50 protein-coding genes, 5 pseudogenes and 1 riboswitch are annotated in these 57,671 nt (G+C 68.7%); of the genes and pseudogenes, 30 read left to right on the forward strand and 25 right to left on the reverse strand.

The features are described from left to right. Positions 1–258 (forward strand): annotated as a pseudogene (locus tag AB4Z47_RS20730) (cytochrome b); the annotation flags it as partial. 61 nt (positions 259–319) lie between these two features. Here the strand turns inward: AB4Z47_RS20730 and AB4Z47_RS20735 are convergent. Then, complete coding sequence (locus AB4Z47_RS20735; RefSeq protein ID WP_441952960.1) at positions 320–820, reverse strand: polyadenylate-specific 3'-exoribonuclease AS; 501 nt, start codon at positions 818–820, stop codon at positions 320–322. A gap of 227 nt (positions 821–1,047) precedes the next feature. Here AB4Z47_RS20735 and AB4Z47_RS20740 point away from each other — a divergent pair, with 227 nt between their 5' ends. Then, positions 1,048–2,433 carry a class II 3-deoxy-7-phosphoheptulonate synthase gene (locus AB4Z47_RS20740; protein WP_441952961.1) on the forward strand — a complete coding sequence of 462 codons (1,386 nt, stop codon included), beginning with the start codon at positions 1,048–1,050 and terminating at the stop codon, positions 2,431–2,433. 113 nt (positions 2,434–2,546) lie between these two features. On the opposite strand, the gene pknB is transcribed toward AB4Z47_RS20740, so the two are convergent. Next, positions 2,547–4,508 (reverse strand): Stk1 family PASTA domain-containing Ser/Thr kinase, encoded by a 1,962-nt coding sequence (pknB, locus tag AB4Z47_RS20745; RefSeq protein ID WP_441952962.1) that lies wholly within the window; start codon positions 4,506–4,508, stop codon positions 2,547–2,549. A gap of 148 nt (positions 4,509–4,656) precedes the next feature. Between pknB and AB4Z47_RS20750 the strand changes: the two genes are divergently transcribed. Continuing rightward, the gene (locus AB4Z47_RS20750; protein WP_441952963.1) at positions 4,657–5,025 is read left to right on the forward strand and encodes an Rv2175c family DNA-binding protein; all 369 of its coding nucleotides are present in this window, start codon (positions 4,657–4,659) and stop codon (positions 5,023–5,025) included. A 211-nt stretch (positions 5,026–5,236) separates the two neighbouring features. On the opposite strand, the pseudogene AB4Z47_RS20755 reads toward AB4Z47_RS20750, so the two are convergent. From AB4Z47_RS20755 to AB4Z47_RS20770, 4 genes and pseudogenes are all read right to left on the reverse strand, one after another. Further along, positions 5,237–6,297 (reverse strand): annotated as a pseudogene (locus tag AB4Z47_RS20755) (phytoene/squalene synthase family protein). Further along, entirely contained in the window at positions 6,294–7,991 is a 1,698-nt protein-coding gene (locus AB4Z47_RS20760; protein WP_441952964.1) for an alpha-(1->6)-mannopyranosyltransferase A, read from the reverse strand. Before AB4Z47_RS20760 ends, AB4Z47_RS20755 begins: the two are co-directional and overlap by 4 nt. 63 nt (positions 7,992–8,054) lie before the next feature. After that, positions 8,055–9,638: a phytoene desaturase family protein gene (gene crtI / locus AB4Z47_RS20765; RefSeq protein WP_441952965.1), complete on the reverse strand. Its 1,584-nt coding sequence runs from the start codon at positions 9,636–9,638 to the stop codon at positions 8,055–8,057. A gap of 205 nt (positions 9,639–9,843) precedes the next feature. Beyond that, complete coding sequence (locus tag AB4Z47_RS20770) at positions 9,844–10,977, reverse strand: polyprenyl synthetase family protein (RefSeq protein WP_441952966.1); 1,134 nt, start codon at positions 10,975–10,977, stop codon at positions 9,844–9,846. A 187-nt stretch (positions 10,978–11,164) separates the two neighbouring features. Between AB4Z47_RS20770 and AB4Z47_RS20775 the strand changes: the two genes are divergently transcribed. After that, the gene (locus AB4Z47_RS20775; protein ID WP_441952967.1) at positions 11,165–12,166 is read left to right on the forward strand and encodes a methylenetetrahydrofolate reductase; all 1,002 of its coding nucleotides are present in this window, start codon (positions 11,165–11,167) and stop codon (positions 12,164–12,166) included. Positions 12,167–12,455: 289 nt separating this feature from the next. On the opposite strand, the gene AB4Z47_RS20780 is transcribed toward AB4Z47_RS20775, so the two are convergent. The 11 genes and pseudogenes from AB4Z47_RS20780 to AB4Z47_RS20830 all read right to left on the reverse strand — a co-directional run bounded on the left by AB4Z47_RS20780 (position 12,456) and on the right by AB4Z47_RS20830 (position 22,208). Continuing rightward, positions 12,456–13,607: an LLM class flavin-dependent oxidoreductase gene (locus tag AB4Z47_RS20780; protein WP_441952968.1), complete on the reverse strand. Its 1,152-nt coding sequence runs from the start codon at positions 13,605–13,607 to the stop codon at positions 12,456–12,458. After that, positions 13,604–14,410 carry a DUF1684 domain-containing protein gene (locus AB4Z47_RS20785; RefSeq protein WP_441952969.1) on the reverse strand — a complete coding sequence of 269 codons (807 nt, stop codon included), beginning with the start codon at positions 14,408–14,410 and terminating at the stop codon, positions 13,604–13,606. The genes AB4Z47_RS20780 and AB4Z47_RS20785 overlap by 4 nt, the downstream gene beginning before the upstream one ends. Continuing rightward, positions 14,407–14,577 (reverse strand): annotated as a pseudogene (locus AB4Z47_RS20790) (F420-dependent methylene-tetrahydromethanopterin reductase); the annotation flags it as partial. The gene AB4Z47_RS20785 and the pseudogene AB4Z47_RS20790, both read right to left, overlap by 4 nt. 47 nt (positions 14,578–14,624) lie before the next feature. Beyond that, the gene (locus AB4Z47_RS20795; RefSeq protein WP_441952970.1) at positions 14,625–15,125 is read right to left on the reverse strand and encodes a hypothetical protein; all 501 of its coding nucleotides are present in this window, start codon (positions 15,123–15,125) and stop codon (positions 14,625–14,627) included. Beyond that, entirely contained in the window at positions 15,118–16,770 is a 1,653-nt protein-coding gene (locus tag AB4Z47_RS20800; protein WP_441952971.1) for a dipeptide ABC transporter ATP-binding protein, read from the reverse strand. The genes AB4Z47_RS20795 and AB4Z47_RS20800 overlap by 8 nt, the downstream gene beginning before the upstream one ends. Continuing rightward, entirely contained in the window at positions 16,767–17,624 is an 858-nt protein-coding gene (locus AB4Z47_RS20805; RefSeq protein WP_441952972.1) for an ABC transporter permease, read from the reverse strand. Before AB4Z47_RS20805 ends, AB4Z47_RS20800 begins: the two co-directional genes overlap by 4 nt. A 74-nt stretch (positions 17,625–17,698) precedes the next feature. After that, positions 17,699–18,718: an ABC transporter permease gene (locus AB4Z47_RS20810; RefSeq protein ID WP_441952973.1), complete on the reverse strand. Its 1,020-nt coding sequence runs from the start codon at positions 18,716–18,718 to the stop codon at positions 17,699–17,701. 2 nt (positions 18,719–18,720) lie between these two features. Continuing rightward, positions 18,721–20,337 (reverse strand): ABC transporter substrate-binding protein, encoded by a 1,617-nt coding sequence (locus AB4Z47_RS20815; RefSeq protein ID WP_441952974.1) that lies wholly within the window; start codon positions 20,335–20,337, stop codon positions 18,721–18,723. Further along, positions 20,334–21,446: an LLM class flavin-dependent oxidoreductase gene (locus tag AB4Z47_RS20820; RefSeq protein ID WP_441952975.1), complete on the reverse strand. Its 1,113-nt coding sequence runs from the start codon at positions 21,444–21,446 to the stop codon at positions 20,334–20,336. Before AB4Z47_RS20820 ends, AB4Z47_RS20815 begins: the two co-directional genes overlap by 4 nt. Then, a complete protein-coding gene (locus AB4Z47_RS20825; RefSeq protein ID WP_441952976.1) occupies positions 21,443–21,964 on the reverse strand; it encodes a GNAT family N-acetyltransferase in 522 nt (173 codons plus the stop codon). The genes AB4Z47_RS20820 and AB4Z47_RS20825 overlap by 4 nt, the downstream gene beginning before the upstream one ends. 4 nt (positions 21,965–21,968) lie before the next feature. Next, entirely contained in the window at positions 21,969–22,208 is a 240-nt protein-coding gene (locus tag AB4Z47_RS20830; protein ID WP_441952977.1) for a hypothetical protein, read from the reverse strand. A 190-nt stretch (positions 22,209–22,398) separates the two neighbouring features. After that, positions 22,399–22,492, reverse strand: a riboswitch (SAM riboswitch). Between the two features lie 258 nt (positions 22,493–22,750). Here AB4Z47_RS20830 and AB4Z47_RS20835 point away from each other — a divergent pair. Beyond that, a complete protein-coding gene (locus AB4Z47_RS20835; RefSeq protein WP_441952978.1) occupies positions 22,751–22,900 on the forward strand; it encodes a hypothetical protein in 150 nt (49 codons plus the stop codon). A 52-nt stretch (positions 22,901–22,952) separates the two neighbouring features. Here the strand turns inward: AB4Z47_RS20835 and AB4Z47_RS20840 are convergent, their stop codons facing one another. From AB4Z47_RS20840 to AB4Z47_RS20865, 6 genes and pseudogenes are all read right to left on the reverse strand, one after another. Continuing rightward, complete coding sequence (locus AB4Z47_RS20840) at positions 22,953–24,125, reverse strand: glycosyltransferase (RefSeq protein ID WP_441952979.1); 1,173 nt, start codon at positions 24,123–24,125, stop codon at positions 22,953–22,955. 35 nt (positions 24,126–24,160) lie between these two features. Beyond that, positions 24,161–24,910: an LppM family (lipo)protein gene (locus AB4Z47_RS20845; protein WP_441953019.1), complete on the reverse strand. Its 750-nt coding sequence runs from the start codon at positions 24,908–24,910 to the stop codon at positions 24,161–24,163. 115 nt (positions 24,911–25,025) lie between these two features. Next, positions 25,026–25,829, reverse strand: coding sequence for a carotenoid biosynthesis protein (locus AB4Z47_RS20850; RefSeq protein ID WP_441953020.1), 804 nt, complete (start codon positions 25,827–25,829; stop codon positions 25,026–25,028). An 86-nt stretch (positions 25,830–25,915) separates the two neighbouring features. After that, positions 25,916–26,242, reverse strand: a pseudogene (locus AB4Z47_RS20855) (phytoene desaturase family protein); the annotation flags it as partial. A 27-nt stretch (positions 26,243–26,269) separates the two neighbouring features. Further along, a pseudogene (locus AB4Z47_RS20860) lies at positions 26,270–26,434 on the reverse strand (NAD(P)-binding protein); the annotation flags it as partial. Between the two features lie 7 nt (positions 26,435–26,441). Next, positions 26,442–27,053 carry a GNAT family N-acetyltransferase gene (locus tag AB4Z47_RS20865; RefSeq protein WP_441952980.1) on the reverse strand — a complete coding sequence of 204 codons (612 nt, stop codon included), beginning with the start codon at positions 27,051–27,053 and terminating at the stop codon, positions 26,442–26,444. A gap of 169 nt (positions 27,054–27,222) precedes the next feature. Here AB4Z47_RS20865 and AB4Z47_RS20870 point away from each other — a divergent pair, with 169 nt between their 5' ends. The 23 genes from AB4Z47_RS20870 (at position 27,223) to AB4Z47_RS20980 (ending at position 54,164) form a co-directional block, all read left to right on the forward strand. After that, positions 27,223–27,663, forward strand: a complete 441-nt coding sequence (locus AB4Z47_RS20870) for an SAV_6107 family HEPN domain-containing protein (RefSeq protein WP_441952981.1) — start codon at positions 27,223–27,225, stop codon at positions 27,661–27,663. 125 nt (positions 27,664–27,788) lie between these two features. Further along, positions 27,789–28,214 carry a DUF3040 domain-containing protein gene (locus tag AB4Z47_RS20875; RefSeq protein ID WP_441952982.1) on the forward strand — a complete coding sequence of 142 codons (426 nt, stop codon included), beginning with the start codon at positions 27,789–27,791 and terminating at the stop codon, positions 28,212–28,214. 419 nt (positions 28,215–28,633) lie between these two features. Further along, on the forward strand, positions 28,634–29,065 hold the full coding sequence (gene mraZ / locus AB4Z47_RS20880; RefSeq protein ID WP_039797118.1) for a division/cell wall cluster transcriptional repressor MraZ: 432 nt from the start codon (positions 28,634–28,636) through the stop codon (positions 29,063–29,065). A 184-nt stretch (positions 29,066–29,249) separates the two neighbouring features. Then, positions 29,250–30,224: a 16S rRNA (cytosine(1402)-N(4))-methyltransferase RsmH gene (gene rsmH, locus AB4Z47_RS20885; RefSeq protein ID WP_441952983.1), complete on the forward strand. Its 975-nt coding sequence runs from the start codon at positions 29,250–29,252 to the stop codon at positions 30,222–30,224. 127 nt (positions 30,225–30,351) lie between these two features. Beyond that, positions 30,352–31,182, forward strand: a complete 831-nt coding sequence (locus AB4Z47_RS20890) for a hypothetical protein (protein ID WP_441952984.1) — start codon at positions 30,352–30,354, stop codon at positions 31,180–31,182. Further along, on the forward strand, positions 31,179–33,074 hold the full coding sequence (locus AB4Z47_RS20895) for a peptidoglycan D,D-transpeptidase FtsI family protein (RefSeq protein ID WP_441952985.1): 1,896 nt from the start codon (positions 31,179–31,181) through the stop codon (positions 33,072–33,074). The genes AB4Z47_RS20890 and AB4Z47_RS20895 overlap by 4 nt, the downstream gene beginning before the upstream one ends. 203 nt (positions 33,075–33,277) lie before the next feature. After that, positions 33,278–34,861 carry a UDP-N-acetylmuramoyl-L-alanyl-D-glutamate--2,6-diaminopimelate ligase gene (locus AB4Z47_RS20900; protein ID WP_441952986.1) on the forward strand — a complete coding sequence of 528 codons (1,584 nt, stop codon included), beginning with the start codon at positions 33,278–33,280 and terminating at the stop codon, positions 34,859–34,861. Further along, the gene (locus AB4Z47_RS20905; RefSeq protein ID WP_441952987.1) at positions 34,858–36,399 is read left to right on the forward strand and encodes a UDP-N-acetylmuramoyl-tripeptide--D-alanyl-D-alanine ligase; all 1,542 of its coding nucleotides are present in this window, start codon (positions 34,858–34,860) and stop codon (positions 36,397–36,399) included. Before AB4Z47_RS20900 ends, AB4Z47_RS20905 begins: the two co-directional genes overlap by 4 nt. Continuing rightward, positions 36,396–37,472 carry a phospho-N-acetylmuramoyl-pentapeptide-transferase gene (mraY, locus tag AB4Z47_RS20910; RefSeq protein ID WP_441952988.1) on the forward strand — a complete coding sequence of 359 codons (1,077 nt, stop codon included), beginning with the start codon at positions 36,396–36,398 and terminating at the stop codon, positions 37,470–37,472. Before AB4Z47_RS20905 ends, mraY begins: the two co-directional genes overlap by 4 nt. Before the next feature lie 47 nt (positions 37,473–37,519). Then, a complete protein-coding gene (murD, locus tag AB4Z47_RS20915; protein ID WP_441952989.1) occupies positions 37,520–38,962 on the forward strand; it encodes a UDP-N-acetylmuramoyl-L-alanine--D-glutamate ligase in 1,443 nt (480 codons plus the stop codon). After that, positions 38,959–40,401, forward strand: a complete 1,443-nt coding sequence (gene ftsW, locus AB4Z47_RS20920; protein ID WP_441952990.1) for a putative lipid II flippase FtsW — start codon at positions 38,959–38,961, stop codon at positions 40,399–40,401. Before murD ends, ftsW begins: the two co-directional genes overlap by 4 nt. Beyond that, a complete protein-coding gene (murG, locus tag AB4Z47_RS20925) occupies positions 40,398–41,510 on the forward strand; it encodes an undecaprenyldiphospho-muramoylpentapeptide beta-N-acetylglucosaminyltransferase (protein WP_441952991.1) in 1,113 nt (370 codons plus the stop codon). Before ftsW ends, murG begins: the two co-directional genes overlap by 4 nt. 160 nt (positions 41,511–41,670) lie before the next feature. Further along, a complete protein-coding gene (gene murC, locus AB4Z47_RS20930; protein ID WP_441953021.1) occupies positions 41,671–43,110 on the forward strand; it encodes a UDP-N-acetylmuramate--L-alanine ligase in 1,440 nt (479 codons plus the stop codon). 87 nt (positions 43,111–43,197) lie between these two features. Beyond that, positions 43,198–43,821: a cell division protein FtsQ/DivIB gene (locus tag AB4Z47_RS20935; RefSeq protein ID WP_441952992.1), complete on the forward strand. Its 624-nt coding sequence runs from the start codon at positions 43,198–43,200 to the stop codon at positions 43,819–43,821. Between the two features lie 354 nt (positions 43,822–44,175). Further along, positions 44,176–45,408, forward strand: a complete 1,233-nt coding sequence (gene ftsZ, locus AB4Z47_RS20940; protein ID WP_441952993.1) for a cell division protein FtsZ — start codon at positions 44,176–44,178, stop codon at positions 45,406–45,408. A 235-nt stretch (positions 45,409–45,643) separates the two neighbouring features. Continuing rightward, positions 45,644–46,372 (forward strand): peptidoglycan editing factor PgeF, encoded by a 729-nt coding sequence (pgeF, locus tag AB4Z47_RS20945; RefSeq protein ID WP_441952994.1) that lies wholly within the window; start codon positions 45,644–45,646, stop codon positions 46,370–46,372. A gap of 76 nt (positions 46,373–46,448) precedes the next feature. Then, positions 46,449–47,210: a YggS family pyridoxal phosphate-dependent enzyme gene (locus tag AB4Z47_RS20950; protein ID WP_441952995.1), complete on the forward strand. Its 762-nt coding sequence runs from the start codon at positions 46,449–46,451 to the stop codon at positions 47,208–47,210. Between the two features lie 188 nt (positions 47,211–47,398). Beyond that, on the forward strand, positions 47,399–48,181 hold the full coding sequence (locus AB4Z47_RS20955) for a cell division protein SepF (protein WP_441952996.1): 783 nt from the start codon (positions 47,399–47,401) through the stop codon (positions 48,179–48,181). 89 nt (positions 48,182–48,270) lie between these two features. Next, complete coding sequence (locus AB4Z47_RS20960) at positions 48,271–48,573, forward strand: YggT family protein (protein WP_039797136.1); 303 nt, start codon at positions 48,271–48,273, stop codon at positions 48,571–48,573. A gap of 60 nt (positions 48,574–48,633) precedes the next feature. Continuing rightward, a complete protein-coding gene (wag31, locus tag AB4Z47_RS20965; protein WP_441952997.1) occupies positions 48,634–49,482 on the forward strand; it encodes a DivIVA-like cell division protein Wag31 in 849 nt (282 codons plus the stop codon). 76 nt (positions 49,483–49,558) lie between these two features. Then, positions 49,559–49,759: a hypothetical protein gene (locus AB4Z47_RS20970; RefSeq protein WP_441952998.1), complete on the forward strand. Its 201-nt coding sequence runs from the start codon at positions 49,559–49,561 to the stop codon at positions 49,757–49,759. A 270-nt stretch (positions 49,760–50,029) separates the two neighbouring features. Beyond that, complete coding sequence (ileS, locus tag AB4Z47_RS20975) at positions 50,030–53,197, forward strand: isoleucine--tRNA ligase (protein WP_441952999.1); 3,168 nt, start codon at positions 50,030–50,032, stop codon at positions 53,195–53,197. 442 nt (positions 53,198–53,639) lie between these two features. Next, positions 53,640–54,164, forward strand: coding sequence for an NlpC/P60 family protein (locus tag AB4Z47_RS20980; RefSeq protein ID WP_441953000.1), 525 nt, complete (start codon positions 53,640–53,642; stop codon positions 54,162–54,164). A gap of 138 nt (positions 54,165–54,302) precedes the next feature. On the opposite strand, the gene AB4Z47_RS20985 is transcribed toward AB4Z47_RS20980, so the two are convergent. Both AB4Z47_RS20985 and AB4Z47_RS20990 read right to left on the reverse strand, forming a co-directional pair. Beyond that, positions 54,303–54,698 carry a hypothetical protein gene (locus tag AB4Z47_RS20985; protein ID WP_441953001.1) on the reverse strand — a complete coding sequence of 132 codons (396 nt, stop codon included), beginning with the start codon at positions 54,696–54,698 and terminating at the stop codon, positions 54,303–54,305. A gap of 153 nt (positions 54,699–54,851) precedes the next feature. Beyond that, the gene (locus AB4Z47_RS20990; RefSeq protein WP_441953002.1) at positions 54,852–55,739 is read right to left on the reverse strand and encodes a UTP--glucose-1-phosphate uridylyltransferase; all 888 of its coding nucleotides are present in this window, start codon (positions 55,737–55,739) and stop codon (positions 54,852–54,854) included. A 255-nt stretch (positions 55,740–55,994) separates the two neighbouring features. On the opposite strand from AB4Z47_RS20990, the gene AB4Z47_RS20995 reads away from it, so the two are divergent. Together AB4Z47_RS20995 and AB4Z47_RS21000 are read left to right on the forward strand one after the other, a co-directional pair. Then, on the forward strand, positions 55,995–56,159 hold the full coding sequence (locus AB4Z47_RS20995) for a hypothetical protein (protein ID WP_441953003.1): 165 nt from the start codon (positions 55,995–55,997) through the stop codon (positions 56,157–56,159). A 68-nt stretch (positions 56,160–56,227) separates the two neighbouring features. Further along, entirely contained in the window at positions 56,228–57,562 is a 1,335-nt protein-coding gene (locus AB4Z47_RS21000; protein WP_441953022.1) for a DNA polymerase IV, read from the forward strand. Positions 57,563–57,671 lie beyond the last annotated feature (109 nt).

Here is a 57,671-nt window from a genome sequence, read left to right on the forward strand (position 1 = left end):
TACATCGAGGTGCACCAGCCGCTCGGCCCGGTCGACGACCACGGCCATCCGATTCCGTTGGAGTATCAAGGCGCCCCGGTGCCGAAGAAGATGAGCAAGTTGGGTGCGGCGGGCAAGCCGGGCACCGGTAGCTTCCTGCGCGCGGACCCGTGGCAGGAGAGCGAGAAGCACTTCGAGATCGAACACGAGGAAGAGCACAGGCAGCTGAAGGTGCTGCAGAAGGCTCAGGAGAAGGCGAACGGCAAACACAGCCACTGACCTCCGCACGACGGCCCCGAGTCGAACCGACTCGGGGCCGTCGTGTATCACGATGCGGGTGTCACAGGCGCGGCGCCGAGCGGCGGGCTGCCTCGATGGCCTCGAACTTGGCCAGATTGTGCCGGGCGTCGGCCAGCGCGTCGTGCGCGTCCGGGGGGACCGGCGGGAGTTCGGGACGGCCGTGGGCCTCCCAGTGCTGGCGCAGCTCGTTGGTATAGCGCGGCAGCGCGGTGGGCAGCTCGACCATGGAACCCCACAGCTGGCACAACGCCACGTGGTCGTAGGCCGCGACCCAGGCCCACAGCTCCGGCTGGACGCCCGGCCGTGGCAGTAGGAACTCGTACAGGTCGTCGCGGATCTGCTGCCTGCTGCGCCAGAGCGGCGACGCCGGCGGAGGTAGCTGCGGCAGAACGTATTTGCGTACCCATGGGCCAGCCCGACCCGGATCGAATTCGGTGGACACGGCGTAGTACTCCCGGCCGTCCTCGCAGACGAAGCCGATGGAGATCAGCTCGATGGTTCTACCATCCTCGATGAATTCGCAGTCATAGAAATACCTCAAGCAAACTGCCTCTCTGATATTTTGCTGGCAAGAATTCGGCGGCACGGGGGTGGCATGGCGACCTTCGGTCGCTCTCCAGATCGGTGCACGGCACGACGCGTCACCTTACGTCGGTTCCATCGGTGGTTGCTACACACGGGTATGGAATCACCCCACCCTGGGGTGGGGTGATTCCAGCCCTGGTACTGGGTACCTCTCCGATCCGGACGGTCCGTATTCTGGGACCTGTGAACTGGACCGTCGACGTACCCATCGATCGCTTGCCGGAACTGCCGCCACTGCCCGCCGAGCTGCGCAGGCGGTTGGACGACGCGCTGGCACGCACCGCGCTGCAGCAGCCGTCCTGGGATCCGGAGCAGGCGGCCCAGATGCGGACCGTACTGGAGAGTGTGCCGCCGATCTGCGTGCCCGCTGAGGTGGAGGAGCTGCGCGAGCAGCTGGCCCAGGTCGCCCGCGGCGAGGCGTTCCTCATGCAGGGCGGCGACTGTGCGGAGACGTTCGCCGACAATACCGAGCCGCACATCCGCGGCAACATCCGCACCCTGCTGCAGATGGCAGTCGTGCTCACCTACGGCGCGAGCCTGCCGGTGGTGAAGGTGGCCCGCATCGCGGGGCAGTACGCCAAGCCGCGCTCCTCGGACATCGACTCGCTCGGCCTCAAGTCCTACCGTGGCGACATGGTGAACTCGCTGGCCGCCGACGCGGCGATGCGCGAACACGACCCGTCGCGCCTGGTCCGCGCCTACGCCAACGCGAGCGCCGCGATGAACCTGGTTCGCGCGCTCACCGGCGCCGGCATGGCCGACCTGCACAAGGTCCACGACTGGAACCGCGACTTCGTAGCCAAGTCGCCCGCCGGCGCGCGGTACGAGGCGCTGGCCGCAGAGATCGACCGCGGCCTCGCCTTCATGACCGCCTGCCGGGTGACCGATCCGAGCCTGAAGTCGGCCCGGATCTACGCCAGCCATGAGGCGCTCGTGCTGGACTACGAGCGCGCGATGCTGCGCCTGAGCGAGAACGCGATCGGTGAGCCGGTGCTCTACGACCTGTCCGCGCACTTCGTGTGGATCGGTGAGCGTACTCGCCAGCTCGACGGTGCGCACATCGCGTTCGCGGAGCTGATAGCCAACCCGATCGGTCTGAAGATCGGTCCGTCCACCACCCCCGAGCAGGCGATGGAGTACGTCGAACGGCTGGACCCGAACAATGAGCCGGGCAGGCTGACCATCGTGTCCCGGATGGGCAACACCAAGGTGCGCGACGTCCTGCCGCCCATCATCGAGAAGGTGCAGGCCACCGGCCACCAGGTGATTTGGCAGTGCGACCCGATGCACGGCAACACCCACGAAGCGTCCACCGGCTTCAAGACCCGGCACTTCGACCGCATCGTCGACGAGGTGCAGGGCTTCTTCGAGGTGCACCACGCGCTGGGCACGCATCCCGGCGGCATGCACATCGAGCTCACCGGCGAAGACGTCACCGAATGCCTCGGCGGCGCCCAGGACATCTCCGACCTGGATCTCTCCGGCCGCTACGAGACCGCCTGCGACCCGCGGCTGAACACCCAGCAGTCCCTGGAGCTGGCCTTCCTCGTCGCGGAGATGCTGCGCTGAGCTGCGGTCGGCGCACCGCTCCCATCCGGTGCGCCGACGTTCGCACTCTGCTCGGGCAATCCTGTGCCGCGAGTTTTCGCGTATAGGGTTCAATCGCCCTGGGTATCGACGGATCAGGGAAGCGCGACCAGGGAGACGGTGCTGCCAGCCTCGAGGTTGGCGCCGATAGCGGGTGCCTGCGAGATCACCACCGACGAATCCGACCGCGCCAGCTGGCTGACCTGCACCTGCAACCCCATACCTTCCAGGCGGGCACGGGCATCGCCGACGGTCGTGCCGAGCACACTCGGCATCTTCAGCGCGTTGGAGACGAGCAGAGCGACGCCGTCGCCCGACTGCACCGTCGTCCCCGCCGCGGGGTCGGTGCCGATAGCGTGATCGGCCTCGACGGTGCGATCGAACTGACTCCGGTTCTCGCGCACAGTGATTCCGGACGCCGTGAGCATCTTCACTGCTTCCGCGGTGGGGCGGCCCCGCACGTCGGGCACGCGCACCGGCTTCGATCCCTTGCTGCGGAAGACCTTCACCTGCGCGCCGAGCGGGAGCACGGTTCCCGGCTTCGGATCGAGTCTGGCGACCGTGCCCTTCGGTGCGGCGTTGGACTCCTCCCCGGCGTCGATCGGCTGTAGCCCGGCATCCCGGATCAACTGGTTGACCTTCGACACCTCGTCACCCGGTTGGATATCCGGAACCTTGGGCTTGCCGCTGGAAACCAGGACCGCGACCGTCGACCCCTTGGTGACTTTGGACCCCGCCGACGGATCACTGCCGGCCACGCCGCCGACGGGGATCGTGTCCGACGCCTTCTGCCGTATCTCGGTGTCGAAACCGGCGTCCCGGAGCGCGGCAACCGCCTTGTCGGTGTCCAGCCCGGCGACCGGCGGGACCGCCGAGTATCGGCCGAAGCCGAGCCACCAACCGCCGATGCCTACCACCAGCGTGAGAATCGCGACAATCGCCACCCACAACCACACCATGCGGCGGGACTTGCCGAGTTCGTTGCCGTAAGGCGAATACGGCGGCACGGGATGTGCTTGGCGCACTGACTGCGGCTGGTCGTAGCCGTCCGGCGGACCATAGTCGAGTCGGGGCCGCTGCGCGGTAACCACTTTTGTGTGCTGCACAGGCTGCGGCGTGTGTGGCTCGAACGCATGCGCGCCGGCCGGCTGACCATCCGGTGGCGGCACGGCCCGGTAGCTGGCGCTGAGGTGCTCGGCCGACTCCTGTGGCGCGGGCACCCGATAGGCGGGCAGTTGCAACTCTGCGCCGATGTGCCGCAACGCACCGGCCATCTCGTTCGCGTCGGCGAACCGGTGCGCGGGCTCGCGCGCGGTGGCCGTGGCGACCAGCTCGTCGAACTCCGGCGGCACCCCTGCGATGAATCGGCTCGGGCTCGGCACGTCGTTCTCGATGCGCTGGTAGGCCACCGACAGCGAGGTGTCGCCCGTGAACGGGACCCGGCCGGTGAGCATTTCGAAGATCAACACACCGAACGAGTACACGTCGCTGCGCGAATCGGCGGTGCCGCTGGTGACCTGCTCCGGGGACAGGTAAGCGGCGGTGCCCAGAATGACGTTCGCCGAGGTGGTATTGGCCGCCGCGACCGCGCGCACCAAGCCGAAGTCGGCGATTTTCACCTCTCCCGCATCGGAGATCAGCACATTCTCCGGCTTGACGTCGCGATGCACCAGCCCGGCGGAATGCGCGACACCGATCGCCGCGAGCACGGGTTCGGCGACGGCGCGCACCGCGTGCGGCGGCATCGGGCCGCGTTCGCGCAGCAGCTCGCGCAGGGTGCCGCCCTCGACCAGCTCCATGATCAGGAAGGGATGGTCACCGTCGATGCCCTGGTCATACACCGCGACCAGCGAAGAATGCTTGAGCTTGGCGACCGCGCGCGCCTCGAACTCGAACCGCGACAGAAACTGGGGATCGCCCGCGAACTTCGGGTCCATCACCTTGATGGCGACCGGACGGTCCAGACGGATGTCGACCCCACGGAAGACCATCGACATTCCGCCGCGGGCGATCGGCGCATCGATCCGATAGCGCCCTTCCAGCATCTGGCCGATCAAGTGATGTCCTCCGGCTTTCACAAAGCTCTCACCCCTCGCGTACCTGCGACAAGCGATCAGCCGCCCAGTGCGGCACTCACGATGGTATCGACCGAACCGCCCCGGGTGTCTCACGACGGGCAACCAGGAACCGTCTACCGTTGTCCAGGTGAGTGCATTTCCCTGCAGTGATGACGTCATTCCGCAGTCGGTGGCCCTGGTGCCGCTGCCCGAGGTGGCCGACCGACTCGGACTGGTGGTGACCCGGGTGCATCAGATGCTGCGCGACCACCAGCTCATCGCCGTCCGCCGAGGCGGCGTGGCGGGCGTCCCCGAGCGATTCTTCGACGACACCGGCGCGGTGGTGAAGCCGCTGCCCGGACTGATCACCGTGATGCGCGACGCCAAGTACACCGACGAAGAGATCCTGGAATGGATCTTCACCGAGGACGAAAGCCTGCCGGGCAAGCCGATCGATGCCCTACACGGCCCTCTCGCCAGGGAAGTGCTGCGCCGGGCGGCGGCCGACCCGTTCTGAATTTTTGGCCGCGCGGGCGCGGCGTGTTCGCGGCCCCCTTGTGGCYCGCGTCTGTGGGGGTGCGTCTTCGCGGTCGTCTGGTGGTTGGTATCTGGGCGGTCGCTGTTGGTGATTTTGTCGTGGGTGTGTTGGCTGCTCGGACGTGAGCGGGGTCGCGAACGGCGCTTGATGGGCTTGCGCGTTCGGGATGTGTGGTTCGACCGATGCTCGGTCAGCGGTGGAGTCTGTTGCGCAGGGGCGCGGTGGTGAATTCGGTTGCGGCTACGTGTAGTCGATGATGGCGGGGGACCAGAGCGCGACGCTCGAAGACGGCGTAGTCGGAGTGTTCGATGCGATGCAGGATATCGGCGTAGCGGTTGGCTGCAGTACGAATGGCGGGGCGCACACGCGGCTCGAGCAGGTCGATGCCGGATTCGGCGCGGCGGTAGAGGTCGCGGTTGACCGCGATGAGGTGGGCAAGGGCCCGGCGGACGCGCGCGTCGGTGTGTCCGGTTCGGCGGCACTCGGCGAGGAGTTCGTCGTGCACGCCGAATGCTGCGAGGTCGTCGGCGGGCAGGTAGATACGGCCGCGATCGAGATCCTCCGCGACATCGCGCAGAAAATTGGTGAGCTGGAGCGCTTCGCCGAGGGCGGCGGCGCCCGGTTCGGCCTCGGAAACCGGGACGACCGTGCCGAGAACCGGAAGCAGCTGCAACCCGATCGCGGCCGCGGAGCCGTGCATGCACTCCCGGAGCTCGGCCATGGTGGTACAGCGGTCCCGGAAGTCCGCGGCACCGGGCACGTCCATCCGCATGGCGCCCAGAAACGTCCAAAAATGCTGGACCGCAATGCCGTAGCGCTGGATGGTGTCCGCGAGGGGCCAGCACGAGCGCGCCCGGCTGGATACCGGCTTCCCGCGTGGTCGTGCGTCCGAGTTCCGGCGAACTCGCCCGATCCGCAGGGACCGGGATCGACTGCCACTCTCTGTGTTTCCTCGCTAGGCCGGAAGATACCGCGCTCACTCGCGCATCGAGCGCGGGGCGCAGTTGCTTTTCGATCAGATCCAGTTCTTCAGCTTGTCCGGCTGCGGGATGTCTGCGTGCTGATCGACGCGGTCGACGATGTTGTCCACCATCCGCGCGAACGCGTACAGCGCGTGGACCGCGCGCCGTCGCTGCGCCGTCAGCAGCCTGGTGGCCAGAAGTAGGTGCGGCCGTAGGTCGCGGCGATCTGCCTGCATTCGCGATAGGTGAGTGTGCGTTCGGCGCCGGTCGGTAGGTGGTCGCCGGTCATGGAGCGGCGGGCGATGCCGAAGCGGTACTCGGTGGAGCGGCGCGCAAGCGCAGCGGGTCCACCCTGCGCAGTGACAGCGCCGCCACCACGGCGGCGAAGGTCGCTGCGGCGACGTGCCAGAAGTTGTAAAGACCTATCGACCCGTCCGGCTGGAACACCAGCATCAGCCAGGTGCACACACCGACCAGCCCCATCAGTGTGGTGGTGGACAGCGCGAACCCGGCGGCCAGCGCCAGCGGCCAGGAGTAGTACCAGGGCAGGGCGGCCGGAGAGAGGATGACGATCGCCACGAACGCGATCAGGATGCCGAGCACCGCCTCCCGCTCGCTGTGCCGGAATCGCCACCAGGTCCAGGCCAGCACCGCGACCAGCGACAGCGCGCACATCGCACGCGTCACCTCGAGCACCGACTCCAGCCGAAGCGGGGTCACCCAGGTGACCGAGTGCGCCAGGACGGTCGGCAGCGAAAGCCAGTTGATGATCTTCTTCGACCCGGACAGCGCGGTCAGCCAGCCGATGCCGACGCCCGCGATCGCCGAGGCCGCCACGAACACCACCGCGAACACGCTCAGGCCGAGTCCCGCGATCTTGGCGAACATCAGCGCAGGATGCGGCATGTCCTCGGTCGGCTCGGCGGCGTCGTCGGGCTGCTCGCTCGCGGGCAGATGCGCCGGATCGCGCCCCACCCGCTGCGCCGCGCGGCGTTCGCGTTCGTGCAACATCCAGATCCACACCAGGAATGGCAGTGCGATACCGGCGGTCGCCTTGATAGCCACACCCACCGCGACGACCACGATGCCCGCCACATGGTGGCGCTCCAGCACCAACGCGATGCCCGCGCACATCAGGCCCACCATCAGCATCTCGTTGTGTACGCCGCCGATCAGGTGGATCAGTACCAAGGGGTTCAGGACGGCCAGCCACAGCGCGACGGTCGGCTTGCCACCGAGGTGCTTGGTCAGATAGGGCACCGCCCACATCATGAGCGCGAGGCCGGGCAGCATGACGAACCGCATCGCGATGGTGCCCGCCACCACGTTGTCGCCGGTTACGGCGGTGATCGCGCGTCCGAGGAGCAGGAACACCGGACCGTAGGGCGCGGTGGTGGTTGTCCAGACCGGGCTCACATTGTCCAGCAGCACACCGGGATTCGCGACCGGACCGACCTGATAGGGGTCGAAGCCGTCGCGCAGCAGCGCCCCCTGGGCGAGGTAGGAGTACGCGTCGCGGCTGAACATCGGCACGGCGAACAGCAGAGGGAAGATCCAGACGCCGACGATCGCGCGCAGCTCGTTCAACGTCACACCGGCGTCCATCCGGTCGCCGGTCCCGATCGTGGCGCGCCCGAGCCGGACCCAGGCGGTGACCATCAGCAGCACGCCGATCCAGATGCAGATGGTCGAGAGTGCGTAGCCGTGGCCGAAGCGGAGCCAGGATAGGTGCGCGGCCTCCAGCAGCGGGTCGCGTTTGCGGACGCTGCCCGCGCCGAACCCGCCGAAGGTGATCATGACAGCGCCGAAGAAGCCGAGCAGGGCGGCATGGCCCTCGGGGCTTCTGGCGAAGTCGGCGTAGGTGCGCATCCACCACAGGAAACCACGGGGGGTGGCCGATTCGCGGCGTGCCGAAGTGCTGGAGGCGGGGCCGGTGATGTCGGTGGAGGCGGCCTCTGCGGTGCGCGTTTCGGGGGATGCCATCTGGTGTCGGTCCCCCCGAGTGGTCGGCGGTCGCAACCGCGAGCGAATAGGTCGGCGCTTAGTTTACGGCGTCGCCCCGAACACTATCCCGCTGGTGCGTGGGGTTTCGCTTCGAGCGGGTGAGATATCGCCGGAAATGCGGTTTGCCGCCAGTTTTCCGGACAGCAGCGCGGTCGGCACACCGACGCCGGGGGTGGTGCCGCAACCGGCGATAACCACGTTGTCGCTGGAGCGGGGAAAATTACTCGGCCGAAATGGCCCGGTTTGCCGGAAAAGGTGCGCCGCGGAGAACGGGGTACCGGCCAGCATCCCTTGATCGAGCCACGTTTGCGGCGTGTCGAGATGGTCGACGGCGAAGTGCCCGGCGATGCCGTGGTACCCGCGTGCCTCGAGCACGACGAGCAACTCGCGCAGGTACGCGGGCCCGATCCTCGCCCAGTCCAGCGGCGCCGCAGCCAGATTCGGGCACGGCGCGAGCAGGGAGAACGGCTCGTACCGTCCGCCGCTCCGGTCGATGACGAGGCTCGGATCGGTCAACGCAGGCCGGGTGAGCAGCAGTGAGGGATCGCTCATCAGCGCGCCGCGCCCGCGGCGCGCGGTGATCTCGGCGAACGTGGCGGCCCACGCCTGACCGAACTCGATGGTGTGATGTGCCTGCACGGGCCAGGTCTCGGCGACCGCGGTGGGCACTGTTCCGTGCGCGACGACGGCGGAGGGCGCGGCGCGCAGCAAGCGTCTGCGCCGCACACCGAATCGTTCGATCGACCCAAGGTCGGCGGTGAGCACGAGGGCGTCGCATTCGAAGGACCGTCCGTCGGCGGTGCGGGCGCGCCGGGCTCTGCGGCCCGTGTAGTCGATTCCGACCACCTCGGCGCCGAGTACCAGAGTTCCGCCCGCGTCGGTGAACGCCTGGGCCATCGCCGCGGCGATGGCCCGCATGCCGCCCTCAGGGAAGTAGACGCCCAGCGAGGTGTCCATGTGCGGTATCGCGCCGTACACGCCGAGCGCGTCGGCGGGCGGAATGCCCGCGTACAGCGCCTGGAAGGTGAACAGCCGTGCCAGCCGCGGATCCCGCAGGAACCGGCGCACCCGAGGGCCGAGCCTGCCGAATCCGCCGAGACGCACCAATTCGACCAGCGCGCGGCGTTTTTCGGGCTTGCGAACCAAGTCCAGCGGCGAGTCGAAGTTGGTGTCCATGAACTCGGTGAACTCGGCCGCGTAGATGCGGGCCAGCCAGTCGCGCAGGCGCCGGTAACCGCGCGCCTCAGCGGGGCCGCAGGTGCGCTCGACCTCCGCGGCCATCGCATCCGCGTCGGCGAACACCCGGATGTCGGCGCCGTCGGCGAATCTGGCGTGATAACTCGGCGTCAGCCGATGGATCCGCAGCGGGGGGACACAGGTTTCCGGGCTGCGGTCGACGGCGGCGAGCGCGTCGGTGATCAGCTCGGGCAGCGTCAACACGGTGGCGCCGGAGTCGATGTCGTAGTCCGCGCCCCGGTAGCGCCCAACCCGGCCACCGGGGTGATCGGCCCGCTCGAGCAGCGTGACTGTGTGCCCGGAGCCGGTCAGATACAGCGCGGCGGAAAGCCCCGCCAACCCGGCGCCGACGACGACCACACGATCGGTCGGTCCCGTAACGGTCTTCACCCGGTTCTCCTCCTCATCGCCGCGGCGCGCCGACCGCTCGCCGTGTTCGCTCGCTCATGGCTCCACCTCGCTGGCGCTCGGCTCCACCATGACCGAGAACTCGGCTGTGTCCTTTGTTCGCTCGCTGCGCTCGCTCATGGCTCCACCTCGCTGGCGCTCGGCTCCACCATGACCGAGAACTCGGCTGTGTCCTTTGTTCGCTCGCTCATGCGGCGCGCCTGGTCGCGGCCAGCGCCATCGCGCGTAACCGTTCTTTCGCGGCGGGAGTCGCGGTGCTGGTCTCGATGGCGGTCAGGCCGCTCTCGGTGAGTTCGGCGATCCGGCGCTCCACCTTGTCGACCGCGCCGAGTTCGGTGAGCACCGCGCGTAGCCGCTGCACGTCGTCCGCGCTCAGATCGGTGCCGATGCTGGTGCGCAGCAGCTGGCCCGCGGCCGGGTCGGTGGCGTCGGCGCGGCGCAGCGCTTCGGCCAGCAGGACGGTCCGCTTGCCTTCCCGCAGGTCGTCGCCGGAGGGCTTGCCGGTCACCGCCGGGTCACCGAACACGCCGAGCAGGTCGTCACGCAACTGGAAGGCGATGCCGATATCGGTGCCGAACGTGCGATACGCCTCGACCAGGCCCCGGTCGGCGTCGGCGATGGCGGCGCCGAGGTGCAGTGGGCGTTCGACGGTGTAGGCGGCGGTCTTGTACCGATTGATCCGCAAGGCGGCCTCCACCGATTCGTCGGCGTCCGCCTCGCCGTGGATGTCCAGCAGTTGACCGCCGAGCACCTCGGTGCGCATGCATGCCCAGATCGGCGCGAACCTGGCGATGGCCGCCGGGTCGAGGCCGGAGGCGTGCACCATGTCGTCGGCCCACGCCAGCGCCAGGTCACCGATCAGGATGGCTACGCCGGCGCCGAAGTGCGCCGACTCGCCCGCCCACCCGCGTTCGCGGTGGCGCCGCTCGAAGTCGACGTGCACAGTCGGGAAGCTGCGGCGAGTGCGGGAGGAGTCGATGATGTCGTCGTGCACCAACGCACAGGCCTGCACCAGTTCCAGCGCCGAGCACGCGGTGAGCACCGCCGTCGCCTCGGGGTCATCCGGAGCGCCGCCCGCGCCGAGCCACCCGGTCCACGCGAACGCCGGCCTCGTGCGCTTTCCGCCGCGCAGCACGAACTGCTGGAGCGCATCGACGGCCTCGACGAAGACCGGTCCCAGTCGCTCGACTATCTCGCGGCGGGTCAGGAAGAACGCGGTCAGGGCGCTTTCCACGGCGGAGACGAAGGCAGGGGTGCCCGGCTGCGGCACACCGGCATGCGGCGTCTGGGTACCGATTCCGGCAGACAGGGGAGCCTCCAAGGTCGTGCGGTGGTGGACGCGCGGGGGTGCGGTTCACGGGGTGTCGGCGGCGCGAGTGAGTCGAGGCCGAGCAGGGGATGGTCGCGCGTTTCGCTCGACATGGCGAACGTGCTGCCTGCTCCGAAGAATACGCGGGGCGCTCGAGTGACCTGACGGCGCTGCCGCCGGTCACCTCTACACTGGACCGGTGACTTTCGACAACGTGCGGGGAAGCTCGACCCCTGGCCGGCCGCCCCGGACGCACCCGAACGTCTCTGGAACACCGTCGGTTGTACAGAGTCTGCGGGATCACGCGGGGAGCGTGGTGCCGTTCTCCGTGGAGTTCAATCCGCCCCGAGACGCCGCCGCCGAGGCGCGGTTGTGGCGTGCCGTGCGCCAGTTCGAGTGCATGCACCCCGCGTTCGTGTCGATGACCTACGGCGCGGGCGGTTCCACCCGCGACCGCACCGTGCGCATCACCGGAGAGCTCGCGCAGGAGACCACCCTGCTGCCGGTCGCGCACCTGACCGCGGTGGAGCACAGTGTCGCCGAGCTGCGTTCGCTGGTCGGCGCGTACGCCGACTCCGGAATTCGCAACATCCTGGTGCTGCGCGGCGACCCTCCGGGCGATCCGCTCGGCGAGTGGCACAAGCATCCCGACGGCGTCTCCTACGCAGAGGAGCTGGTGCGCATCGTGCGCGACCTCGGTGACTTCCACGTCGGTGTCGCCTCGTTCCCGCAGGGCCACCACCGCTCGCCCGATCTGGCAACCGACACCGCATTCCTGGCCGCGAAACTGCGTGCGGGCGCGGAGTATTCGATCACGCAGATGTTCTTCGACGTCGAACACTACCTGCGCCTGCGCGACCGGGTCGGGGCGTTCGACCCGGTCGAGGGCACCAAGCCGATCATCCCGGAGCTGATGCCGATCACCTCGCTGCGCACCGTGCAGCGTGCCGAAGAACTGTGCGGCAGGCCGTTGCCCGCCGCCGTCATGGAGCGGTTGCGCAAGGCAGCGGGCGACGGCCCTGAGGAGAACGCCGCCGCGGTGCGCTCGGCCGGCATCGAGATCGCCACGGAGATGGGGCAGCGGCTGATCGACGAAGGCGCGCCCTGCTTGCACTTCATCACCCTCAACTTTGCCAAGGCGACCAGCGAGGTGCTCACCAACCTCGGCTACGGCGTCACCGCCGCACCGATCAGTGCCTGACCAGCCCGGTCCGAGAGTGTGACGAAAGCCGGTGGGCCGAGTGAGCTGCGCCGCGCGTGAACAGGCAGCGCGATCGGCGCGACCCCGGACCGGGTCGCCCTCAGCTCCGTCGTCTCCGTCGACAGCACCGCGCCGGCGGACTGCCTGGCTTGGCGGGCCCGGTCGCGGCGGATCATGACGGGGCGGGCGCGCCCGAGGCCGGGTCAGGACCGGTGCGAACGAAGACGCGTGGTCGCAGCGGCCGAACCGGGTGGAGTGCGGCGGCACCCACCCGGTTCGGCGGCGGTACTCACGCGGCGCGTGCGGCCCGCAGCCCCCACGCCTCGGCGAGCAGCCGATGCGATTCCAGCCGATCGGCGTGCCGGTGGGTGATGCTGGTGACCAGCAGTTCGTCCGCGCCCGTGACACGTTGCAGCGCGGCGAGTCGGTCCACCACGGTGGCAGGCGATCCCACGAACTGGGTGGCCAGGCGGTCGTCGACCAGGCGCCGCTGCTCCGCGGTGAGTGGCGCGACGGTCGCCGGGTCGAGATAGTCGGCCGCGCCCGCGCCGCTGCGGATGCTGTACACCCAGTGTCCGTAGCTCGCGGCCAGCCGCTGCGCGGTCGCGTCGTCGTTCGCCACGACCACATCCGCCGAGATCACCACATACGGCTCGGCCAGTTGGGCGGACGGGCGGAACGCCGCGCGGTAGGCCTCCACCGCGTCCAGCGCGGTGCCGGGCGAGACGTGATACGCCGCGGCGAACGGCAGCCCCAGCCGCCCGGCCAATTCCGCGCTCTCGCCGCCGGAGCTGCCGAACAGCCACAGCTGCACCTGCGCACCCTCGCCCGGAACCGCGTGCAGTGCAACGCCTTCGGGGCTGACGAAGCTGCCCGCCAGCAGGGCGCGCACCTCGGCGATCTGCTCGGCGAAGTCCAGCGCCTGTGCGCCGCGCTGTTGCAGCGCGCCGATCGAGGCGAGGAATTTCGACCGGTCGACGATGCGCCCCGGATCGAACGGCGGCGGAACCACGACGCCGTCGCGGATCTGCGTCCGCCCGGTCACGGTGTCGACCACCGGGTGCCCGCCCTTGGGCCGGGCGGCCTCTGAACCGTACTGGCCGCGCCGGTGGCCCGAGCGGCCGAGCCCGAGGTCGAGCCGGCCCGGGTACAGCGCGTCTATGGTGCCGAATGCCTCCACGATCGAGGCCGAGGTGTGGTGGCCGACCTGAACTGCCGCCGAACCCACCCGGATGTTCGACGTGGCCGCCGCGACCAGACCGATGAGCGTGATCGACGACGAGCTCGCGACCGAGACGAAGTGATGCTCGGCGAGCCAGTACCGGTGGTAGCCCCACCGTTCGGCGTGCTGCGCCAAATCGACGGTGTTGCGCAGCGCCTGCTGCGCTGTCGATTCCGCGCTGATCGGGGACAGATCGAGGACTGACAGCGGAACGGTCATGCCGCCCGTCCCTGCTTCGGGTCCTGTTCGCCCGCCTCGATGGCCACCCGCAGCCGGTTCTGCGCGGGCGCCACCGGGCAGGTCGCGAAATCGGTGAAGGCGCACGGCAGGTTCGCCGACCGGTTGAAGTCGAGCGACACCGTGCCGTCCGCCTCAGGCACACCCACGGCCAGCGAGCGTGCCGCGGGGTAGGTGGTGACACCGCTGGTGGCGTCGGTGAACAGCAGCCGCAGGTTGTCCGGGGTGCCGAACGCGACAGCCCGCGCGGTCACCTCGCCGAGGGTGAATTCGATGGTGCCAGAGGCGATGTGGTGGTGCTCCAGCCCGTCGACCACCGCGCCGGTGGTCACCGTCTGCTGTTCGTCGAACGGCGTGAACCGGCCGGGCACCACCCAACGCGGATCGGGCGCGTAGGTCGGGATGCCGTCGAAGCCGAGCAGGTCCGGCGCGGCCGGGTCGTGTACACGGACGGCGTAGCGGTCGGTGCGGCGGATCACCTCGAGCACCCGATCCTCATGCAGCACAAGAACTCCCGGCGCACCCTCGGTGGGCCGGACGATCTGCACTCCCGCGATGCCGAGGCCGTCGTACTCCAGTCGGTCGGCGGGCTGTGCGGTGATGAAGACCTTGTCGTCGGTGACCCACCAGGTGCCCGGTACGTCCGGCAGCCGCTCGGGCCGGTCGGTGAGCCAGTGCAGTCCGGTCAGGCTGAGGAAGCCGAGCGGGTCGCGCAGCTGGTCCTCGCGTGCGTGGTGCCAGTGCGCCCACTCGGTCTCGAAAACGCTGGTGATACTGGTGGTCATGACGCTCGGGCTCCTTCGTGGACGGTGGTGCGATGGTGGGGACGGCGCAGGCCGAGGTGGACGCGCAAGGTGGCTCCGGTGTACTCGGTGCGGAAGCTGCCGCGGTCCCGCAGCTCGGGGGCGACCAGGCCGACGAATTCGTCCGGCCCGGCCGGGGTGAGGTGCGGGCCGTGCTCGCGCCCGAATGCCCATGCCTGGTCGGTTTCTTCGGCCATCAGTACCGGCCCTTCCCATCGATCTGGTTCCGCAGCGCGAGATGAGTGCCCGCACCGGCCACGTCCGGTGCGAGGAACAGCGCGTGCTGCCACAGCGCGGTGTGCTGCCCGTCCGACGACCGGCGCGCTCGCCGCTCCCTCTCCGTGCGGACCGGAGCGACGGTGCCGACATGCGCGGTAGTGGGAGGCATTTCGGCGGGATGCGGCGCACGCGATTGGGCGCGCCACCACCGTGCCGGACCTGCATCGGCAGCCACGTGGTGGGCCCGGGCGGTGTGCGGCGCGGGAGAGGATTCGTTGCCGGTGCCGACCCGTTTCCGATTGGTGAAGGCGGAGTACACCATCAGGGCGATCTTTTTCGGTCTGTGCCACCAGGTGCCCGGCCGACGGCCGGTGGTGGGTTCCGGAGTGTGGAGTCGGTCGGTCGCGGCGTGTTCCGCTCCGCTCCGGCACTGTGGCCTGGTCGGCACCCGGCTGGGGCAGTAGGTTCGCTCAGACATCAGGATGCTCCCTTCGCGAGGGCGGGTTGGGGATGGCCGACAGCAGTTCGCGCGTGTAGTCGTGCCGCGGGTTGTCGAAGATGTCCGCTGTGCGGCCGGCTTCGACGATGCGGCCGCGCCGCAGCACCGCGACGTGGTCGCTGATCCGGCGGACCACCGCGAGATCGTGCGAGATGAACAGGTAGCTCAGCGCCAGCTCGGCCTGCAGGCGGTCCAGCAGGTCGAGGATCTGCGCCTGCACCGAGGCGTCCAGCGCGGCGACCGGTTCGTCCAGTACCAGCAGCTCCGGGTGCAGGGCGAGTGCCCGCGCGATGGCGACGCGTTGGCGCTGTCCGCCGGAGAGCTCGGCGGGGCTGCGCCGTGCGAATCCGGTCGGTAACGCGACCTGCTCGAGCAACTCGGCCACTCGGTCCCGCCTGGCCGATCGGTCCCCGACGCCGAACGCCCGCAGCGGCTCCTCGATGATCGACCCGACCCGCCAGCGCGGATCCAGCGAGGCGTACGGGTTCTGGTACACCACCTGGAATCGCTTGCGCAGCACCCGCAGCCGCTCGCCGCGCGCCTTCGTCAGCGCCTGTCCGTCGAAGGTGACCTCGCCGCTGTCGGGTTCGGTGAGCCGCAGCGCGATCCTGGCCGTGGTCGACTTGCCCGACCCGGATTCGCCGACCAGCGACAGGGTTTCGCCGCGGTCGAGCTCGAACCCGACTCCCGCCACGGCGGTCACCGCGCCACCTCGGTGGGGGTATGTCTTGTGCACCTGACGCAGGACGAGCAGCGGCTCGCCCTCGCGCGCCCTGGGCGTGCGGTAGGCGCCTGCGGGTGCGAGGCTCGGCGAAGCGGCCAGCAGGCGCTTCGTGAACGGGTGCCGAGGTGCGGCGAGCAGGTCGGCGGTCGGGCCGGTCTCCACGACCTCGCCGCCGCTGAGCACGACGAGCCGATCCGCACGCTCGGCGGCCACCGCCAGGTCGTGGGTGATCAGCAGCACCGCGGTGCCGCGCGCCGAGATCTGCGCCGCGAGCCCGTCCAGCACCCGGCGTGCGACGGTGGTGTCGAGAGCGCTGGTGGGCTCGTCGGCGATCACCAGGTCCGGCTCGCAGGCCAGCGCGGTCGCGATCAGCACACGCTGGCGCTGCCCACCGGACAGCTCGTGCGGATACTGCGCCGCCCGCAGTTCCGGGCGGTCCAGCCCGGCGTCGGCCAGCAGGTCGACCGCCCGCACCCGCGCTGCCCGCCGTTCGGCCATCCCGTGCACCACCAGCGCTTCGGCCACCTGATCGCCGACTCGCCGCACCGGATTCAGCGACAACCCGGGATCCTGGGGGACGAAGCCGATCCTGGCCCCACGTAGTCGGCGCAGCGCGCGCTCCGAGTCGGTGTCGACGACCGCACCATCGAAGGTGACGGTTCCTCCGATGATCTCGCCGGTCGCGCCGAGCAGCCCGATCACCGCCTGAGCGAGGGTGGACTTGCCGGAGCCGGACTCGCCGACCAGCGCCACCACCTCGCCGCGAGCCACGCTGAGTGAGACACCGGCCAGCGCGGTGACCGGCCCCGAGTCGGACCGATAACGGACGCGCAGATCGTCGACGCGCAGCAACGAAGTCGCGGTGTCGGCCGTTACGCTCGGAGAATTGGTGTCGTTCATAGGTTTTCGCTCCTTCCGACAGCGCGGCCGAGGCGCTGGGCGGCGAGGACCACGGCGACGATCACCAGGCCGGGAAGCGTGGTCATCCACCAGGCGGTGGCCAGATAGTTGCGGCCCTCCGAGATCAGCGAGCCCCATTCCGGCGTAGGCGGTTTCGCGCCGTAGCCGAGGAAGCTCAGCGCCGACACCGAGAGCACGGCCATGCCGAACTCGACCGCCGCCAGTGCCAGCACCGGCTGGTAGGAATTGGGCAGCACGTGCCGGGCCAGCACCGTGTACCAGCGAACGCCCGCGGCATGGGCCGCCTCCACGTACACCACCTGGCGAACCCGCAGCACCTCCGAACGCATGACTCGTGCGAAGTTGGCCACCAGCGAAACACCCACCGCGACGGCCACATTGCGGGTGCCGAAGCCGAGCGCGGTCACCAGCGCCAGCGACAGCAGCAACGCTGGGATGGACAGCAGCACGTCGACCACCCGCATGACGATCGTGTCGACGACACCGCCGATCGCGCCCGAAAGCAGACCGAGGACCGACCCGGCGACAAGGGCGATGCCTACCGCGGCGAGGGTCGCGGTCAGTGAGAGTCCGGCACCGTGCACCATTCGGGTGTATAGGTCCCGTCCGAGATTGTCGGTGCCGAACCAGTGTTCGGCACCCGGCGCCTGGAACTTCTGCGCGGGCACGCCGGTCAGCGGGTCGCCGCCGGCGAACACCGACGGTGTCAGCGCCCACCCTACGGCGAGTAGCGCGACCGCGCCCGCCACCACCAGTCCGATATTGTCCCGCAACAACTTCCAGAGCAGGAACGGTCGGTGCAGATTGCGGCGTTCCTCGATCGCGTCAACCATGGGCGGGTACCCCTTCGGCGAAGTGCGTGCTCGGCGCGCGGCGTGTCGCTGTACGTTCGGGGAAGTCGAGTGCGTCAGGCACGGATGATCGCCTCCTCGGCGGCGGCTGTCGTGGCGGTGTGCTCGGTCTCGTTCCGCCGGTCCGGGGCGGCGGAACGGGACCGCGCGGCAATACGTGGGTCGAGCAGCGGATACAGCAGATCCACCACGAGGTTCACGCTGACGAACACCACCGACGTGAACAGGACGATGCCCTGTACCACCGGGATGTCCTGGGCCAGAACGGCGGTCTGGGTGAGCCGTCCCACGCCCTGGCGGGCGAACACCGTCTCCACCACCACCGATCCGGCGAGCATATTGCCGACCAGGACGCCCGCGATGGTGAACGCGGGCACGCTGGCCGGGCGCAGCACGTGGGTGCGTTGCACCCACCAGCGCGACCCGCCCTTGGCCAGCGCCACGTCGACGAACGGCTGTCGCCAGGTGGTTTCGAGCCCGACCGTGAGTACCTGCGCGATCACCGCGCCGATCGGCACGGCCAGGGTGAGTGCGGGCAGCACGGTGCCGGCGACGCCGTGTCCACCGAACGCAGGCACGAGCCGCCAGTGGAACGAGAACAGTTGCAGCAGGAGCAGTCCGGTCCAGAAGGTCGGCACCGACACCCCGAGCGAGGGCAGCGCGGACAAGGCGTTGCGCAGCCACGGACGGCGGATATAAGTCGCCGCGAACGCCGACGTCACACCGCCGAGGATCGCGAAGAGCAGGGCGGTGCCGGTCAATCCGAGGGTGGCCGGAATGGCGTCGCCGATGGCGTCGGTGACCGGCTGCCCGGTCGCGATGGAATGCCCGAGATCGCCGTGGACGGCGTGCCCGAGCGCGGTCCGATACTGCTCCCACAGCGGTCGATCCAGTCCGTACCGGGCCTGCAGCTCGGCGATGGCGGCTTTGTCCACCGGTGTACCTACTCCGCCACCGTCGGCCGCGATCGAGACCGGGTCGGCGGGCAGCAGGTAGAGCACGACGAACGACACGGTGAACGCCGCCCACAGCACCCAGATCGCCTGCAGCGCCCGCAGGGCCAGATAGCGCGGCACGTCTACCGCCCGCTCAGCCAGGCGTCGAAGAACTGGAGGCGCGCGGAGGCTTCGAACTTCAGATCCTGGGCGGACGCGCTCGCGCCGATCGCCTGGGATAGCTCGATGGTCGGAATCCACAGCCCGGCATCGAGGATGTGCTGCTGCGCGGTGCGGATGAGCGCGTTGCGCGCGGCGGTGTCCGCGGTGCTCAGCTGCTTTTCCAGCACGTCGTCGAGCGCGGGGATGCGCTCGCGCGCGTTGAGGTTGCGGCCGTCGACACCGAAGGTGGTGCGCAGGATGTCGCCGTCGGCGCGGGTGGAGTTGTAGTAGGCGGCGTCGAAGTCCTTGGTGTTCTGCCGCGCCGTGGTTTCCGCGACCGATACCAGATCCAGTTTCAGTTCGACGCCGACCTGCCGCAGCTGCTGCTGCACCAGTTCGATGATCGCCTGGTTGCCCGCGAACACCTGACTGAAGAGCACCGAGAACGAGAGTCGCTCACCGTTCTTCGCTCGGATGCCGTCGCCGCCGGGCACCCAGCCCGCCTGGTCGAGAAGGGCGCGCGCCTTGGCGGGGTCATAGGCCAGCTGCGCCGAGAGGTCCTCGTAGCCGGGTGTGCTGCTCGCCAGCGTGCTGGTCGCGGATTTGAATTGCGGGCCGAGCACGGTGTCCACGAGCTGTTTGCGGTCGATCGCGGGCAGCAGCGACTGACGCACCGCGGGATCGCGCAGTGGCCCGCGGGTGACATTGGTCTGGAAGCCGAACGGCACACCCGGGTTGGCGGTGCTGAGCACCCGTCCACCTGCTGCCTCGATCTGTGGCGCGTCCTGCGGCAGCGCGTCGCTGATCGCGTCCAGCTGCCCGGAGGCCAGGCTGCCGGTGCGCACCCCGGATTCGGGCACTACGGTGAACTCGATCTTGTCGAGGTAGGCCTCGCCGCGGTGCGCGAACACCGCCGAACCCCAGTGGTAGCCCGCGCGTTTGGCGAGCGTCGCCGAGGCGTCCTGGCGGTAGCTCGTGTAGGTGAACGGCCCGCTGCCGACGTTGTCGCCGCGGCAGCGTTGCTCCGCGGGCTCGGCCGTGGTCACGTCGGCCAGGATGCCCAGTTGGGTGGTCGAGGATGCCTGCAGGAACTGCGCGTTGGGCTTGCTGAACTCCACCCGTGCGGTGAGCCGGTCGACGGCGGTGGTGCCGGTGTAGTTGGTGAGATAGCTGGCGCCCAGCGGCGATTTGGCCGAGCCGAGCTTGACGATCGAATCGAGTGTGTTGCGCACCGAGTCCGCGGTGAGCGGCGTGCCGTCGCTGAAGGTGACGCCCTCGGTCAGGTGGAAGGTGAACACCGTGGCGTCCGGGGTCACCTCCCAGTTCTGCGCCAGCCACGGCTTCAGCTCACCGGTCGCCGGGTCCTGGTCGGTCAGGGAGTCGACGATCTGCCGTGTCACGTAGAGGGTTTGGTTGGTTCCCGCCTGCGCTGGGTCCGAGCAGGTCGGCGCCTGGGACAGGCCGTAGCGCAGGGTGCCACCCGGTCGCGGCGGGCCCGCATCGCCGCCGGATGTGGCCGAATCACTGCCGCAGGCGGCCACGGTGGTGGCCGCGGCGAGCGCGCCGGCGAGCGCGACGATTCGGTCGGTTCGGATCACGGTGCAACTCCAGATATTTCGGTGCGGACGAGCTCGTCGTTCGAGGCGGGATCGGGGGCGGCGACGCCGGTCGCCAACGGTCGGCTGGGAATGCGCCGGCGCAGTTCGGGCGCGACCTCGGCCTGGAAGAGCGCGAGGCTGTCCAGGTACTGCCGCTCGCTGCGTCCGTCGCGTTCGGCGGCCAGGTGGATCACCTCGTGGCCGAGCCGCTCATGCTGGCGGCCGACCTTGTCGACCACTTCTTCGGGACTGCCGATCAGGGCCGAGCTGCGGGCGACGAAGTCGTCCAGCGTTTCGAACACGATGGGCAGGTCGAGCCTGCGCGCCGACGTCAGCCGCGCTTCGAAAATCGGCCGGTAGGTCTCGCGCGCCTCTTGGGAGGTGCGTGCCACGTGGAATCCGGTGGTGCCCGCGCCGACGAGCGCGTCGGCCGGGTCGTGTCCGTAGAACGCCCACCGCTCCCGGTAGTGGCGCACCAGCTCGGCGTACGGCTCGATCGGATTGGTGACGTTCGCCGAGAACAGCGGATCACCGTGGCGCGCGGCGAGTTCCACCGATTCGCGGCTGGTGGCGCTGCCGTGCCAGATCCGAATCTTCGGCTGGCACGGCCGCGGCAGCGCCTTGGCCTCCTGCAGCGGCGGACGGAATCGTCCGGCCCAGGTGACGCTGTCACTGGCCCACAGCGCACGTAGCAGCTCATAGCCTTCGCGGTTGCGGTCCCACTGGTCGTCGGTGGTGACGTGGAACAGCTGCGCTTGCGCGGCACCGTTGCCCTTGCCGATGATCAGCTCCAGCCGTCCGCCGGACAGGTTGTCCAGTGTCGAGTAGTCCTCGAAGGCGCGCACCGGATCCAGCAGGCTCAGCGTGGTCACTGCGGTGAACAGTGTGATCCGGGAGGTGACGGCGGCGAGATGGCTGAGGATCACCGGCGGCGCCGCGGACAGGAACGGATCCTCGTGCCGCTCGCCGACGGCGAACCCGTCGTAGCCGAGTTCCTCGGCGAGCCGGGCCTGTTCGACGACGGTGCGCAGGCGCTCGCGGGTGTCGGGCAGCGTGCCGGTGTTCGGATCCGGTACCCGCGTGACGAGGGTGAACAGCAGGAACTTCATGCGGTCGCTCCCAGGGCGTCGGCGGGCAGATATTTCTCGAACGGGTGTTGGCCGATCTGTTCCGCGGGCAGGTGCGGGTCGTAGCAGGCGGTGTATCCGGCGGCGAGGTAGAGGCCGACGGCCTCGGGCTGACGCGGACCGGTGGTGAGGTAGATGCGCCGGTAGCCGCGGCGCGCGATCTCGGTCTCCAGATGGTCGAGTACGAATCGCCCCAGCCCTTGCCTGCGGTGCTCGCGGGAGGTCCAGATCCGCTTCAGCTCGGCGGTTTCGGTGTCGTAGCGCTGAAAGGCACCACCGGCCACCGCTTCTCCGTCCCTGGTGACGATCAGCATGGCGCCGTGCGGCGGCGTGAACGCCGAGGCCGGGTGGTTGCGCAGCGAGGTATTCACCTCCCCTGGCGTGCGGCCGTAGCGGCTGCTGTATTCGATGGCGAGCTCGGCGAGCAGCGCTGCGGCGAGCAGATCGGTCTGGGCCACGCGGTGCACGCGCAGTACCGCGGTCGATAGCTGTGATGTCATCGGCTCAGCCCGTGATGTACTGCGCGAATGGGCGGGTCCCAGCCGGAATGGGGGCGAGGTTGCGCACGAATCGGACGAGCAGGATGAGCGCGATGGCGCTGATTACCCAGCGCCAGGGGTGGCGGGTCTTGGCGACGATGGGCGCTGCGGTGGACGGGGGAGGTGCGGCGATGGCGTCGGGCTTGCCGGGCGTCGTGGCGTCCGGAGCGCCTTGCCCGGCTTCGGGTGCGGCGAACGCACTCATGACGGGGTCCTTCTGGGGGGAACGAACGAGACAACGCCGGGGGTGGCGGTCGCATCACCCGGCCAGCGACGGGTGCACAGGCTGGCTGTGGGAGGGGCAGCTACGACAGCTCGCGGAGGTGACTTTGCACTGGTCGATGTGGCGACGGGCCCAGCGGAGGCCGCGGGCAGTAGAGATGATCACTTCGGTTCCTCCATCGGTCCCGGCAGAAGCACCCGCACCCGGTGACCGGGGGGTTGCTGCGACGTCGACGAGCCAGGTCTCTCGGTCGCTCTGGATGGTTGATGTCGACCCTCGGTCAGCCGATACCGGGGTCGAGCCGAATCATCATGCCCAGTAAGTGAACCCTGGAACAAGAGAAGCAATCACCGTGAACGTAGACCTTGCCGCTCGCGGATTCAGCGGAACTTTGCGGTAGCTAAATGTGCGCTGTCGGCGGGGGTGAGCATCTCCGGCGCGTAAGCCCGATTACGGTGCAGGTCACCGAACGCCATAGGGCCCGATGCAGCCTACGCCCTCGCCGGTGCTGGGAGACAACGGCGGTGCGTGCATTCGGCATCGACCAGTTCCGGTACTCGACCGCGGCGGCATTCCGCCTGGACAACACCCTTATGTCGCGCACCGGCGGTGGCGGGTGTCCGTCCGGGTTCTGCTTCTTCCCACCGACGGTCGGAATCTTCGCGGTCCCGTGACCGTCCCGCTGGCGGAACGCGACCGCTGTGGGGGTGTGCTTTCAGCGGCCCGCTACCCGGATCCGAGCGGGCGGCCTTTCCAGCGCAAGATGCCCTGGCGGCGGGCGCGGTGCGAGCGCACCCATAGCAGAAGATACGCCCCGACCGAGATCGGATGCGCCAGGGCGGCAACGACGTCCGCGCCCGCGAGCGGGCCGCCGGTCTCCGTGGAACGGGCAAGCAGCCTGCTCATGACGGCGGCGAGATAGCCGAGCAAGCCAGCGCGGCGGATCGCGCCTCTGCCGAGCATCGCCGCCACCGGCGGCACCCAATACGCGAGGGCAGCAAGCAGTCCCACCGCCGCCCCGCCGGGAATAGTGCCGCCATAGGCCGACCACAGCCAGCGGGTGTAGCCCGCGTCCAGTTCGGCCGCGCCTCGATACATTCTGGTTCGCGCCAGCGGCCCCGCGGCCACCACTGCGGTGGAATGCTCGGCCCGGCGCAGAATTCGGGCGAGATCGAGGTCTTCGGTCACAGCCGCGGACACTGCGGCGTGCCCCCCGACGGCGCGGTAGGCGGCGTTGTCGAACACCAAGAACTGGCCGCAGGCCACCGCCGTGGACGGGCGCGGGCTGCGATTGGCGGCGGTGATCGGCAGCGTCGCGGCCCACGACCAGCACAGCAGCGGTTGCAGCACGGCTTCGACCACCGACCCGGCCAGCTGCAGCGGCCACGGCGACACCAGATCGACACGTCGCCTGCGCAATTCGCCGACCGCCGCCGCGATGGCGGCGGGCGCGAGGCGCACATCGGCGTCCAGGAAGACCAGCACCGGCGTGTGCACCTCCTCGGCCAGCCGGGCGCATGCGGCGGTCTTGCCGGTCCAGTCGGGCGAGGGTTCCGACTCGGTGCGCAGCAGGGTGAATCGCGAGTCGCCGTCGATCGTCGCGCTCGCGGCAGCGGAGGTGTCGTCGCTCGATGCGTCGTCGAGGATGCGCACGGACATGCGCGGGATGCGCACCTGGGCGCGCAGATCAGCGATCAATCCGGGTAGCCGATCGGCCTCGTCGCGCGCCGGGACGCACACCGTGACCGGCTCGATCACTGTGGTGGGCGTACTGGCCAAACGGCGTACGGTGATTCGATTGTAGAGGGCGATTCCCGCGCCCAGCGCCGCGAGCGCCGCAGCACACGTCACGGGGATCGAGGTCGCGGACGAGGTTTTCGGCCGATCGGAACTCACCATGTGCGCCACGCTATCCCGGCGCACCGACCAACCGCTCAGCGATTTCGCGTCACCGAGCGCCACCATCGGTTCAGGGAGAAACCGGCTTCGGGTGCGCCGCGCGCGGCGGGGTTGCGATCCATGTATGACATAGCGGCGATGATGGCGGCCACGGCCAGGGTGATGCCGCCGACGATGCCCGCCCAGCCCGCGAACGAGCGGGTGTTCGGATCGGCGTAGCTGACCTCGGCGCGCAGCGTGGAGACGTCGCCGGGCGGCAGTTTCCAGGAGACGATGTTGTCGCCCTCGCGGCTGCCGTTGGTCTTCGCGACGCGGGCCGGGAACGCGATGGTGAACTGCACGTCGGAACCGTGCGGCGGAACGGATTTCAGATCGACCCGGCCGGTGAGGCTGACCAGATCGCCGGTCCGCTGGAACTGCAGCTGGAACATCCCCTGGGTCTGCTCGGACAGCTGCCCGAGCTGCTGCACCTCACCGAACGACAGATCATCGAAGAACACCTGGCTGCCGGTATAACCGTCCTGCGCGTACGCCTCCACCCGTACTTTCGCGGCAAGCGTCTCAGGCGCCTTCAGTTGCGGGCCCTTGTCGTTGGGGTCGGCGGGCACGACGGCGGCGACGATCCGACCGGACACCCGGTCGTTGGACGAGAGACCCATCGAAACCTGGACCCGCAAGCAGCCCGCGAGTACCGGGGCGAGCAACGCCGCCAGCAGGACGGCCGCGGCGATACGCACGCCGCGGCGTGGTGTCCGCTGCTGCGGAAGTACCGGGGCATCGGGCATCGTGGTGACGGGACTCGGCTGCACGGGTGACATCGTGCCAGGCCAGATGTCCCGAATGCCACGCGACGGTCGCAACCCGCGCGTCGGCGTGGCGCGGCCGGCGCATCGGGTCAGGTCAGCGCCGCGACCGGGCCGACAGAACCAGAAGCGGGACGCCGAGAACACCCATACCGGCGAGGCCATACCACCCGGAATACGGAAGGCCCAGGAACACCGCGTGTGCCAGCGCCGACCCGAGCCATGTCCACAGAAACATCGCGATCGGGACGGCGAACGTGGTCACGCGGCCACCAGCCGGGGCAGCATCGGGCGCCGTTTGCTCCCACACCGCGAGCAGACCGGCCATGATGAGCGCGACGCCGAACCACCCCAGATAGTTCGTGTACGGGATCTGTCCGAGCCCGGGCAGCCCCGAGTCGGTGTCGCACCAGGTCCACTGCGCGTCGGCAACCATTTGCGGGTCGAGGAACAGATCCCAGCCCACCGCGCCGACCGCGGTCAGAGCGATACGCGACGCCGTCCGCCGGGACACCATCCCAGCTACCACCCACACCGGGTACACCCCGCCGGTCCAGGCCAGCGCAACGATCACTGGCACCCCGAGCTGCGCGGGACCGAGCCGGTCGACCGCGTACTCGTAACAACCGAAGGGCGCCCCCGTCGCCGTGCCGACCACTTCGGCCAGCAGTCCGAGCCCGGATACGAGCACTGAGAACCCGACGGCGTAGCGAATTCCCCGGATTGCCGTGGCATGGGCCAGCGCAGTTCCCGCGGAGAGCAGCACGATCACAACCGTGATCCGGTCACGCGCGTCGCCGGAGGTCAGCGGGTAGCCGATCTGCGCGCAGACCGTCAGCGCGGCACAGGCCAGCGGCAACAGAAAGCGCGCCGAACGAGGTCCGAGCGGGTGGTCGGGGATGGTCCCGGTGGTCTCCGCCGTGTGTTCGAGCGACGGCTCGGCCACCCCGGGGCGCCCAGTCGCCGGCGGCGGATCGGCCGGGTTCGTCAACGCCCGCGCCACCGGGAGAATCGGTGGCGGCGCGGGTCACGGAGGGCGCAGGCGGCAGCTGTGCGGCCACTCGCACCGGAGACGCCGCCACCCGGATGGGTGGACGCGCCGGTCGGATACAGCCCGGGGGCACCGGGTACCCGCTGTCCGGACAGCTCGGGCAGCGGTCGCCACAGCATCATCTGGTCCAGCGACATCTCCACGTGCATGACGTTGCCGCCGATCAGTCCCAGCTCGCGCTCGAGATCCACCGGTGTCTGCACGTGCCGGTGTAGCACCGAGTCGGCGAAACCGGGTGCGTACGAGTCGACTTCGGCGATGATCCCGGTGTGCCGGATCATGATGTGCGCCGAGGAACCTCGATCGACTCGATGGCCGACGAACCGTTCCACCGTCGACACGGCGCTGCCGAGCACCTCGTCGCGTTCGAGTACCTCGACCGCATGCCCGGCGCGTGCCAGATAGCACGCGGCGACGAGGGCATTGTGGCCTGAGCCGACGACGACTACCGTCACGTGACCCTCACAGCGGCAGTCTCCTGCCGAGGATCGCGAACGGCCGATTATCGCCTGCGAACACGAAATTCCGCACCACGTCGGTGAATCCCTGCCTGCGGTAGAGCCGCCAGGCGCGGTTGTCCTCGCGATCGACCTCCGGCGTCGACAGCAGCACCGCGCGCTCGGTCCGGCCGCTCAGCAGCCGTTCGAGCAGCGTGGCACCGATGCCGAGGCCTTGCGCGGACGGATGCACATGCAGTTCGGTGAGCTCGAAATAGTCCGAGAGCAGTTCTCGCGCGGAGTGTTCCGGCCAGCCGGAGCGGCGCATCCCGCTGTGTACCTGCTGGTGCCACCACTGGTGGGCGGCGCCGCGGTAGCCGTAGGCGATCGCCACGATGGGGGCGGAGCGCAGATCGATGTGACCGGAGTCGTCGGGCACCACGGCGGCCACCGCCTGCCAACCGGGCCGGGTGGTGTGCTCGGTCCACATCGGCGCGCGATGGTGCTCGGTGCCGCGGGGATAGTCCATCGCCGCGACATAGACCGCCAGCGCGTCGTGCAGCCGGGAGCGCAAGTCCCTGACCGAGAGGTCGACGACGGCGGGTGCGGGGGTGTGATTGGGCTTGACGGCGGTCATGGCTCTCGTCGGCCGCGCAGGCGCGGAAGTTTGTCGGTGGGCGTCTCTATATTCAAGCTCAATTCAAACGTTCGAATACCTGTTCGGTCCGCGCGGTGCTGGAAAGCGGTGTGGCACGCCGCCTCAGCGTAAGTACGGGCTGCGGTGCGCGATTGTGGAGGGACGGCTGATGTCTGGTCGAGTGGAAAATCCGGGGCAGCCCGGCCGGGCCGGCAAGCTGCTGCAGCGGGCGGACGGTTTGCTCATGCAGGCGGCGGGGGAGCGGGATCCGCGCGAACGGTTCCGCACCGCCTACCTGGCCGCGTTGCGCGGTGCGGGCGCGGTGCTCGCGCTCACGGGCGCTGACGCCGCGCCCCGGGCGCGCTCGCGGAACGCATGGGTGCTCATGCAGCGCGCCGCGCCCGAGTTCGTGATGTGGTCGGACTACTTCAGTTCGCGCTCGGAGATCCGCGCTGCGCTGGAGGCGGGGCTGGACCGGGATGTCGACGATCTCGAGGCCGATGAGTTCTCTTCGCGGGTGGGCGCATTCCTCCATGATGTGGAAGATCTGCTGTCCGCCTCGGTCAGGTTGCGACCCGCGCCGGGATGGACCGGCGGCATGACCGCTTAGTTATCGGCGAGTAGGTGGTACGGCCCTGATCTAACTCGTATCATTGGTGACAGATAGCCGCCAAGGTCGGCTATCTGTCGCCTACCCGGAGGCGACAGCCACGTCCTAGTGCCGGGGGAGGTACCGTGCCACTCTCCGAGCACGAGCAGCGCATGCTCGAACAGATCGAGAGCGCTCTCTATGCTGAGGATCCAAAGTTCGCCTCGTCCGTCCGCGGTGGGCGGCTTCGTTCGACCTCGAGTCGTCGCAGACTCCAGGCCGCGGCGTTGTTCGTCCTCGGCCTATTTCTTCTGGTCGCCGGCATCGCAGCACCCGTGAAGCCCGGCGGCTTCCCGATCATCAGCCTGATCGGTTTCATCGTCATGTTCGGTGCGGGCGTGCTCCTGCTGCTCGGCAGCTCCAAGAGCACCGCCAAGAACGACCGGTCGGGCGGCGATGCCGCCTCCGGTGGCCCGGGCGGCGGATCGAGCGGACGCGGGCGCCAGCGCAAGTCCGGTGGTTTTTCCGAGCGTATGGAAGACCGGTTCCGGCGGCGGTTCGAGCAGGAATAGCTCGCCCCGTGACCTGATATCGGCAGCACAGACGGCGACGCCGCACCGAGATGGTGCGGCGTCGCCGTCTCACGCCTGTTGACGGGTGTCGCTCAGATGATCTTCGCGCGGGGGAGTTCCGAGGCTCCCCACACCTCCCCACCCCCATCCCCACAACGCCCCACGCACCGGTTGGGCAGGGCTGCACGAGAGGGTTTGCTGGGTGTTTTCGGAGGTTTAGTCAGGGGGCCTGCGCGTGTCGGCAGAACTCGCAAGAAGTTCTCCACCCCAGTGATAGCTGGGATGACCTGCGGAATCATCTGGGTCGGGAGCCAGATCACCGCATGTTTCGATTGAAAGTGGGGGAAAGTGGGGTAATGTGGAGCGCGCAGTTACTGAAAGGGCCGACCAGCGAGGTGATCGACTAGGGAGGTATCGAGATGTTTCTCGGTACCTACACACCGCGCTTGGACGACAAGGGGCGACTCACGTTGCCTGCGAAGTTTCGAGACGATCTGGCGGGAGGGTTGATGGTCACGAAGGGTCAGGACCACAGCCTTGCCGTGTACCCCAAGGAAGAGTTCACCGCGCTCGCCCGGCGGGCCGCGGCCGCGTCTCGAAGCAATCCGCAGGCACGCGCGTTCGTCCGGGCGCTCGCGGCCGGAACGGACGAGCAACGTCCGGACGCGCAGGGTCGGATCGTGTTGTCGGCCGACCATCGTCGCTACGCCAACCTGCAACGGGACTGCGTGGTGATCGGCTCGGTCGATTTCCTGGAGATATGGGACAAGCAGGCGTGGGAGTCCTACCTCGCCGAGCACGAGGAGGACTTCTCGCAAGCCAGAGACGAGTCGCTGGGCGGAATCTTCTAGCCCTGAGCGAGCGAGTGCCGCGCGGTCTCTGCCCGGGCGCGGACCCTGACGTACTTCCCCGACGCCAGGTGCCGAGGTTCGGTCAGAGACCACGGGGCATTCGTATCCGTATCAAAAGCACTGTGTATCAAGGCGACCCGTGTGCGGTGCGCGACGACGCGAGGCAGGACTCCGGGAGGTCGAGGTGAACCGTGAACAGCACGGCCCCCGCCATGTTCCGGTTCTGCTCGAGCGGGCCGACGCGCTGCTCGGTCCTGCCTTGCGCGAGTCGGGTGCGGTCTATGTCGACGCAACCCTGGGTCTCGGCGGCCACGCCGAGCATTTCCTACACACCTACCCGAACATCCACCTGGTCGGACTGGACCGCGACACCACTGCGCTGAAGCTGGCGGGAGAGCGGCTCGAGCCGTTCGCGGATCGAGTCACGTTGGTGCACACCCGCTATGACGGCATTGCCGACGCGCTGACTCAGGCGGGGCTGCCGACCACCGGCTCGGTCTCGGCGATCCTGATGGATCTGGGCGTCTCGTCCATGCAACTCGATGAGACCGACCGCGGCTTCGCTTACTCCGTCGACGCGCCGCTGGACATGCGGATGGACCCGACGACCGGTCACACCGCCGCCGACGTGCTCAACACCTACAGCCACGGCGACCTGGCCCGGGTGCTGAAAACCTACGGGGAGGAACGCTTCGCGAGCCGGATCGCGGCCGAGGTGGTCCGCCGTCGCAGGCAGAAGCCGTTCACCACCAGCGGCGAGCTGGTGGAACTTCTTTACGCCACGATTCCCGCGGCGGCCCGCCGCACCGGCGGACATCCGGCGAAGCGCACTTTCCAGGCGCTGCGGGTGGAAGTCAACAGCGAACTCGACTCGCTGCGGGACGCGTTGCCCGCCGCGCTCGCCGCGCTGCGGCTCGGCGGCCGCATCGTCGTCATGTCCTACCAGTCGCTGGAGGACAAGGTGGTCAAGCAGGAGCTCGCGCCGCGCACGGTCTCCAGGACCCCGGTGGACCTGCCGGTCGAACTACCCGGCATGGGGCCGGAGTTCCGGATGCTGACCCGCGGTGCGGAGAAGGCAACCGAGCAGGAGATCGAGGAGAACCCGCGGGCGGCTCCGGTGCGGATGCGCGCAGCGGAGCGGATCCAGGAGGCGCGGTGAGGGACCATCGCGCAGCGCCGTGCCGCGCCGAGCGGGTGCGGGTGTCCCGCAGAGACACAGGAGGCCGGACGAGACAGCATCGCGCTGTGTCGATCCGGCGTCCCGTGCGGACAGAGGAGGGGAACCGATGAGCGTGCGGACGCGGACCGTCGAGGCGCCGGGCCGGATCGCCCGGCGGGTACAGGATGCCGAGCGGGTGAAATCCGGTGCGGCGCAACGAGCTTACGCACGGCGGCGGATGCGCGCCGAAGGCCGTTCGGACCGGGCGGTTGTGCCCGCCGTGCGGCGCTCGGCGATGGCCGCGCGCATCCCGTTCGTCACGGCCATCATCGCGCTGCTCGGCTGTGGCCTCGCGCTGACCCTGCTGCTGACCACCCGTGCCGCCGAGGACAGCTACCAGCTCGGCGACGCGCGAGCGACCAACCGGAAGCTGGCCGACGAGCGCGCCGCGCTGCAGCGGGAGGTCGAGGCCGCCGATTCAGCGCCGGAGCTGGCCGCACGAGCGCGCGAACTCGGCATGATCCCGGCCAAGGACCCGGCCCGCCTCGTCATCGCGCCGGACGGCACTGTCACGGTGATCGGCAAGCCGACTCCCGCCCAGGGCGCTCCGGTGCCGCCGCTGAACGTTTCGCCGTCGGCGCAGCCGGGTAGCGTGCAGGCCAGGGGCGAGCGGGTGGTCCCGGTCACCACCACGCCTGCCGTGCCTGCGCCGGGCCAGAAGAACACAGAGCAGCAGAACAACATCCAGGTGAACGCCGCGCCCGCGAGTCCGGGCGGTCCGGCGCAGACCGGTCCACTGCCCGCCGAACCGGCGCCGCAGGCAGCGGGCCCGCAGCAGCAGGCGGAAGCATCGCCGCCGCAGGCGGAGGTGCCCCAGCGGCAGGCGGAGGCGGAGGCACCGCAGTCGCCGGTCGAGACGCCGCAGCCGCAGGCCGTACCCGACGGATCCCCACGATGACGCAGACCAGGCCGGCGCCCCGCCGGCGCCGTGGGCCTGCCGCGTCCGGAGCCGGCAGACCGCGCCAGTCCGCGCCGCCCGCCTCGGACGGGCCGCTGCGGCTGCGCCTCGGTGTCGGCCGGGTGGTCATGCTGGTCGCGCTCGCCGTCGTCGCGCTGCAACTGCTGTGGGTGCAGAGCGTCGCGGCGCCGGGTCTGTCGGCGCGGGCTGCCAGCCAGCGCACCACCCACCAGCCCGACCAGGCGACCCGCGGGCCGATTACCGATCGCAACGGCAAGTCGCTCGCCTTCACCATCTCCGCCAAAGCCTTGACCTTCCAACCGGTCCGGGTCCGCAAGGAGCTGGCGGACGCCAAAGCCAAGAGCGACAAGGCGCCTGATCCGGATGAGCGACTGCGCGCCATCGCGCGCACGATCCACGAGAAACTCGGTAAGGACGCGCCCGCGGAATCGGACTTGCTTGCGAAGCTGCGCAGCGACGAACAGTTCGTCTACCTCGCCCGCAATGTCGATCCGCGTATCGCGGCGGAAATCACCGAGAAGTTCTCGCAAGTGGGCTCCGACCAACAGAGCATCCGGGTGTATCCCGGTGGCGCGCTGGCGGCGAACGTCGTCGGCGCCACCGGGTGGGACGGCCACGGCCAGGTCGGACTCGAGTCGTCGATGGACTCCGCGCTGGCGGGTACCGACGGGTCGCACACCTACGATCGCGGGTCCGATGGCGCGGTCATCCCCGGGAGCTGGCGAGATGAACAGCCCGCGGTGAACGGTTCCGCCGTCGAGCTCACCTTGGACTCGGACCTGCAGTACTACGTGCAGCAGCAGGTGCAGCAGGCCAAGGAGGTATCCGGCGCGAACGGCGCGTCGGCGGTCGTCCTCGACGCCAAGACCGGCCAGGTGCTGGCGATGGCCAATGACAACACCTTCAATCCGGCGCTGGGACCGCAGAATTGGGCAGGCGCCGAGTTGAACAATCCGTCGGTCTCGGACGTGTTCGAGCCGGGCTCGGTGAACAAGATCATTACCGCCTCCGCGGCCATCGAGTACGGCTTGACCGATCCCGACGAGGTGCTTCAGGTACCTGGTGAGATCCAGATGGCAGGCGTCACCGTCCACGACGCGTGGTCACACGACGTAACGCCCTACACCACGACCGGCATCTTCGGCCGGTCCTCCAACGTGGGCACGCTGATGCTGGCGCAGCGGGTCGGCGAGAACCGATTCGCCGACATGGTGAATCGGTTCGGGCTGGGGCAGCGCACGGGGATCGGCTTGCCGGGGGAGAGCCCGGGGCTGGTACCCGACCGCGATCAGTGGTCAGGTGGTACGTTCGCGAATCTCCCGATCGGACAGGGTCTCTCGATGACGACGTTGCAGATGGCGAGCATGTACCAGGCCATTGCCAACGACGGCGTGCGCATACCGCCGAGAATCGTCAAAGCCGAGATCGCACCGGATGGCAGGCGAACCGAGGAACTGCAGCCGGACGCGGTGCGGGTGGTGAGCCCGAAGACCGCGGCGACATTGCGGACGATGTTCCAGGCGGTCGTGCAGCGTGACGCGATGAACGCCAACCAGAACGGCACAGGTTGGCCCGCGGCCGTCACGGGCTACCAGGTGGCGGGCAAGACCGGGACCGCACAGAAGGTCGACCCGGACTGTCAATGCTATTCGACATCGTCGTTCTGGATCACTTTCGCGGGTATGGTCCCCGCCGACAATCCGCGCTACGTGATCGGCCTCATGCTCGATGCGCCCGAACGCAGCTCCGACGGCAGCGGTGGTGGTTCGGTGGCGCCGCTGTTCCATAACATCGCCTCGTGGGCGCTGCAACGTGATCGCATTCCTCCGTCGCCGGGGCCCTCCAAGCGTTTCGTGCTCCAGGCGGGGTGATTCGGCCACCCCGCTCGATCCGTGCTCACCCCGGCCCTGCCGGGGGCCTCACATGTGCCGCGTGGCGCGGCACGCGCGGGATGGCGGAGCCCGTAGGGTTCGGTGGTGACCTACCACTTTGCGGTGGGGCGCATGGTCCCGCCGTGATCGGTCGCCGGTAACCTGACACGTCGATCGCTGCCCCCGAAAGGAGCCTGGTTTCTGTGCAGTCCGGTCAACCGCGCGCATTGCGGCCAGAGCACTCGCCGACAACGCCGCTGGCGTCGCTGGCCGCCGTCATCGGGCCAGGAACGAGCCTCGATCCGGCTGCGCGTGGGGTGTCGATCACCGGCATCGAGCAGCGCTCGAACGCCGTGCTGCCCGGTGATCTGTTCGCCGCGCTGCCCGGTGCCCGGTCGCACGGCGCCCGCTTCGTGCGGGACGCGGTCACGCGGGGCGCCGTCGCGGTGTTGACCGACGCGGCGGGCGCGGAGTCGGCGCGGGAGCTGGACGTGCCGGTGCTGGTGCGGGAGAACCCGCGCAGGGTGCTCGGGGACCTGTCGGCGGCGATCTACGGCAACCCGTCCGAGCGGTTGCGCATCATCGGGATCACCGGGACCTCGGGCAAGACGACGACCTCCTATCTGGTGGAGGCCGGTCTGGCCGCCGCTGGGCTGTCCACGGCGCTGATCGGGACGATCGAGACCAGGATCGGCGGCAGGCGGGTGCCCAGCGCGCTGACCACCCCGGAGGCGCCCCAACTGCACGCGATGTTCGCACTGATGGTCGAGCAGGGCGTGGACGCGGTGATCATGGAGGTGTCCAGCCACGCACTGGCGCTGGGCCGGGTGGACGGTGTGCGGTTCGCGGTCGGCGCGTTCACCAACCTGTCCCAGGACCACCTGGATTTCCACGCCGACTTCGAGGACTACTTCGCCGCCAAACGCAGGTTGTTCGAACCGGATTCGCCGGTGGCGGCACGCGCCGCGGTGATCTGCGTGGACGACGAGTGGGGGCGGCGGCTCACCGAGGTTGTCGCGAGTCCGATCACCGTGTCCACCAAGCGATCCGCCGACTGGAGCGTTTCCGGCGCGGTGTCGGCGCACGGCGGCGAGCAGGATTTCACGGCCTCCGGTCCGCAGGGGAATGTTTCCGTGCGGCTGCGGCTTCCCGGCCACTACAACATCGCCAACGGGTTGCTCGCGGTCGCCGTGTGCGCCGCGGCGGGGGTCGAGCCGTCGGTCGCCGCTCCCGCCCTGGCCACCGTGGACGTGCCGGGCCGGATGCAGCGAGTCGAGCGCGGACAGGACTTCCTGGCGATCGTCGACTACGCGCACAAGCCCGCGGCGCTGCAGTCCGTGATCGCTACGCTCCGTGGACATCTCGCCGTGGGCCCCGTGGGACGGCTCGCCGTGGTCGTCGGCGCGGGCGGTGACCGCGACGCGGGCAAGCGACCGCTGATGGGGTCGGTCGGCGCGCGGGGCGCCGATCTGCTGATCATCACCGACGACAACCCGCGCACCGAGGACCCGGCGGCCATCCGCGCCGCCATGCGCTCGGGAGCGATGGACGTGCCGGAGGTGGAGCGCGGCGAGGTGCGCGAGATCGGTGATCGGGCCGAAGCGATTGCGGCAGCGGTGACATGGGCGCGCCCCGGCGACGTGGTGCTGATCGCGGGCAAGGGACATGAGGCAGGGCAGGAGATCCAGGGCGTGAAGCATCCGTTCGATGACCGCGAGGTGCTCGCGGCCGCATTGGAAAGACGAAGTCCGCAAGGTAACCACGCGGAGGACTTGACGGTTTCATGATCGAGATGACACTGCGGGAGATCGCGGACGTCGTCGGCGGCACGCTGCACGACGTTCCCGACCCGGAGGTGCGAGTGACCGGCGCGGCCGAATTCGATTCGCGCCGAATCGGTTCCGGTGATCTTTTCTTGGCCCTGCCGGGGGCGAGCTCTGACGGCCACGACTACGCGGGTGCGGCGATCGCCGCGGGTGCGGTCGCGGTTCTCGCGGCACGGCCGGTGGGTGTGCCCGCCATCGTTGTCGCTCCCGACCCAGGCTCGGTGCCCGCGAATTCGGTTGCGCTGTCCCATGATTCGGATGGTTCCGGCGCCGCTGTGCTCGCAGCGCTCGCGGCGTTGGCGCGTGCGAGCGTGTCGCGCCTCGTCGCGGACGGTGGTCTCACCGTCGTCGGCGTCACCGGCTCCTCCGGCAAGACTTCCACGAAGGATTTGCTGGCCGCGGTGCTGGCCCCGCTCGGGCCCGTGATCGCCCCGCCGGGATCGTTCAACAACGAGCTGGGCCACCCCTGGACCGCGCTGCGCGCCGACGCCGAGACCCGCTTCCTGGTACTCGAGATGTCCGCCCGCGGTCCGGGCCACATCGCCGCGCTGGCCGAAGTGGCGCCGCCGAGCATCGGGGTGGTGCTCAACGTCGGCACCGCTCATCTCGGCGAGTTCGGCAGCCGGGAAGCCATCGCCAAGACCAAGGGCGAGCTGGTCGAGGCGCTGCCCTCGACCGGGCTCGCTGTGCTCAACGCCGACGATCCCCAGGTCGCCGCGATGGCCGCGCGCACATCGGCACGCGTGCTGACCGTCGGGCAGGCCGGGAATGCCGACATCCGCGCCACCGACATCCGGCTCGACGACCAGGCTCGGGCCGAGTTCACCGTGCACACGTCTGCGGGCGCCGCCCCGGTGCGGTTGGCCGTGCACGGCGAACACCATGTCGGCAACGCGCTGTCCGCGCTCGCGGTCGCACTGGAATGCGGGGCGGATCTGGACACCGCGGTGCGCGCGCTGTCCGGTGCGCACGCCGCGTCGGCCCGGCGGATGGACGTGCGGACGACCGCCGACGGGATCACCGTGGTCAACGACTCCTATAACGCCAACCCGGACTCGGTCCGCGCCGCACTGAAAGCGCTGGTGAGCATGGCGCGCGCGGGCGAGACGCCGCGCCGCAGCTGGGCCGTGCTCGGCGAGATGGGCGAACTCGGTGCGGAATCCGTCCTCGAACACGACGCGATCGGCAGGCTCGCCGTGCGGCTCGACGTCAGCCGCGTGGTGGTGGTCGGCACCGGAAGGCCCTCCCGCGCGCTGCACCAGGGAGCGGTGATGGAAGGGTCATGGGGCGAGGAGTCGGTCCTCGTACCGGATATCGAGGCGGCGATCGCTCTGCTCGACGAGGAAGTCACGGCGGGTGACGTGGTGCTGGTCAAGGCATCGAAATCGGTGGGCCTGTGGGAGGTCGCCGAACATCTGACCGAGGCGGGTTCCGTGGCAGGCCGGCGCGGCGGCGCGACGGGCAGCGGGGCGGGACATGACACGGAGGCAGCAGGATGAGGCAGATTCTCTTTGCCGCGGCGATCGCGCTGACGGTCTCGATCCTGCTCACCCCGCTGTTGATCAAGATGTTCGCCAAGCAGGGTTTCGGCCAGGAGATTCGGGTGGACGGCCCCGCCAGCCACCAGGCCAAGCGCGGCACCCCCACCATGGGTGGCGTTGCCATTCTGGTCGGACTATGGGCTGGATATCTGGGCTCTCATCTGATCGGCATCGGTTACGACGCCGAGGGACCGTCGGCGTCGGCGTTGCTGGTTCTCGGTCTGGCGACCGCCCTCGGCGCGGTGGGCTTCGTGGACGACTTCATCAAGATCCGTAAGCAGCGCAACCTGGGGTTGACCGCGGCGGGCAAATATCTCGGTCAGCTGTCCGCAGCCGTGATCTTCGGCGTGCTCGCGTTGCAGTTCCGCGGCGCGGGCGGGCTGACCCCAGCCAGCAGGCACCTGTCCTACGTGCGTGACATCAGCACGGTGACCATGGGCGTTGTCGTGTTCCTGGTTTTCGTGTGCTTCGTGGTGGTCGCATGGTCCAACGCGGTGAATCTCACCGACGGACTGGACGGACTGGCTGCCGGATCGATGAGCCTGGTGCTCGGCGGGTACGTGATCATCACGTTCTGGCAGTACTACCACGCGTGTGAGACCAAGCCGGAGACCGGCTGCTACAACGTTCGCGATCCGCTGGATCTCGCACTGGTGTGCGCTGCGGGCGCCGCCGCGTGCGTCGGCTTCCTGTGGTGGAACGCCGCCCCGGCCAAGATCTTCATGGGTGACACCGGTTCGCTGGCATTGGGTGGCATGCTCGCCGGTTTGTCCATCACCACCAGGACCGAGCTGCTGATGATCGTCATCGGCGCGCTGTTCGTTGCCGAGACGGCGTCGGTGGTGTTGCAGGTCGCGGTGTTCCGTACGACGCGTAACCGGTTGTTCAAGATGGCGCCGTTCCATCATCATTTCGAACTCAGCAAGTGGGCCGAGACGACCGTGATCATCAGGTTCTGGCTGTTGGCCGCGATGGCCTCGGCCGTCGGTCTCGGTTTGTTCTACAGCGAATACCTCTCTGCGGTCGGGTGAACGAGATGGTCGAACATTCTCCGAAAGCACTACGTTCACCGGGGCCCATGCTCGAATTCCTCCGCGGCCGTGATGTTCTGGTCGCCGGCTGGGGCGTTTCCGGGCGCTCGCTGGTCGAACCGCTGCGCGATATCGGCGCGCGTCCGGTGGTCACCGACGGCGGCGCCGCGGCGCTGTCCGAAGCCGCGGAGCTCGGACTGGATGTGGCCACCTGCGCCGAGCTGGAATCCGCGGACTGGAGCCGGTTCGCATTGGTGATCACCAGCCCGGGCTGGCGGCCGGACTCGCCGGTGCTCGCCTCCGCGGTGGCCGAGGGCACGCCGGTGTGGGGTGACGTCGAATTCGCTTGGTGGGTCGATCAGGCCAGGATCTACGGCCCGGTCCGCAAATGGCTGGTCGTCACCGGAACCAACGGCAAGACCACGACCACGCAGATGACCCACGCGATCCTGCGCGCGGCAGGTATCGCCAGCGTCGCCTGCGGCAACATCGGCCTTCCGATCCTGGACGCCCTGCGGCGTAGTCCCGGCCCGCAGGTGCTCGCGGTCGAGCTGTCATCGTTCCAGCTGCATTGGGCGCCGTCGGTGCGCCCGGAGGCGGGGGTAGTGCTCAACGTTGCCGAGGATCACCTGGATTGGCACGGTGGTCTGGACGCGTACGCCGCAGCGAAGGCGCGGGCGCTGGTCGGCCGCGTCGGCGTGGTCGGTCTGGACGATCCCGTCGCGGCCTCGCTGGCGCGCAAGTCCAAGGCGCGCAGGACGGTGGGCTTCCGCATCGGCGTGCCCGCCGACGGCGAACTCGGCGTAGTCGACGGCAAGCTGCTCGATCGCGCGTTCACCAAGGCCGCCATCCTCGCCGAGGTCGGCGACATCAGCCCGCCCGGCCCCGCCGGTGTCGCCGACGCACTCGCCGCGTCCGCGCTGACCAGGGCGATCGACGTCGCACCGCAGTTCGTTCGCGAGGGCCTGATCGAGCACAAGGTCGGCCCGCACCGTGCCGCATTCGTGCGGGAGCTGGCCGGTGTCGAGTTCGTCGACGACTCCAAGGCCACCAACCCCCATGCCGCGCGGTCATCGATCCTGGCGCACCCGCAGGTGATCTGGGTGGCCGGTGGACAGCTCAAAGGCGCGCACGTCGAGGACCTGGTCGAGGAGGTCGCCGACCGGCTGGTCGCTGCGGTGCTGATCGGCGCCGACGCGCCGGTGATCGCGGCCGTGTTGGCGCGACACGCGCCCGAGGTCCCGGTCGTCGAGCTGCTCGCGGGAGACGATGCAGAGATGGGTGACGAAGCGTCGAGAACCGCCGCGGCCGACGCCGTGATGGCCCACGCCGTGCGCGCGGCGGCCGGATTCGCCCGCAGCGGCGACACCGTGCTGCTGGCTCCCGCCGCCGCGTCACTGGACATGTTCGCCGACTACACGCACCGGGGCCGCAGCTTCGCCGCGGCGGTGCATGCCCTGGAAGACGGGGACATCGGGCGGCGGCTATGACGGAATCGGCGCGGCGCAAACGTACGGCGGCCACTCGGTTCGGGGCCTGGCTCGCGCGGCCACTCGCGTCGTTCCATCTGGTGGTCACCATCGCTACCCTGCTCACCGTGCTCGGCCTGGTGATGGTGCTGTCGGCCTCCAGTGTCGAGGCGTACGCGGACGGCGGATCGGCCTACTCGCTGTTCATTCAGCAGGCCATGTTCGCCGCGGTCGGGACCGTGCTGTTCTATCTTGCGCTGTGTATCCCGCTGCGCCGGCTGCGGCAGTGGTCGTTCCCGCTGTTCGCGCTGTCGGTGCTGGCGCTGCTGCTGGTGCTCATCCCCGGCATCGGGTCGGAGGTTCAGGGTGCACGGCGGTGGTTGATGCTCGGGCCGGTCTCGGTGCAGCCGTCGGAAATCGTGAAGGTGACGCTGGTGGTGTGGGGCGCGCACCTGCTGGTCTCCCGCCGTTCCGAGCACGCGAGCCTCAAGGACATGCTGGTTCCGCTGGTCCCCGCCGGTCTGCTGGTATGCCTGCTCGTCGTGCTGCAGCCGAATCTGTCCACCACCATCGCGCTCGGCGTGGTGCTCGCGGCACTGCTGTGGTTCGGTGGTCTGCCGGTGCGGCTGTTCGTGACGATCGCACTGTCCGGCGCGATCGCCGCCGGGGTGCTCGCGCTGTCCGCCGGCTATCGCTCGGATCGGATGCGCGCGTTCTTCAATCCGGGTGACGACCCGCAGGGCATCAACTACCAGGCGCGCCAAGCGCTCTACTCGCTGGCCGACGGTGGCATCTGGGGCCGCGGCCTAGGACAGAGCCGGGCCAAGTGGAGCTACCTGCCCAACTCGCACAACGACTTCATCTTCGCGATCATCGGCGAAGAGCTCGGCTATCTGGGCTGCGCGCTGGTGCTCGGCCTGTTCGCGCTGTTCGTCTACACCGGTCTGCGCATCGCCGCCCGCTCGGTGGATCCGTTCCTGCGGCTGCTCACCGCAACCGCGACGACCTGGATTACCGCGCAGGCGCTGATCAACATCGGCTACGTGGTCGGCCTGCTCCCGGTGACCGGCTTGCAGCTGCCGCTGGTCTCCGCGGGCGGGTCGTCATTGGCCATCACGCTGTTCATGTTCGGCATCATCGCGAACGCGGCCAGGCACGAGCCGGAGGCGGTGGCGGCGCTGCACGCCGGGCAGGATGGTCGGTTCAGCAGACTGCTGCGGCTGCCCAAACCCGAGGTCTACCGGGCGAGCGCGGCCCGCGCCGGGACCGCCCAGCGCGGCAGGTCGCCTGCTGCCCGCAGGTCATCGGCGCTACCGACTGGCGAGCGTGCGGCTTCCGGCGCGGCGCCGGCGCGGCGCCGGTCGCCCGAGAGCCGTGGCACCAGCTCGGCACGCGCCACCAGGGCATGGGAACCCAGTTATCCGGTCAATCACGCAAGAGAACGGGGAAGATCTAGGTGATCTCGGTAATCGTCGCGGGCGGCGGTACGGCGGGCCACATCGAGCCGGCACTGGCGGTGGCGGACGCATTGCGACGGCTCGACGATTCGATCCGGGTGACGGCGCTGGGCACCGAACGCGGGCTGGAGACCCGCCTGGTTCCGGACCGTGGCTATCCCCTCGAGCTGATTCCCCCGGTTCCGTTGCCGCGCAAGCCCACCGCCGATCTGGTGCGCTTGCCCGGACGGGTGCGGGCATCGGTGGCCAGGACCCGAGCGGTGATCGATGCGGTCGACGCCGACGTGATCATCGGCTTCGGCGGATATGTGGCCCTACCCGCGTATCTCGCCGCGGGCACGGGCGTGCTGCGCCGTCGGCGTGCGGTGCCGGTAGTGGTGCACGAGGCAAATGCCAAAGCGGGCATCTCGAACATGATCGGTGCGCGCCGCGCCGCGCGGGTGCTTGCCGCCGTTCCGGATTCGGGCCTGGGGAACGCCCAGGTCATCGGCATTCCGGTGCGCGAATCGATTACGAGCCTGGACCGTGCCGCGCTGCGTGCGGAGGCGCGCGCCCACTTCGGTCTGCCCCCCGAAGGGCCGGTGCTGTTGGTATTCGGCGGTTCTCAGGGTGCGCGAACCCTGAACGAGGCCGTGTCCGCCGCCGCACCGCAGCTCGCCGCGGCAGGCATCTCGGTGCTGCACGCGCATGGGCCCAAGAACACGCTCGCGCTTGCCGAATCCGCCGATTCCGGCGCGGGCGGCTCCCGCTATGTGGCGGTGCCGTACCTTTCCCGGATGGACCTCGCCTATGCCGCCGCCGACGCGGTGGTCTGCCGGTCGGGCGCGATGACGGTCGCGGAGGTCTCCGCAGTCGGGCTGCCCGCGTTCTACGTGCCGCTTCCGCACGGCAACGGGGAGCAGGAACTCAACGCGAGACCGGTGGTGCGCCAGGGGGGTGGCAGAATTGTCCCCGATTCGGAACTGACGCCCAAGTATGTGACCGATGAGGTGATTCCGCTGCTCATGGATCCCGCAGGGCTGATCGAGATGGGCCGGGCCGCCGCAGGCGCCGGGCACCGCGACGCCGCCGACGAGGTGGCGCGGATCGCGATGGAGGTGGCGCGCCGGTGAGCGAGCGTCAGCGAGTGAATCATGGGCACAGCGCGCACTCGCGCGCGATGGAGCCGAGCGCCGGCGAGGTGCAGTCGTGAGCGATACCACGGGGAACGGGGTGGGAGCGGAGACCACCACCGAACGTTCCGCTTTGCCACTGGAGCTGGCTCGGGTGCACATGGTGGGTATCGGCGGGGCCGGGATGTCCGGGATCGCCCGTATTCTGCTCGCCCGCGGCGGCGCGGTCTCGGGTTCCGATGCCAAGGAGAGCCGCGGCGTGCTCGCGCTGCGCGCCCGGGGTGCGCAGGTGCGGATCGGCCACGACGCGACCGCGCTCGACCTGCTGCCGGGCGGCCCGACCGCGGTGGTCACCACCTACGCGGCCATCCCGAAGACCAATCCGGAACTGGTGGAGGCGAATCGGCGCGACATCCCGGTGTTGCTGCGCCCGGCTGTGCTCGCCGCGCTGATGCGAGGGCATCGCACGTTGCTCGTCTCTGGCACGCACGGCAAGACCTCGACCACGTCGATGCTGATCGTGTCGTTGCAACACTGCGGGTTCGACCCGTCCTTCGCGGTCGGCGGCGAGCTGAACGAGGCGGGCACCAATGCCCACCACGGCACCGGGGACATCTTCGTGGCCGAGGCCGACGAGAGCGACGGCTCGCTGCTGCAGTACGACCCGGACGTCGCGGTGGTCACCAACATCGAGTCCGATCACCTGGATTTCTTCGGCTCCGACCAGGCCTACGTCCAAGTCTTCGACGACTTCGCCGACCGCCTTGCCCCGGGCGGACTGCTGGTGGTGTGCCTGGACGATCCGGGCTCGCGGGCGCTGGCCGAACGGGTAGGTGCGCGGCTGGCCGCGAAGAACGTCCAGGTGCTCGGCTACGGATCGGGCGATCTCGCCGATGCGCCGGTCGCGGTGGGCGCCCGGTTGCACAGCTGGGAGCCGCGTGACGTCGGGGGCATCGCCCAGTTCCAGCTCGCCGACGAGGCCGCGCCGCGCACTCTGCGGCTGTCGGTGCCGGGCAGGCACATGGCGCTCAATGCGCTCGCCGCCCTGCTCGCGGCCCGTGCCGCCGGTGCTGACATGGGCGAGATCATCCAGGGCCTGGAGGGTTTCGGGGGCGTGCACCGCCGGTTCCAGTTCGCCGGACGGGAGAATGGCGTGCGGGTTTTCGACGACTACGCCCATCACCCGACCGAGGTGCGCGCCGTGCTCGGCGCCGCCGCCGAACTGGTCCAGCAGGAAGCCCGCGACGGCGCCCGGTCCCGGCAGGGGCGGGTGATCGTGGTCTTCCAGCCGCATCTCTACAGCCGCACCGCAACGTTCGCACAGGACTTCGGCACCGCGCTGAGCTTGGCCGACGAGGTCGTCGTGCTCGATGTCTATGGCGCGCGGGAGAAGCCGCTGCCCGGCGTCAACGGCGCACTGGTGGCCCAGGCGGTTACGAAACCGGTGCATTACCAGCCGGATATGTCCCGGGTCGGTCGTCAGGTCGCGGGCCTGGCCCTGCCGGGCGATGTGGTGATCACCATGGGTGCGGGCGATGTGACGATGCTCGGCAGCCAGATCCTCGACGGGCTACGGGCGCGGCCCCAGTACGGACGGTGACCCGGGGTGCGCGGGGTCGGGCGATCCGCGGCTGATCGGTTCGCCGCGGGCGAATGGCGCCGAATTCGATGGTGGGCATTGCTGAGCGTGTGCGTTCTTGCAGCGGTCGGCGTTGTCGTTTGGTTCACGCCGGTGTTCTCGGTGCGCACCGTACGGATCGAGGGCGTGTCCGCGGTGCCCGAACAACAGGTGCGCGATCTGGTCGAAATTCCGTCCGGTCGCTCCATGCTGCGGATAGACACCACCGAGATCGCCCGGCGGGTTGCGGGCATTCCGAGAGTGCACACGGCGCGGGTGCGGCGGGTATTTCCGTCCACGGTCCGGGTGACGGTCGTGGAGCGCGTTCCGGTGTTGTTCTACGGCAGCCCGCAGGGCGCGCATCTACTGGACGCGCAGAGCGTGGAATTCGCGATCGAGGCCGCGCCGATCGGCGTGCCGAAGTTGGTCACCGATCATCCGGGCAGCGACGACCCGGTGACGCGCGCCGCGGTTTCGGTGCTCGCCATTGTGCCCACTGCACTGGGTATCCAGGTGGGTGAGGTTGTCGCACGGTCCATTTCGGATATTTCGCTGAATCTGAAGGACGGTCGCACGGTACTCTGGGGCGGGGCTGATGACGCCGAACGCAAGTCGGCGGTCGTGTTACCGCTGTTGACGCGCCCCGGAACGGTGTTCGATGTTTCGAGTCCGAATCTGGTCACGGTAAAGTGATCCACACCCATTGTGCCCAGGGAATTTTCGGTGGTCCGGGACGAGTTCCGACGCCGAGAAGGGGCCCGGGGGGCAACCGTTCACCATACGACGTGTGGAGCGGCGAGACGAGCGGGATCACACAAGATTCTGACTCTCGTTTCGGCGCGCCTGCGCGCGTATCGCGTCGGCTGCGAATAGCGTTCCGCACCAGTCGGATACTTGACATTACGCTAACCCTATGGTTGAGGTTTAGGGTTTGCCCGAGCCGCGGTTCGCTTCCCTGAAGCGACCCGACCCACGGATCGGGTCGAAAAGGCAGCGTGCCGAGAATCCGGAAACGACAGGCTTTAGATCGAAGGAAGGCGAGAGCCCATGACGCCCCCGCACAACTACCTTGCGGTGATCAAGGTCGTCGGTATCGGCGGCGGCGGTGTGAATGCCGTCAACCGGATGATCGAACAGGGACTCAAAGGTGTCGAGTTCATCGCGGTCAATACCGACGCGCAGGCCCTGCTGATGAGCGATGCCGACGTCAAACTCGACGTCGGCCGCGAGCTCACCCGCGGTCTCGGAGCCGGCGCCGATCCCGAAGTCGGCCGTAAGGCCGCCGAGGACCACAAGGACGAGATCGAAGAGGTGCTCAAGGGCGCCGACATGGTCTTCGTCACTGCGGGCGAGGGCGGTGGCACCGGTACCGGCGGTGCCCCGGTCGTCGCGCAGATCGCGCGCAAGCTCGGAGCGCTGACCATCGGTGTGGTGACGCGGCCGTTCTCGTTCGAGGGCAAGCGGCGCGGCAATCAGGCCGAGGTAGGCATCAACCTGCTGCGTGAGTCCTGCGACACACTCATCGTTATTCCGAACGACCGGCTGCTGCAGCTCGGCGACGCGGCGGTGAGCCTGATGGACGCGTTCCGCTCCGCCGACGAGGTGCTGCTCAACGGTGTTCAGGGCATCACCGACCTGATCACCACCCCCGGCTTGATCAACGTCGACTTCGCCGACGTCAAGAGCGTGATGTCGGGCGCGGGCAGTGCCCTCATGGGCATCGGTTCTTCGCGCGGCGAAGGCCGGTCGGTGAAAGCGGCCGAGGCGGCGATCAACTCGCCGCTACTCGAGGCGTCCATGGACGGCGCGCACGGTGTGCTGCTGTCGATCGCGGGCGGGTCGGATCTGGGCCTGTTCGAGATCAACGAGGCGGCGTCACTGGTGCAGGAGGCCGCGCACATCGAGGCCAACATCATCTTCGGAACGGTGATCGACGACTCGCTCGGCGACGAGGTGCGGGTCACCGTGATCGCCGCGGGCTTCGACGGCGGCGGCCCCGCCCGGCGCACCTTCGACACCACGAGCCGGAGCACCATCGGTTCGGCGCGGTCCGGCGAGATCGGGCAGAGCCGCAGCAGCGAGGTCGCGGCGCGCAGCACCGACACGACGGCGAGCACCAGCAGTCGAGGCGCGGTGCCGAGCTATCGCGACACCGAACGGCCGCGCCCGCTGTCCGAGCCGACGGTCGCGAACAACTCGCGCTCGCACATCCAGCCGCCGGACGCCGACGGCGACGATGACGACGATGTGGACGTGCCGTCGTTCATGCGGAGGGGCTAGCAGGCTGGACAGTGGTTCCGGCGAAAGCCGGACCCGAGCTCGGAGTTATGGTGAGCTCCCGGCCTTTGCCGGGATGCGCGGGGCACCTTGGGTCGGTGTCCTGGGTGGGGCAAGCGATATCGTGAACGTCGGCGCAGGGGGAGTGCGTTTCGTGATCCGAAGACAGTGCGGGGGACCAATCCGGCCCGACGTGGGCATTTCCTCGGCGCTCGCCCAGCGCCACTAGGCTCGTTTCATGACTGTTGCGGCGACTACGACTGTTCGACGGGTCACGACGACCAGGGCGGGGGGCTTCTCGGCGCCGCCGTACGACTCGTTCAACCTAGGCGACCATGTCGGTGACGATCCAGCGGCGGTGCGGCGCAATCGGGATCGGCTGGCCCAAGGGATCGGCCTGACGCCCGACCGCCTGGTGTGGATGGAACAGATCCACGGTCGCAACGTGGAAATCGTCGACGGCCCGAGGCAGCAGCCTGTTCCCGCGACTGATGCCCTGGTCACCACCGTGGCAGGTCTCGCGCTCGTGGTACTCACCGCCGACTGCGTCCCCATTCTGCTGTCCGACGACGAGGCGGGCGTGATCGCGGCGGTGCACGCCGGACGCATCGGCGCCCGCATCGGCATCGTTCCGCGCGTGCTCGACGCCATGGTGTCCGTCGGTGCGCGCCTCGACCGCATCGGCGCCTTCCTCGGGCCTGCCGCCTCCGGCCGCCAGTACGAAGTTCCCGCCGCGATGCGCGACGACGTCGAGGCGCACTTGCCCGGCAGCGCCACCACCACCGTCCGCGGCACCCCCGCGCTCGACCTGCGCGCCGGAATCTCCCGGCAGCTCACCGAGGCCGGGGTCGCCGCGGTCGCCGTCGACCCGCGCTGCACGATCGAGGACCGCACGCTGTTCAGCCATCGTCGTGGAGCCCCGACCGGCCGGATCGGCGGGGTGATTTGGCGGGAGGCCATAGCGTGAGGGAGCGTCAGCGAGTGAGCCGAGAGCCCAGGGCGCAGTCGCGCACGACGGAGCCGAGCATCAGCGAGGTGCCCCGATGAGCGCCGAGGCCGAGACTGCGGTGTCCGACACGCAGGCGGCCAGAACCGCCGAGCTGAAGGCCAACCTGTCGGGTCTGCTCGCGCGGGTCGACGCGGCCTGCGCAGCGGCCGGCCGGGCTCCGGGCTCCGTGCGGCTGCTGCCGGTGACGAAATTCTTCCCCGCCTCCGATGTGGCGATCCTGCATCGGCTCGGTCGACGAGAGTTCGGCGAGTCGCGCGAGCAGGAAGCCACCACCAAGGTGGTGGTATTGCGTGACGAAGGACTCGCCGACATCAGCTGGCACATGATCGGGCGGCTGCAACGGAACAAAGCGAAGGTCGTGGCCCGCTGGGCGCACACCGTCCACTCGGTCGACAGCGAACGTCTGGCAACCGCCCTTGACGCCGGTGCGCGGGCCGCGTTGGACGCCGGGGATCGTACCGGTCCGGTTCGAGTATTGCTCCAGGTGAGCCTGGACGACGACGCCACACGAGGCGGTGTGCCTGCGCACAATCTCGCCGCGCTCGCCGAACAGGTCGCCGCCGCGCCGGGATTGCGGCTGTCCGGTCTGATGGCCATTCCGCCCTTGGGGGCGGAGTCTGATGCGGCATTCGCACGAATTGCGATGTTGCACACTCTGCTACTGGCCGATCATCCGGACGCGACGGAACTTTCCGCGGGAATGTCCGGCGATCTGGAATCGGCGATCGAACACGGTTCGACGGTTGTGCGTGTCGGTACCGCCTTGATGGGCGCTCGGCCGATAACCTCGGCGTAGCAAAGAAACCTCATCAGTCACATTCGACACATATGCTTGGGACTGGCGAGGGGCTGAGCAAGACTTCAACACCCGGCCGCCACCGGGGCCGAAGGAAGGTCGACCAGAATGAGCGAGCGCAGCGAGCGAATAATCGACGCAGCCACCATCGTGGTCATGACGGAGCCGAGCGACAGCGAGGCGCAGTCATGAGCACGCTGCACAAGTTCAAGGCGTACTTCGGCATGGTTCCGCTCGAGGATTACGAAGACGACTACGTCGACGATCGTGCCCCCCGCGGCGCGGACGAGCGCGGCGCGCGCCGGCCGAGGCCCCGTGACTACTCCGACCGGGACGGCTATGCCGATCGTTACGGCGAAGATCGTTACGGAGCAGACCGTTTCGATGACGTCGAATACCCGGAGCCCGCCTACAAGTCGCCGTACAAGGCGGGGTACCCGGTGTCGCGGCGCGACGACTACGTCGACGAGCCCTACGGTGCCGACCGGTACGAGGCGTCGCGACGTCCCACCCGGATCGAGTCCGCCCCGTCGGGCCGGTTCCGTGCGGGCGGGAGCGCGCCGGTGCTACGCGGAGCCACCCGGGGGGCGCTCGCCGTCGACCCCGACGCCGAGGAGCGCAGGCTGGAGGAGCGCGTGCGTCCCGAGCCCGCCCCGGTGCGGCGGCCCGGGATCTTCGAGGACGGAGGCCCCTTGTCCAAGATCACGACGCTGCGCCCGCGCGACTACAGCGAGGCACGGATCATCGGCGAGCGCTTCCGCGAGGGCAACCCGGTGATCATGGACCTGGTCGAGCTGAGCAACGCCGACGCCAAGCGTCTGGTCGACTTCGCCGCGGGCTTGGCGTTTGCTCTGCGTGGCTCCTTCGACAAAGTCGCGACGAAAGTGTTCCTGCTCTCACCGGCCGATGTCGATGTATCGGCCGAAGAACGCCGACGTATCGCCGAGACCGGCTTCTACAACCAGAAATAAGGTCGTGATGTGGGGGGTGAAGCAGACCGGTTGCCCGTGGTTCGGCGCGGTCATTTTGCGCGACGCGATTTTTGCGGCAGAGTGAAGTCGTGGCCTTGTTCGCGGTGCTGTACTTCGTACTGTTCATCTTCTGGCTGTTGCTGATCAGCCGAGTGATCGTCGAGTTCATCCGCAGCTTTGCCCGTGACTGGCGCCCGACCGGTGTCGTGGTCGTCGTGCTGGAGGTGATCTTCACGATCACCGACCCTCCGGTGAAACTTCTGAGGCGATTGATACCTCCGGTGTCACTGGGGGGAATTCGCCTGGATCTGTCGATAATGGTCCTGCTTTTCATCGTGTTCATCTTGATGTCGATCGTGGGCAGGCTCGGGCAACCGGTAGCTCCGGTGTGACAGAATGGGCCGAGACGACAGCTTGCTAGATCTCCAAAAGACGCGTGAAGGGATCCTTCCATGCCGCTGACCCCAGCCGATGTGCACAACGTCGCGTTCAGCAAACCACCGATCGGGAAGCGCGGCTACAACGAGGATGAAGTCGACGCCTTCTTGGATCTCGTGGAGCAGGAGCTCTCGCGTCTGATCGAGGAGAACGCCGATCTGCGCCAGCGGGTCGCCGAATTGGACGCGGAACTGGCCGACGCCAAGAAGAATCGGGGTCCTGGCGCGGTGAACACCGCGAAGCCCCCGGTGCCGCAGGCGCCGCCGCCGGAACCGATCAAGCCCCCGATTCCGGTCGCGCCGCCCGCTCCGATGCAGGCGCCGGTGGCCAAGGACGCGCCGGGCGCGGACGCGAACCTGCAGGCCGCCAAGGTGCTCAGCCTCGCCCAGGAGATGGCGGATCGGCTGACCAGCGACGCCAAGGTCGAGGCGGAGAACCTGCTGTCGAATGCACGGGCGAATTCGGAACGCTTGGTTGGTGACGCCAGAACTCGGTCGGAGGCCATGATCGCTGACGCCCGTCAGAAGTCGGACGCGATGCTGTCGGACGCGCAGTCCCGGTCGGACAGTCAGCTTCGCCAGGCCAAGGAGAAGGCCGACGCGCTGCAGGCCGACGCCGAGCGTAAGCACACCGAGATCATGGCGACCATCACCCAGCAGCGAACCGTGCTGGAGGGCCGGATCGAGCAGCTCAAGACGTTCGAGCGGGAGTACCGGGTGCGCTTGAAGTCGTATCTGGAGTCGCAGCTCGAGGAGCTGGAGAACCGTGGCTCGGCCGTCCCGGTCGACGGCGGCGAGGCATTCGCCGACGCCAATACGGCGAACAACCTCGCGCCCGCCTCCTTTGCCAAGGGTGGCAAGTAGCGCGCCTCGCTCCGAGCGCAGCAGTTCATACCATTAGAGGAACTGTCGAGCCGCCTGGCATGCCTTGGGGGTCATCATGCTCGTCTTGACGCTCGTCCTTGCCGCGATCGGCTTCGCCCTGCTCGTGGCCGCGCTCACCACCGGATCGGTGCTCTGGGCGTGGGGATGCATCGTGGTGTGCGTCACCGGTGCTGTTCTGCTGCTGGTGAGCGCCCTGTCTATGCGGAGGCCGGATGGTGAATCCACGCCGCCTCCTGGTCGTCATGCCAAACGGTAACCTGCTCTGCCAACGGGGTTGACCGCTCTGGCTAGAATCAAACATGAATACGGCGTCGATCCGGCCATCACCGGGGAGCCTTCGGAAGAACAGCGGTACGGCCCTCGGGTCGGGCGCTCAGTAGAACCGAACGGGTGAGCCCGTCACAGCTCCCAATGAGAGGTCCGGCGCGTCCTGTGCCGGGCAAGCGGGGTGGTACCGCGGTTTCGGCGCACCGGGCGCTGTCATCGTCCCCGTGCCAACGACACGGCACGAGGAGACGCATCCGCGATGGCGGACCACACTTCCAGCACCAGCGCGTACCCGCGGGTCGACCTCGGCGTCGGCAACGGGACGTCGTTCCCCGAGATGGAGCGCCGTGTGCTCGACGCATGGGCGGCCGCCGACACCTTCCGCACAAGCATCGAAAACCGTTCCGGCGCATCGGAGTTCGTCTTCTACGACGGTCCGCCCTTTGCCAACGGTCTGCCGCATTACGGCCATTTGCTCACCGGGTATGTGAAGGACCTCGTCCCGCGTTTCCAGACAATGCGCGGCAAGCGGGTCGATCGCCGATTCGGCTGGGACTGCCACGGATTGCCGGCGGAAATCGAAGCGGAAAAGCAGCTCGGTATCACGGACAAATCACAGATCGACGCAATGGGGCTCGCGGAATTCAACGCGGCCTGTAAATCGTCGGTGCTGCGCTACACCGGGGAATGGCGCGACTACGTGACGCGCCAAGCCCGCTGGGTCGACTTCGACAACGACTACAAGACGCTGGATACCGACTTCATGGAGTCGGTGATGTGGGCGTTCAAGTCGCTCTACGACAAAGGCCTGATCTATCAGGGCTTCCGGGTGCTCCCTTACAGCTGGTACGAGCAGACGCCGTTGTCGAATCAGGAGACCCGGCTCGATGACGCGTACAAGATGCGTCAGGACCCTGCGGTCACCGTCGACATGGTGCTGCACGTGCCCGCCGACAACCCGCTGCGAGAACTCGACGGTGCCAACGCGCTGATCTGGACGACCACGCCGTGGACGCTGCCCTCGAACCTGGCTATCGCGGTGCACCCCGACATCCGATATGTGCACCTGCGCGCGGCCGACGGCAAGCGCTATCTGTTGGCCGCCGAGCGGGTCTCGCACTACGCGCGGGAATTCGGCGAGTACCCCGAGGTGCTCGGCGAGTACGACGGCGCGGCGCTGGCCGACCTGTCCTACACTCCGCCGTTCGAGTTCTTCCTCGGCCACCCGCACGCGCACCGTGTGCTCACTGCCGACTACGTGACCACCGATTCCGGCACCGGAATCGTGCATCTCGCGCCGGCCTTCGGTGAGGAGGACATGGACGTCGCCGCGGCCAACGGAATCGAACTGGTGCAGCCGTTGGATCCGGGCGGCAAGTTCACCTCGATGGTGCCGCCGTACGAGGGTCTGATGGTGTTCGACGCCAACCCGGTGATCATCAAGGACCTCAAGGCCGCGGGAAAGCTGCTGCGGCACGAGACTGTCGAGCACTCCTACCCGCACAGCTGGCGCTCCGGTCAGCCGTTGATCTATATGGCGGTGCCGTCCTGGTTCGTCGCGGTGACTACCTTCCGTGACCGGATGGTCGAGCTGAACAAGCAGATCACCTGGGTGCCCGAGCACATGAGGGATGGTCAGTTCGGTAAGTGGCTCGAAGGCGCGCGGGACTGGAACATCAGCCGCAACCGCTACTGGGGCAGCCCGATCCCGGTATGGCTCTCCGACGACCCGGCCTATCCGCGCGTCGACGTATACGGCTCTCTCGACGAGCTGGAGCGTGACTTCGGTGTGCGCCCGGCTGATCTGCATCGGCCGATGATCGACGAGCTCACCCGGCCGAACCCCGACGACCCGACCGGCAAGTCGACCATGCGCCGGGTACCGGAGGTGCTGGATTGCTGGTTCGAGTCCGGCTCGATGCCATTCGCCCAAGTGCACTATCCGTTCGAGAACAACGACTGGTTCGACACCCACTTCCCGGGCGACTTCATCGTCGAATACAACGGGCAGACCAGGGGCTGGTTCTACAACCTGCACGTGCTCTCCACCGCCCTGTTCGATAGCCCGTCCTTCAAAACCGTTGTCGCCCATGGCATCGTGCTCGGCGACGATGGACTGAAGATGAGCAAGTCCAAGGGCAACTACCCGGACGTGAACCAGGTGTTCGACCGGGATGGCTCCGACGCCATGCGCTGGTTCCTGATGAGCTCGCCGATCTTGCGTGGCGGCAACCTCATCGTCACCGAGCGCGGCATCCGCGAAGGCGTCGGCCACGCGCTGCGGCCGCTGTGGAACACGTGGACCTTCCTGCAGCTGTACGCGTCGAAGCCCGGTTCGTGGCGAACGGACTCGACCAATGTGCTGGACCGCTACATCCTGGCGAAGCTTGCGCAGACCAGGGATGTGATGACCGAGGCGTTGGAGGTCTACGACATCGCCGGCGCCTGCGAGGAGTTGCGTTCGTTCGCCGACGCGCTGACCAACTGGTATGTGCGCCGGTCGCGTTCGAGGTTCTGGAGCGAGGACCGCGACGCGGTGGACACCCTGCACACGGTGCTGGAGGTGGTCACCCGGCTGGCCGCGCCGCTGCTGCCGTTGCTCACCGAGGTCATCTGGCGCGGCCTGACCGGCGGTGACTCGGTGCATCTGGCTGACTGGCCTGCGGGAGCGGAGCCTGCGGAGCGACCCGAAAAGGCAGCGGGTGTGCTTCCTCATGATCCGGAACTGGTCGCCGCGATGGACGAGGTGCGCGTGGTGTGCTCGACGGTGCTGAGCCTGCGCAAGGCACAGAACCTGCGGGTGCGGCTGCCGCTGGCCGAGGTCACCATCGCCGCGGCCGACGCCGAGCGGTTGGCGCCGTTCGCGGACATCATCGCCGACGAGGTCAACGTCAAGAAGGTGGATCTGACCACCGACGTGGACGTGCACGGCCGCTTCGAGTTGGTGGTCAACGCCCGCGCCGCGGGTCCGCGCCTCGGCAAGGACGTGCAGACGGTGATCAAGGCGGTCAAGGCAGGGGAGTGGTCCGAGGACGCCGACGGTGTGGTCACCGCGGCCGGAATCACCCTGCTGCCAGAGGAATACACCCAGCGCCTGGTCGCGGCCGAGCCCGAGTCCACCTCGGCACTGCCCGGCAACGCGGGTCTGGTGGTGCTGAACTCGGTGGTCACCGAGGAGCTGGAGGCCGAGGGCTGGGCCCGCGACCTGATCCGAGACCTGCAGGAGACCAGGAAGTCCTCCGGCCTGGATGTCTCCGACCGCATCACCGTGGTTCTCGACGTCCCCACCGCGCGGGCGGCGTGGGCCGAAACCCACCGCGATCTGATCGCGGGCGAGATCCTCGCCACCACGGTGATATTCGGCGACGCCGGCCCTGACGCCGCCGATCTCGTCGGTGGCGTGCGGGCGAAGGTCACCAAGGCCTGACGGCCGAGGGCGAACCCGGTCGGGGCGGAACCGAAAGGTCCCGCCCCGAGCTGTTTGAACGGTCCGTCCTATTTGTAGTCGCTCTTCCTCGAGCCGGATGAGGTACACGCGCGGAGGAGGTGCTGTCGACGGCCGTCCAGATGTCCGGTCGGCGGGTCGGGGCGCACCTGAAGATGTGATTTAGATCACATGCTGAGAATTTGCTGATCCTGGGGTTTAGCGCATGGGTGCGCGGCATAATCGCCATGTTGCTGCTGTTACTCGGGTGAACTCCTGGGGCGGCAGTGCCTGTTCGCGGAGTTGTCCTACCTGAATGCGCTGCGCCGGGCTCGTATTCGCCGGGCGCGGTGACTACGGCTCCAGAGCGATCACCCTGGTGCCGTGCGTTAGCCGGGGCCGTCGGACGGCGGCCCGTCAGCAAGGCCGACGGAAGGGCGAGCACGTGACAAGGAAATTGCTGCGCCGCGTTGTACTCGGATTCTTGGTATCGACCCTCGCGACATTCGTCCTCGCCGGACCGGTCTGGTCTGACACCGGCAGTGCCTCCGGCAGCGGGCCGGGCGGCGGATCCGGCTCGGGATCCGGCAGTGCCAGCGGCTCGGCCGCGCTGCCGATACCCAGCTATTACGGCCTCGGCGCGCTGGCTGCGGCCCTGACACAGATCGGAAAGCCCTACCAATGGGGCGGCACGGGGCCGTTCGCCTGGGACTGCTCAGGCCTGGTCCAGTGGGCGTATCGGCAGGTCGGGGTCAGCCTGCCGCGCACAACCTGGCAGCAGGCGAAAGTGGGTGTGGCGGTCCCACGCAGCGCCCTCTCGCTCGGCGATGTGGTGGTGCTGAACAGCGACGGCTCGCACGTCGGCATCTATGCGGGCCGCGGCCAAGTGCTCAACGCGTACGACTGGGGAGTGCCGGTCGGCTTCACCCCGCTCGAGCAGTTCGACATCTACGCCATCCGTCGCTTCTGAGCACACCGTGGGGCGGAACACGATGTCGCTCAGCGGAAGTCGGCGTTATCCGGACCGAGTGCTCGTTGGCTGGCACGAGAACGACCCGGACCTGCCACAGGTGTGGATCCGGGCCGTATGCGTGGCACCGCATGCGGCTCAGTCGAACTGGATGACCCCCTGGCAGCCGCTGCCCGCGCTCCCGGACCACGGGGGCGATACCACCTGGAACGGAAGTGGCCCCGGCTGGTTCACGCCGAGGTCCACTCGGGTCACTGTCCAGTAGAAGGTGTCCGGCAGCGGCAGCTGGACGTCCTTGTCCGGGATCGCCAGCGCCGCCCCGGTTGTCGGGTTGCCCGCGGTCACCACGTCGAGGATGACGCGCGTTCGCGCCTTCGCCTGGATGACGGTCTTGCTGCAGTTGCCGTTGGTGAAGCCCAGCTGCACTGTTTGCTGCTCGGCCRCTGCGGGGCCCGCGGCGGCCGCGATCAGGGCTATTGCGGCTCCGCCGATCAGGGCCAGGTGACGCATGCAACGACTCGGAATCATGCTCACGAACGCACCTCTCTGCTCGAACAGGAACGTGGAGAAACAGCGAGCTCGGGATCGGCGACGAGAAGCAATTCGTGGTGTGACAAGCGTCACCGATCGCAATCGGCGACAGCATAGCCACACGCTATGGGATATGGCAGAGGGTGCGGGTGTCTATCACTTGCCGAGGTCCTCGGCGAGCGTGCGCAGCAGCGGTCCGTACTGCGGATGCGCCAGCGCCGAGGCGAATTGTGCGACCAAGTAGTCTGCCGGGTTACCGGTGTCGTACCAGCGGCCACGGATCACCTGGCCGAACACCGGGTTGCCCGCGGCGTGCACATTGATCGCGTCGGTCAGGTACACCTCGCCGGTCCGGTGCTCATACCACGCCTCGGTCTGGATGCGCAGTTCCTCGATGATGCCGGGCGTCACTACATAGCCGCCGATCGCGGCGAAATCCGACGGCGCATCCTCCGGCTTCGGCTTCTCCCGCAGTCCGGTGATGCGCAGCAAGCCGCTGCCGTGGTCGTCGGCCACCACCGGAACGCCGTAGCGCTGGGATTCGGCGGGGTCCATCGGCATCAGCGCGAGCACCGGGGCTCCTGTGGCCTCGTAGGCGTCGATGAGCTGCTGGGCGCGCGGCACCTCGGCGACGAACACGTCGTCCGGCCACAGCACTAGCATCGGCTCGTCGCCGAGATTGCGGGCGGCGTTGAGCACCGGGGTGCCGTTGCCGTACGGGCCGTGCTGGTCGAGATAGGTGATGTGGCCGAGCCGGGACAGCTCACCGACCTCCTCGACCGCGTCGGCGAAGGCGGTCTTTCCGTCCGCGCGCAGCTGGGCCACCAGTGCCGGGTTGGGGCGGAAGTGGTCCTGGATCAACGATTTTCCGCCGCTGACCACGATGGTGATGTCGGTGATGCCCGAGGCGACCAGCTCGCGGACCGTGTGCTCGATCACCGGCTGGTCGCCGACCGGCAGCATCTCTTTGGGGATGGCCTTGGTCAGCGGGAGCAGCCGGGAGCCGATACCGGCGGCCGGGATGACGGCCTTACGGATCTTCATAGGTCCGATCATCACATACCGCGGCGCGTCACAAGCTCAGTCCCTGCGGTTCGTCGGCGGTTCATCGATACTGATCAGTACATCGTGAGGTGTTTCAAAAGAGCAGATCAGGGCCATTTCATCGAGGAAGGTGGCGGGCAGCCGGCACGCCAGGGCATGCGTGGTTCCCACAGGGAACCAGCAGCTAGCGCACAGTCATCGGACAGCGTCGCCACCTGTCGGGATCTGTCGGTGGCCGGGCGTACATTGTTCGCCGTGAGCACCGACAAGGCGACCGTCGCCGGGATCGTCGAGGAAGGCCGGCGCGGCGACGACGAGCTGGTCGGCCTGATCGCGGACGCCATGTCGGTCGGGCGGCGCACCGGCATGTCGCGTCGCCGGATTCCCGGATCCGGACAACGTGCGGCGAAACCCCGGTGAGCGGGCAGCATCCGCCGGTGCTCGCCGACGCGGACATCGCGGCGCGGCGGTGGGTTCTGCACATAGATATGGACGCCTTCTTCGCGTCGGTCGAACAGCTGACGCGACCGACGCTGCGCGGCCGTCCGGTCCTGGTCGGCGGTACCGGCGGACGCGGCGTCGTGGCCGGAGCCAGCTATGAGGCCAGGGTGTTCGGCGCCCGTTCGGCGATGCCGATGCACCAGGCGCGCAGGCTCGTCGGCGTGACGGCGGTGGTGGTGCCGCCGCGCGGCGCGGTCTACAGCGTGCTGAGCGGCCAGGTCTTCGACGCGCTGCGCAGCCGGATTCCGGTGCTGGAGACGTTGTCGTTCGACGAGGCGTTCGGCGAGCCCGCCGAGTTGGCGGGCGCGACGGTGGCCCGGGTGCACGAGTTCTGCGCGGAACTGCGCGCGTTGGTGCGCGAGCGCACCGGGCTGACCGCATCGGTCGGCGCGGGCACGGGAAAGCAGTTGGCCAAGATCGGCTCCGGGCTGGCCAAACCCAATGGGATTCGGGTGATTTCGCCGGTCGAGCAGCAACGGTTGCTCGCCGCGCTTCCCGTGCGCAAACTGTGGGGGATCGGGCCTGTCGCGGAGAGCAGGCTGCGCTCATTGGGTATCGAGACCGTGGGCGCCTTTGCCGCACTGCCGGAATCGGAGGCGGTGTCGATTCTCGGCGGCAGCGTCGGCGCGGCCCTGCACCGGCTGGCGCGCGGTATCGATGACCGTCCGGTCGCCGAGCGCGCCGAGGCCAAGCAGATCAGCGCGGAGACCACCTATGAGACCGATATCGTCACCCTCGCCCAGTTGCGCCCGGCCATCGAGGACATGGCCGCCGCCGCGCACCGGCGCCTGACGGGTGACGGTCGCGCGGCCCGCACCGTAGTGCTCAAGCTGAAGAAATCCGACATGAGCATCGTCACTCGCTCCTACACGCTGCCCTACGCGACCGAAGACCTGGCCGCTCTCGCCGCCGCCGCGCAGCGTTCGGCGCTGGACCCTCGAGAACTGGGTCCGATCCGGCTGGTCGGAGTGAGCTTCGGCGGCCTGTCGACGATCCGTCAGGAATCGTTGTTCCCAGAACTCGACCGCGGCCCAGTTGCCGAGATCGCCCAGGCGCGGCCGGAAGCCGCCGAGTCCCCGCGATTCGACGACACGGCCGGTGCATCGCAGGCCGTCGCCGCGCCCACCCTGCCGGTCAGCGTCTGGCATCCGGGCATGGACGTGACGCATCCCGAGCACGGCCATGGCTGGGTGCAGGGCGCTGGGCTCGGCGTGGTGACCGTCCGCTTCGAAACCCGTTCGACCGGACCGGGTCCCGCGCGTACCTTCGCCGCCGCCGACGCCGCGCTCACCCGGGCCGACCCCTTGGGCAGTCTGCTCTGACGAACGTTCGCGGCGGCTCGACATTGCCCGGTCGGACGCGTACGTTCGCTGCCGACGACATCCGTCTGTCCCGTGTGGATCTCAGTGGTGGTTCCCGCCGCCGGGTAGC

Source organism: Nocardia sp. 2TAF39 (assembly GCF_052114905.1).
GTDB lineage: Bacteria > Actinomycetota > Actinomycetes > Mycobacteriales > Mycobacteriaceae > Nocardia.

Coding starts and splice junctions, on each gene's coding strand:
- AB4Z47_RS20760 (WP_441952964.1), bottom strand. CDS start 7,991: ATGGCATCCCCCGAAACGCGCACCGCAGAGGCCGCCTCCACCGACATC.
- AB4Z47_RS20780 (WP_441952968.1), bottom strand. CDS start 13,607: ATGACCGTTCCGCTGTCAGTCCTCGATCTGTCCCCGATCAGCGCGGAA.
- AB4Z47_RS20785 (WP_441952969.1), bottom strand. CDS start 14,410: ATGACCACCAGTATCACCAGCGTTTTCGAGACCGAGTGGGCGCACTGG.
- AB4Z47_RS20795 (WP_441952970.1), bottom strand. CDS start 15,125: ATGTCTGAGCGAACCTACTGCCCCAGCCGGGTGCCGACCAGGCCACAG.
- AB4Z47_RS20800 (WP_441952971.1), bottom strand. CDS start 16,770: ATGAACGACACCAATTCTCCGAGCGTAACGGCCGACACCGCGACTTCG.
- AB4Z47_RS20805 (WP_441952972.1), bottom strand. CDS start 17,624: ATGGTTGACGCGATCGAGGAACGCCGCAATCTGCACCGACCGTTCCTG.
- AB4Z47_RS20820 (WP_441952975.1), bottom strand. CDS start 21,446: ATGAAGTTCCTGCTGTTCACCCTCGTCACGCGGGTACCGGATCCGAAC.
- AB4Z47_RS20825 (WP_441952976.1), bottom strand. CDS start 21,964: ATGACATCACAGCTATCGACCGCGGTACTGCGCGTGCACCGCGTGGCC.
- AB4Z47_RS20830 (WP_441952977.1), bottom strand. CDS start 22,208: ATGAGTGCGTTCGCCGCACCCGAAGCCGGGCAAGGCGCTCCGGACGCC.
- AB4Z47_RS20840 (WP_441952979.1), bottom strand. CDS start 24,125: ATGGTGAGTTCCGATCGGCCGAAAACCTCGTCCGCGACCTCGATCCCC.
- AB4Z47_RS20845 (WP_441953019.1), bottom strand. CDS start 24,910: ATGCCCGATGCCCCGGTACTTCCGCAGCAGCGGACACCACGCCGCGGC.
- AB4Z47_RS20865 (WP_441952980.1), bottom strand. CDS start 27,053: ATGACCGCCGTCAAGCCCAATCACACCCCCGCACCCGCCGTCGTCGAC.
- AB4Z47_RS20870 (WP_441952981.1), top strand. CDS start 27,223: ATGTCTGGTCGAGTGGAAAATCCGGGGCAGCCCGGCCGGGCCGGCAAG.
- mraZ (WP_039797118.1), top strand. CDS start 28,634: ATGTTTCTCGGTACCTACACACCGCGCTTGGACGACAAGGGGCGACTC.
- AB4Z47_RS20890 (WP_441952984.1), top strand. CDS start 30,352: ATGAGCGTGCGGACGCGGACCGTCGAGGCGCCGGGCCGGATCGCCCGG.
- AB4Z47_RS20895 (WP_441952985.1), top strand. CDS start 31,179: ATGACGCAGACCAGGCCGGCGCCCCGCCGGCGCCGTGGGCCTGCCGCG.
- AB4Z47_RS20905 (WP_441952987.1), top strand. CDS start 34,858: ATGATCGAGATGACACTGCGGGAGATCGCGGACGTCGTCGGCGGCACG.
- mraY (WP_441952988.1), top strand. CDS start 36,396: ATGAGGCAGATTCTCTTTGCCGCGGCGATCGCGCTGACGGTCTCGATC.
- murD (WP_441952989.1), top strand. CDS start 37,520: ATGCTCGAATTCCTCCGCGGCCGTGATGTTCTGGTCGCCGGCTGGGGC.
- ftsW (WP_441952990.1), top strand. CDS start 38,959: ATGACGGAATCGGCGCGGCGCAAACGTACGGCGGCCACTCGGTTCGGG.
- murC (WP_441953021.1), top strand. CDS start 41,671: ATGGTGGGTATCGGCGGGGCCGGGATGTCCGGGATCGCCCGTATTCTG.
- ftsZ (WP_441952993.1), top strand. CDS start 44,176: ATGACGCCCCCGCACAACTACCTTGCGGTGATCAAGGTCGTCGGTATC.
- pgeF (WP_441952994.1), top strand. CDS start 45,644: ATGACTGTTGCGGCGACTACGACTGTTCGACGGGTCACGACGACCAGG.
- AB4Z47_RS20950 (WP_441952995.1), top strand. CDS start 46,449: ATGAGCGCCGAGGCCGAGACTGCGGTGTCCGACACGCAGGCGGCCAGA.
- AB4Z47_RS20955 (WP_441952996.1), top strand. CDS start 47,399: ATGAGCACGCTGCACAAGTTCAAGGCGTACTTCGGCATGGTTCCGCTC.
- wag31 (WP_441952997.1), top strand. CDS start 48,634: ATGCCGCTGACCCCAGCCGATGTGCACAACGTCGCGTTCAGCAAACCA.
- AB4Z47_RS20970 (WP_441952998.1), top strand. CDS start 49,559: ATGCTCGTCTTGACGCTCGTCCTTGCCGCGATCGGCTTCGCCCTGCTC.
- ileS (WP_441952999.1), top strand. CDS start 50,030: ATGGCGGACCACACTTCCAGCACCAGCGCGTACCCGCGGGTCGACCTC.
- AB4Z47_RS20990 (WP_441953002.1), bottom strand. CDS start 55,739: ATGAAGATCCGTAAGGCCGTCATCCCGGCCGCCGGTATCGGCTCCCGG.
- AB4Z47_RS21000 (WP_441953022.1), top strand. CDS start 56,228: ATGGACGCCTTCTTCGCGTCGGTCGAACAGCTGACGCGACCGACGCTG.